Source organism: Sphingobacterium sp. GW821-FHT03E03 (assembly GCF_059420745.1).
The window spans coordinates 1-57,671 of record NZ_JBWKUH010000013.1 but is presented as its reverse complement, the minus strand read 5'-3'; the positions used below and the strand labels follow the sequence as shown (position 1 = coordinate 57,671).

General features: G+C 38.9%; 49 protein-coding genes. 17 read left to right on the top strand and 32 right to left on the bottom strand.

The genetic code is table 11. The annotated features are described in order from the left end of the window. Nucleotides 1-91: 91 nt before the first annotated feature. Both dnaE and trxA read left to right on the top strand, forming a co-directional pair. Complete coding sequence (gene dnaE / locus AC07UV_RS15290) at nucleotides 92-4,510, top strand: DNA polymerase III subunit alpha (RefSeq protein WP_495184372.1); 4,419 nt, start codon at nucleotides 92-94, stop codon at nucleotides 4,508-4,510. A gap of 131 nt (nucleotides 4,511-4,641) precedes the next feature. Next, nucleotides 4,642-4,962, top strand: coding sequence for a thioredoxin (trxA, locus tag AC07UV_RS15285; protein ID WP_495184371.1), 321 nt, complete (start codon nucleotides 4,642-4,644; stop codon nucleotides 4,960-4,962). Between the two features lie 479 nt (nucleotides 4,963-5,441). On the opposite strand, the gene rplI is transcribed toward trxA, so the two are convergent. The 7 genes from rplI to AC07UV_RS15250 form a co-directional block, all read right to left on the bottom strand. Next, nucleotides 5,442-5,885, bottom strand: a complete 444-nt coding sequence (gene rplI, locus AC07UV_RS15280; protein WP_282250057.1) for a 50S ribosomal protein L9 — start codon at nucleotides 5,883-5,885, stop codon at nucleotides 5,442-5,444. A gap of 15 nt (nucleotides 5,886-5,900) precedes the next feature. Then, nucleotides 5,901-6,164 carry a 30S ribosomal protein S18 gene (gene rpsR, locus AC07UV_RS15275; protein ID WP_028071347.1) on the bottom strand — a complete coding sequence of 88 codons (264 nt, stop codon included), beginning with the start codon at nucleotides 6,162-6,164 and terminating at the stop codon, nucleotides 5,901-5,903. Next, the gene (gene rpsF / locus AC07UV_RS15270) at nucleotides 6,164-6,532 is read right to left on the bottom strand and encodes a 30S ribosomal protein S6 (protein WP_495184370.1); all 369 of its coding nucleotides are present in this window, start codon (nucleotides 6,530-6,532) and stop codon (nucleotides 6,164-6,166) included. Before rpsF ends, rpsR begins: the two co-directional genes overlap by 1 nt. A 147-nt stretch (nucleotides 6,533-6,679) precedes the next feature. Beyond that, nucleotides 6,680-7,558 (bottom strand): 4-hydroxy-tetrahydrodipicolinate synthase, encoded by an 879-nt coding sequence (gene dapA / locus AC07UV_RS15265; RefSeq protein ID WP_282250053.1) that lies wholly within the window; start codon nucleotides 7,556-7,558, stop codon nucleotides 6,680-6,682. Nucleotides 7,559-7,595: 37 nt separating this feature from the next. Beyond that, nucleotides 7,596-9,620, bottom strand: coding sequence for an NAD-dependent DNA ligase LigA (gene ligA / locus AC07UV_RS15260; RefSeq protein ID WP_495184369.1), 2,025 nt, complete (start codon nucleotides 9,618-9,620; stop codon nucleotides 7,596-7,598). 120 nt (nucleotides 9,621-9,740) lie between these two features. Continuing rightward, nucleotides 9,741-10,772, bottom strand: a complete 1,032-nt coding sequence (locus AC07UV_RS15255; protein ID WP_282250051.1) for a glycosyltransferase family 2 protein — start codon at nucleotides 10,770-10,772, stop codon at nucleotides 9,741-9,743. Then, nucleotides 10,769-11,635, bottom strand: a complete 867-nt coding sequence (locus AC07UV_RS15250; RefSeq protein ID WP_495184368.1) for a lysophospholipid acyltransferase family protein — start codon at nucleotides 11,633-11,635, stop codon at nucleotides 10,769-10,771. The genes AC07UV_RS15255 and AC07UV_RS15250 overlap by 4 nt, the downstream gene beginning before the upstream one ends. 88 nt (nucleotides 11,636-11,723) lie before the next feature. Here AC07UV_RS15250 and AC07UV_RS15245 point away from each other — a divergent pair, with 88 nt between their 5' ends. Both AC07UV_RS15245 and AC07UV_RS15240 read left to right on the top strand, forming a co-directional pair. Continuing rightward, a complete protein-coding gene (locus AC07UV_RS15245; RefSeq protein WP_495184367.1) occupies nucleotides 11,724-12,335 on the top strand; it encodes a WbqC family protein in 612 nt (203 codons plus the stop codon). Between the two features lie 66 nt (nucleotides 12,336-12,401). Further along, nucleotides 12,402-12,908 carry a hypothetical protein gene (locus AC07UV_RS15240; RefSeq protein WP_495184366.1) on the top strand — a complete coding sequence of 169 codons (507 nt, stop codon included), beginning with the start codon at nucleotides 12,402-12,404 and terminating at the stop codon, nucleotides 12,906-12,908. A gap of 147 nt (nucleotides 12,909-13,055) precedes the next feature. Here AC07UV_RS15240 and AC07UV_RS15235 read toward each other — a convergent pair whose 3' ends face one another. Both AC07UV_RS15235 and AC07UV_RS15230 read right to left on the bottom strand, forming a co-directional pair. Next, on the bottom strand, nucleotides 13,056-14,057 hold the full coding sequence (locus tag AC07UV_RS15235) for a YihY/virulence factor BrkB family protein (RefSeq protein WP_282250047.1): 1,002 nt from the start codon (nucleotides 14,055-14,057) through the stop codon (nucleotides 13,056-13,058). A 35-nt stretch (nucleotides 14,058-14,092) separates the two neighbouring features. Then, entirely contained in the window at nucleotides 14,093-15,859 is a 1,767-nt protein-coding gene (locus AC07UV_RS15230; protein WP_282250046.1) for an AMP-dependent synthetase/ligase, read from the bottom strand. Between the two features lie 169 nt (nucleotides 15,860-16,028). On the opposite strand from AC07UV_RS15230, the gene AC07UV_RS15225 reads away from it, so the two are divergent. Further along, nucleotides 16,029-16,529 (top strand): hypothetical protein, encoded by a 501-nt coding sequence (locus tag AC07UV_RS15225; RefSeq protein WP_282250045.1) that lies wholly within the window; start codon nucleotides 16,029-16,031, stop codon nucleotides 16,527-16,529. Nucleotides 16,530-16,599: 70 nt separating this feature from the next. On the opposite strand, the gene AC07UV_RS15220 is transcribed toward AC07UV_RS15225, so the two are convergent. Next, nucleotides 16,600-18,345: a M61 family metallopeptidase gene (locus tag AC07UV_RS15220; protein ID WP_495184365.1), complete on the bottom strand. Its 1,746-nt coding sequence runs from the start codon at nucleotides 18,343-18,345 to the stop codon at nucleotides 16,600-16,602. A 259-nt stretch (nucleotides 18,346-18,604) separates the two neighbouring features. Here AC07UV_RS15220 and AC07UV_RS15215 point away from each other — a divergent pair, with 259 nt between their 5' ends. Continuing rightward, nucleotides 18,605-19,471, top strand: coding sequence for an N-acetylglucosamine kinase (locus AC07UV_RS15215; protein ID WP_282250040.1), 867 nt, complete (start codon nucleotides 18,605-18,607; stop codon nucleotides 19,469-19,471). 11 nt (nucleotides 19,472-19,482) lie between these two features. Continuing rightward, nucleotides 19,483-20,007, top strand: coding sequence for a glutathione peroxidase (locus AC07UV_RS15210; protein ID WP_282250039.1), 525 nt, complete (start codon nucleotides 19,483-19,485; stop codon nucleotides 20,005-20,007). A 186-nt stretch (nucleotides 20,008-20,193) separates the two neighbouring features. Here the strand turns inward: AC07UV_RS15210 and AC07UV_RS15205 are convergent, their stop codons facing one another. Continuing rightward, nucleotides 20,194-21,330, bottom strand: a complete 1,137-nt coding sequence (locus tag AC07UV_RS15205; protein WP_495184364.1) for a serine hydrolase domain-containing protein — start codon at nucleotides 21,328-21,330, stop codon at nucleotides 20,194-20,196. 35 nt (nucleotides 21,331-21,365) lie between these two features. Further along, nucleotides 21,366-22,247, bottom strand: a complete 882-nt coding sequence (locus AC07UV_RS15200) for a LysR family transcriptional regulator (RefSeq protein ID WP_282250037.1) — start codon at nucleotides 22,245-22,247, stop codon at nucleotides 21,366-21,368. Between the two features lie 156 nt (nucleotides 22,248-22,403). On the opposite strand from AC07UV_RS15200, the gene AC07UV_RS15195 reads away from it, so the two are divergent. Beyond that, nucleotides 22,404-23,159, top strand: coding sequence for a class I SAM-dependent methyltransferase (locus AC07UV_RS15195; RefSeq protein ID WP_495184363.1), 756 nt, complete (start codon nucleotides 22,404-22,406; stop codon nucleotides 23,157-23,159). Between the two features lie 357 nt (nucleotides 23,160-23,516). Here AC07UV_RS15195 and AC07UV_RS15190 read toward each other — a convergent pair whose 3' ends face one another. From AC07UV_RS15190 to AC07UV_RS15180, 3 genes are read right to left on the bottom strand one after another with little or no spacing between them, the layout of a single operon-like run. Further along, nucleotides 23,517-23,972 (bottom strand): NUDIX domain-containing protein, encoded by a 456-nt coding sequence (locus tag AC07UV_RS15190; RefSeq protein ID WP_282250035.1) that lies wholly within the window; start codon nucleotides 23,970-23,972, stop codon nucleotides 23,517-23,519. Nucleotides 23,973-24,008: 36 nt separating this feature from the next. Then, the gene (locus AC07UV_RS15185) at nucleotides 24,009-24,755 is read right to left on the bottom strand and encodes a hypothetical protein (protein WP_495184362.1); all 747 of its coding nucleotides are present in this window, start codon (nucleotides 24,753-24,755) and stop codon (nucleotides 24,009-24,011) included. 52 nt (nucleotides 24,756-24,807) lie between these two features. Continuing rightward, nucleotides 24,808-25,998, bottom strand: coding sequence for a DEAD/DEAH box helicase (locus tag AC07UV_RS15180; protein ID WP_495184361.1), 1,191 nt, complete (start codon nucleotides 25,996-25,998; stop codon nucleotides 24,808-24,810). A gap of 279 nt (nucleotides 25,999-26,277) precedes the next feature. Here AC07UV_RS15180 and AC07UV_RS15175 point away from each other — a divergent pair, with 279 nt between their 5' ends. Further along, on the top strand, nucleotides 26,278-28,695 hold the full coding sequence (locus AC07UV_RS15175) for an alpha-ketoacid dehydrogenase subunit alpha/beta (protein WP_282250032.1): 2,418 nt from the start codon (nucleotides 26,278-26,280) through the stop codon (nucleotides 28,693-28,695). A gap of 118 nt (nucleotides 28,696-28,813) precedes the next feature. Here the strand turns inward: AC07UV_RS15175 and AC07UV_RS15170 are convergent, their stop codons facing one another. The 5 genes from AC07UV_RS15170 to AC07UV_RS15150 form a co-directional block, all read right to left on the bottom strand. Next, the gene (locus AC07UV_RS15170; RefSeq protein WP_495184360.1) at nucleotides 28,814-29,668 is read right to left on the bottom strand and encodes an ROK family protein; all 855 of its coding nucleotides are present in this window, start codon (nucleotides 29,666-29,668) and stop codon (nucleotides 28,814-28,816) included. Continuing rightward, nucleotides 29,655-30,761, bottom strand: a complete 1,107-nt coding sequence (gene aroC, locus AC07UV_RS15165) for a chorismate synthase (protein ID WP_495184359.1) — start codon at nucleotides 30,759-30,761, stop codon at nucleotides 29,655-29,657. Before aroC ends, AC07UV_RS15170 begins: the two co-directional genes overlap by 14 nt. Before the next feature lie 208 nt (nucleotides 30,762-30,969). After that, nucleotides 30,970-32,220, bottom strand: a complete 1,251-nt coding sequence (aroA, locus tag AC07UV_RS15160) for a 3-phosphoshikimate 1-carboxyvinyltransferase (protein WP_495184358.1) — start codon at nucleotides 32,218-32,220, stop codon at nucleotides 30,970-30,972. Further along, entirely contained in the window at nucleotides 32,220-33,332 is a 1,113-nt protein-coding gene (locus AC07UV_RS15155; RefSeq protein WP_282250021.1) for a chorismate mutase, read from the bottom strand. Before AC07UV_RS15155 ends, aroA begins: the two co-directional genes overlap by 1 nt. Before the next feature lie 117 nt (nucleotides 33,333-33,449). Then, nucleotides 33,450-34,274, bottom strand: coding sequence for a prephenate dehydratase (locus AC07UV_RS15150; RefSeq protein ID WP_077437425.1), 825 nt, complete (start codon nucleotides 34,272-34,274; stop codon nucleotides 33,450-33,452). A gap of 542 nt (nucleotides 34,275-34,816) precedes the next feature. Here AC07UV_RS15150 and AC07UV_RS15145 point away from each other — a divergent pair. From AC07UV_RS15145 to AC07UV_RS15130, 4 genes are read left to right on the top strand one after another with little or no spacing between them, the layout of a single operon-like run. Continuing rightward, entirely contained in the window at nucleotides 34,817-35,293 is a 477-nt protein-coding gene (locus AC07UV_RS15145; protein ID WP_282250018.1) for a thermonuclease family protein, read from the top strand. Between the two features lie 15 nt (nucleotides 35,294-35,308). Next, nucleotides 35,309-36,178: an EamA/RhaT family transporter gene (locus AC07UV_RS15140; protein ID WP_495184357.1), complete on the top strand. Its 870-nt coding sequence runs from the start codon at nucleotides 35,309-35,311 to the stop codon at nucleotides 36,176-36,178. Further along, nucleotides 36,178-36,795 carry an IMPACT family protein gene (locus AC07UV_RS15135; protein ID WP_495184356.1) on the top strand — a complete coding sequence of 206 codons (618 nt, stop codon included), beginning with the start codon at nucleotides 36,178-36,180 and terminating at the stop codon, nucleotides 36,793-36,795. The genes AC07UV_RS15140 and AC07UV_RS15135 overlap by 1 nt, the downstream gene beginning before the upstream one ends. Beyond that, nucleotides 36,792-37,646, top strand: coding sequence for a nucleoside phosphorylase (locus AC07UV_RS15130; protein ID WP_495184355.1), 855 nt, complete (start codon nucleotides 36,792-36,794; stop codon nucleotides 37,644-37,646). Before AC07UV_RS15135 ends, AC07UV_RS15130 begins: the two co-directional genes overlap by 4 nt. A gap of 28 nt (nucleotides 37,647-37,674) precedes the next feature. Here the strand turns inward: AC07UV_RS15130 and rodA are convergent, their stop codons facing one another. The 12 genes from rodA to AC07UV_RS15070 form a co-directional block, all read right to left on the bottom strand. After that, nucleotides 37,675-38,940 (bottom strand): rod shape-determining protein RodA, encoded by a 1,266-nt coding sequence (rodA, locus tag AC07UV_RS15125; protein WP_223585201.1) that lies wholly within the window; start codon nucleotides 38,938-38,940, stop codon nucleotides 37,675-37,677. Further along, nucleotides 38,933-40,915 carry a penicillin-binding protein 2 gene (gene mrdA / locus AC07UV_RS15120; protein WP_495184354.1) on the bottom strand — a complete coding sequence of 661 codons (1,983 nt, stop codon included), beginning with the start codon at nucleotides 40,913-40,915 and terminating at the stop codon, nucleotides 38,933-38,935. The genes rodA and mrdA overlap by 8 nt, the downstream gene beginning before the upstream one ends. Nucleotides 40,916-40,942: 27 nt before the next feature. Then, nucleotides 40,943-41,410: a rod shape-determining protein MreD gene (locus tag AC07UV_RS15115; RefSeq protein ID WP_495184353.1), complete on the bottom strand. Its 468-nt coding sequence runs from the start codon at nucleotides 41,408-41,410 to the stop codon at nucleotides 40,943-40,945. A 43-nt stretch (nucleotides 41,411-41,453) separates the two neighbouring features. Then, complete coding sequence (mreC, locus tag AC07UV_RS15110) at nucleotides 41,454-42,296, bottom strand: rod shape-determining protein MreC (RefSeq protein ID WP_223585204.1); 843 nt, start codon at nucleotides 42,294-42,296, stop codon at nucleotides 41,454-41,456. Nucleotides 42,297-42,388: 92 nt separating this feature from the next. Beyond that, the gene (locus AC07UV_RS15105; RefSeq protein ID WP_028071379.1) at nucleotides 42,389-43,411 is read right to left on the bottom strand and encodes a rod shape-determining protein; all 1,023 of its coding nucleotides are present in this window, start codon (nucleotides 43,409-43,411) and stop codon (nucleotides 42,389-42,391) included. Between the two features lie 452 nt (nucleotides 43,412-43,863). Beyond that, nucleotides 43,864-45,171: an NAD(P)/FAD-dependent oxidoreductase gene (locus tag AC07UV_RS15100; protein ID WP_495184352.1), complete on the bottom strand. Its 1,308-nt coding sequence runs from the start codon at nucleotides 45,169-45,171 to the stop codon at nucleotides 43,864-43,866. 251 nt (nucleotides 45,172-45,422) lie between these two features. Beyond that, nucleotides 45,423-45,755: a 2Fe-2S iron-sulfur cluster-binding protein gene (locus AC07UV_RS15095; RefSeq protein ID WP_282249997.1), complete on the bottom strand. Its 333-nt coding sequence runs from the start codon at nucleotides 45,753-45,755 to the stop codon at nucleotides 45,423-45,425. A gap of 2 nt (nucleotides 45,756-45,757) precedes the next feature. After that, complete coding sequence (locus tag AC07UV_RS15090) at nucleotides 45,758-46,021, bottom strand: hypothetical protein (RefSeq protein ID WP_495184351.1); 264 nt, start codon at nucleotides 46,019-46,021, stop codon at nucleotides 45,758-45,760. Beyond that, nucleotides 45,993-46,760 carry an NAD(P)/FAD-dependent oxidoreductase gene (locus AC07UV_RS15085; RefSeq protein WP_495184350.1) on the bottom strand — a complete coding sequence of 256 codons (768 nt, stop codon included), beginning with the start codon at nucleotides 46,758-46,760 and terminating at the stop codon, nucleotides 45,993-45,995. Before AC07UV_RS15085 ends, AC07UV_RS15090 begins: the two co-directional genes overlap by 29 nt. A gap of 5 nt (nucleotides 46,761-46,765) precedes the next feature. Beyond that, entirely contained in the window at nucleotides 46,766-47,200 is a 435-nt protein-coding gene (locus tag AC07UV_RS15080; RefSeq protein WP_495184349.1) for a MarR family winged helix-turn-helix transcriptional regulator, read from the bottom strand. A gap of 116 nt (nucleotides 47,201-47,316) precedes the next feature. After that, nucleotides 47,317-50,304 carry a protein translocase subunit SecDF gene (gene secDF, locus AC07UV_RS15075; RefSeq protein WP_495184348.1) on the bottom strand — a complete coding sequence of 996 codons (2,988 nt, stop codon included), beginning with the start codon at nucleotides 50,302-50,304 and terminating at the stop codon, nucleotides 47,317-47,319. A gap of 256 nt (nucleotides 50,305-50,560) precedes the next feature. After that, nucleotides 50,561-51,037: a hypothetical protein gene (locus tag AC07UV_RS15070; RefSeq protein WP_282249993.1), complete on the bottom strand. Its 477-nt coding sequence runs from the start codon at nucleotides 51,035-51,037 to the stop codon at nucleotides 50,561-50,563. 223 nt (nucleotides 51,038-51,260) lie between these two features. Between AC07UV_RS15070 and guaB the strand changes: the two genes are divergently transcribed. The 4 genes from guaB (at nucleotide 51,261) to murA (ending at nucleotide 57,622) form a co-directional block, all read left to right on the top strand. Further along, a complete protein-coding gene (guaB, locus tag AC07UV_RS15065; protein WP_120261947.1) occupies nucleotides 51,261-52,736 on the top strand; it encodes an IMP dehydrogenase in 1,476 nt (491 codons plus the stop codon). A gap of 143 nt (nucleotides 52,737-52,879) precedes the next feature. Continuing rightward, nucleotides 52,880-55,159: an ATP-dependent helicase gene (locus AC07UV_RS15060; RefSeq protein WP_495184347.1), complete on the top strand. Its 2,280-nt coding sequence runs from the start codon at nucleotides 52,880-52,882 to the stop codon at nucleotides 55,157-55,159. Between the two features lie 53 nt (nucleotides 55,160-55,212). Beyond that, the gene (locus tag AC07UV_RS15055; protein ID WP_495184346.1) at nucleotides 55,213-56,019 is read left to right on the top strand and encodes a DUF4290 domain-containing protein; all 807 of its coding nucleotides are present in this window, start codon (nucleotides 55,213-55,215) and stop codon (nucleotides 56,017-56,019) included. Nucleotides 56,020-56,296: 277 nt separating this feature from the next. Continuing rightward, nucleotides 56,297-57,622 carry a UDP-N-acetylglucosamine 1-carboxyvinyltransferase gene (murA, locus tag AC07UV_RS15050; RefSeq protein ID WP_282249989.1) on the top strand — a complete coding sequence of 442 codons (1,326 nt, stop codon included), beginning with the start codon at nucleotides 56,297-56,299 and terminating at the stop codon, nucleotides 57,620-57,622. The last annotated feature ends 49 nt before the right edge of the window (nucleotides 57,623-57,671 follow it).

Here is a 57,671-nt window from a genome sequence, read left to right as displayed (position 1 = left end):
AATCTTCCCTAAGAATTTCGTAAATTTCAAGTTCAAATAAATGTAAATATGATTACATTTAATGTGTTGTATTAAAGAGGTTTAGAGATTTATGTATATTATTTTCGATACAGAGACGACGGGTTTGCCTAAGCGTTGGGACGCGCCAATTACGGATACGGATAATTGGCCACGTTGTATACAGCTGGCATGGCAGATTCATGATGAGATGGGGAACTTGGTCGAACATCAGGATTTTTTGATTAAACCGGATGGATTTGATATACCTTATGACTCCGAAAAAATACATGGTATATCCACAGCATTGGCAGAAGAGCAGGGGGTGCCTTTACAGGTTGCTTTGGAGAAATTTAACATCGCATTAAATAGTGCAAAATTTGTAGTCGGACAGAACATTGGTTTTGACCTCAATATCATGGGCTGTGAGTTTTATCGTTATGGTGTAGAATCTAAAATGGCGAGCATGCCTGTTTTGGATACCTGTACTGAGGTAACAGCAGATCTATTGAAAATTCCTGGTGGTCGTGGCGGTCGATACAAGCTGCCTAATCTGACTGAATTGCACTCTTATTTATTTGGTGTGCCATTTGCTGAGGCCCATAATGCTACTGCCGACGTTGAAGCGACAACACGTTGTTTTCTGGAATTGGTCAGAAGAGAGGTGTTTACGGTGGAAGAACTCCAGGTAGATACTGGTTACTTTGTTGATTTCAAAACGAATAATCCTGGTCCCGTTCCTACTGCCGGGCTTAAACACATTAATTTAAAAGCCGCTTCTGATGAGATCAGAAAACGGGCTGAACCGGATGATGTTCGTGTTGTCGTAGATGCAGATACATTATCAGCACTTAAAGAAGCGAAATTCGCACATTTACATAACCATTCTCAATTTTCTATTCTACAGTCAACAATGTCGTATGACAAGTTGGTTTCGGCTGCGGTAAAGGACAATATGCCTGCTGTTGCGCTTACCGATCACGGTAATATGATGGGGGCATTTGAATTCGTTTCCAGAGTCATTGGACATAATAAAGAGGTGGAAGCACAGAATGCGGAAGCGCTGGAAAAGGGGGAGGAACCTACTGGTCAGCTCCTAAAACCAATAGTGGGTTGTGAATTCTTTGTTTGTGAAGATCATAAAGATAAATCCAGAAAGGATAATGGTTATCAGGTCGTTTTGTTGGCGAAAAATAAACGCGGTTATCATAATTTAGCCAAATTAGCTTCTTTCGCCTATACAGCTGGATTCTATTATGTGCCCCGTATAGATAAAAATCTTATTCTACAGTATAAGGAAGATATCATTGTGCTTTCGGGAAACCTTCAAGGAGAAGTGCCTAGTAAAGTGCTTAATATAGGTGAAAACCAGGCGGAAGAAGCTTTGCAATGGTGGAAGGAGCATTTTGGGGAAGATTTTTATCTGGAATTCATGCGACATGGACAGGAAGATGAGGATCGGGTAAACCAGACCTTACTTAAGTTTGCCCGTAAATACGATGTTAAAGTTGTTGCCACCAACAATACCTATTACGAAAAGAAAGGAGATGCGCACGCCCATGATATCCTCTTATGTGTAAAGGATGGCGAGAAGCTTTCCACACCTAAAGGTAGGGGGCGTGGGTTCCGGTTCGGATTGCCAAATCAGGAGTATTATTTTAAATCTTCTGATGAAATGAAAACCTTATTCAAAGATTTGCCCGAAGCGATTCTTAATATACAGGAGATCGTAGATAAGGTGGAGATCTTCAAATTGAATAGGGATGTCCTACTTCCAAAATTTGATATACCAGAAGAATTTCAGGTTGCCGAGGACAATGAAGATGGTGGAAAAAGAGGGGAAAATAAATATCTTGCCCACTTATGTTATGTTGGTGCAGCGAAACGTTACGAAGAGATAACAGATGATATTCGGGAACGTCTGGATTTTGAATTGGCAACGATTGAAAAAACAGGATATCCCGGATATTTTTTGATTGTACAGGATTTTATTGCTGCAGCACGTGATATGGGTGTTTCGGTTGGGCCGGGCAGGGGATCTGCGGCTGGGTCAGCTGTTGCGTATTGCCTCGGTATCACGAATATTGATCCCATAAAATACGATTTGCTATTCGAGCGTTTTCTAAATCCCGATCGTGTTTCCATGCCCGATATTGATATTGACTTTGATGATGAGGGACGTGGACGGGTCATGCAGTATGTAATCAATAAATATGGCGCCAGTCAGGTGGCTCAGATCATTACTTATGGTACAATGGCCGCCAAGTCTTCGATTAAAGATACTGCCCGTGTGCTGGATTTGCCTCTGGGAGATGCAAATGAAATTGCCAAATTGATTCCAAATTTGAAGTTATCCAAAATATTTACATTGGATGATGCTGGTCTAAAGGAGAAGTTAAGAACAGAAGAGATCGAGGCCGTCAATCGCTTAAAGTCAATTGCAGATGGCGCCGGACTCGAAGCCGAAACAATTCGTCAGGCACGGGTATTGGAAGGGTCTGTCCGGAATACAGGTATTCATGCCTGTGGTGTGATTATCACACCGGATGATATTACCAATTTCGTTCCTGTATCCCTGGCAAAGGATTCCGATCTGTATGTAACCCAATTTGATAACCACGTCGTTGAAAGTGCTGGTCTATTGAAAATGGACTTTTTGGGATTGAAGACCCTGACACTCATCAAGGATACTGTTGAGAATGTTAAATTAAGTCATGGTATAGTTTTAGATCCCGACAAATTTCCGATAGACGACGTATTGACCTACGAGCTTTTTCAGCGTGGTGAAACAATCGGTGTATTCCAATATGAATCTCCTGGGATGCAAAAATACATGCGCGATCTGAAGCCTACGGTATTCGCCGATTTAATTGCGATGAATGCCCTATACCGTCCGGGGCCAATCGAGTATATCCCGAGTTTTATTAAACGTAAACATGGGATTGACCCTATTGTCTACGATTTGGATGCTTGTGAGGAGTATTTAAAGGAAACATACGGGATTACGGTTTATCAGGAACAGGTAATGCTTTTATCCCAAAAGCTGGCGGGTTTTTCCAAAGGTGATGCTGACGTTTTGCGTAAAGCAATGGGTAAGAAACAAAAGGCCGTACTTGATAAGATGAAGCCTAAGTTTGTTGCGCAGGCGGAGGAAAAAGGACATAATGCGAAAGTACTGGAGAAAATCTGGACTGACTGGGAAGCTTTTGCCAGTTATGCGTTCAATAAATCACACTCCACCTGTTACGCATGGGTAGCCTATCAGACAGCTTATCTAAAAGCACATTTCCCTGCAGAGTATATGGCGGCGGTGCTTTCCAATAATATGAATGATATCAAGCAGGTTACATTCTTTATGGAGGAATGTAAGCGTATGGGCTTGGAGGTACTCGGTCCTGATGTGAACGAGTCATACTATAAATTTACGGTAAATGAACGTGGAGCGATTCGATTTGGTATCGGTGCTGTTAAAGGTGTGGGTGCGGGTGCTGTAGATGCTATTGTGCAAACGAGACAATCTGGATTGTATAAGTCTGTTTTTGATATGGCCAAGCGTATCGACTTACGTGCGGTCAATAAAAAAGCTTTTGAGAGTTTGGCTTACGCCGGTGGTTTTGATAGTTTTGAAAGTACCCATCGTGCGCAGTATTTCCATGCTGAGGATAATTCAACAGGTATGGAGAAAGCAATCCGATTTGCACAACGGTATAAAGAAAATGAAAACTCTGCACAGGCTAGCTTATTTGGCGCTGGTGAAGCTGCCGAACTGCCAGAACCTGTATTGTCACCTTGTGCACAATGGGGATTGATCGAGAAGCTTAAATACGAAAAAGATGTCATCGGTATATACCTGACAAGTCATCCGTTAGATACTTATCGGTTTGAGATCGAACATTTCTGTCATAATCCAGTGTCTGATCTCTCTCTGATTAACAAAGCGAAAGCTGCCGAGGTAGATGAAGAGACATTACTCGAATTTAATCGTATCAAGAACAAAGAATTGGTTATTGGTGGGATTATAGCTTCGGCAAATCACCGCCTGACTAAAAATGGTAAGCCATTTGCATCCTTTATTATTGAGGATTATAGCGATTCTTACGATATGGCGGTGTTTGGTGAAGAGTATGTGAAATTAAAGGGGTATTTACAAGAGGGTTATTTCGTTCAATTGCGCGGATTGGTTCAGGAGCGTTTCAGGCAGGTCGGAAACTGGGGCTTCGAATTAAGAAGTGTACAGTTGCTTTCTGAGCTCCGCGAAAAGATGGCGAAGAGTTTTACAATTAATATTCCTCTGCTAAAGCTGAATGAAGAATTCTTAGATGGCATTAAAGATATCTTGGCGCAGAACGAGATTGAAGGCGTTGTGCCAAATTGTCAATTGAAATTTAAAATCTGGGATCCTCAGGACGAAATCTCTGTCGAAATGCCAGCTAAAAGTCTGAAAATAAACCTCACAAATGAGTTTTTGGAGTGTATAGATAAGTTTGAAGGGATTAATTACCGTTTGAACTAATTTGGATTAGATTTTGTGTAATTAAGATTACAATTACATTGACAGTTGTTACTATCTTTGTTTATTGATTTTAGCAATTAAGTAGTATCATAAATATAACTTCGGTTTATAAAATTAAAAAGATTAAGATTATGGCATTAGAAATTACAGATAGCAACTTTGAAGAAGTTGTTTTGAAAGCGGACAAACCCGTATTAATTGATTTTTGGGCAGAATGGTGTGGTCCTTGTCGTATGGTTGGTCCTGTTGTTGAAGAATTAGCTAAAGATTACGAAGGTCAGGCTGTGATAGGAAAAGTAAACGTAGATGAAAATCCAGAGATTTCAGTTCGTTATGGTATCCGCAATATCCCTGCTTTATTGTTCTTCAAAAATGGAGAAATTGTAGATAAGCAAATTGGAGCAGTTCCAAAGTCTGTTTTAAATGAGAAATTAGAGAAGCAATTAGCATAATAATTGTTATTTCAACAAAAAAGACCTGAAATATTTTTATTTCAGGTCTTTTTTTTAGATTTTTTTGTTTTTATATTATTTAATACTGATTTTTTTACTAATATTTATTAGTTTTTTTTGATTTTTATTGTTTTATATGTGTTTATTTTACTTTTTTACCGTGTATTTTTGATTATTATATGTTTTTATCAAAATAAAATAGATTTTATTTTGATAAATGGATAATTTTTGCTTCTTTTGAATGTGAAAACGAGATAAAAATGAATATTTTATTGGTTTATTTGTTTTATTTTTGGTTTTTTATTGATTTTTTGATATAAATAAAGATTTTCCCTTTCAAATACCCTAGATTATGCCTCGCGTTGTTCTCAGCAGCGCGAGTTTTTTGTTTTAAGCAGGTAAGGTAATGTAAGATGCCAATAAAAAAGCGGCTATCTAATGAATAGCCGCTTCAGTATGTTGTACTAAATAATATAAAATTATTCAGCGATTACTTCGAAAGGAACTTGAACTTTAACTTCTTTGTGTAAGTTTAAGTTAGCAATATATTCACCTATTTCTTTAGGTTCAACTTCGAATGTAATACGACGACGATCTACGTCAAAACCTTTTGCTTTCAATGCATCAGCAATTTGGATGCTATTTACTTTACCGAAGATTTTGCCAGATTCACCTGCTTTAGCACCGATTGAAAGTTTTACAGCTTCCAATTTACCAGCTAATTCAGTAGCGTCTTTTTTGATTTTATCTTGTTTGAACTGAGCTTGTTTGATGTTCTCAGCTAAAACTTTCTTTGCAGATTCAGTCGCTTGAATAGCAAATCCTTGAGGGATTAAGTAGTTACGACCGAAACCTGGTTTTACATTAACGATATCGTTTTGCTCACCTAAGCCTTTGATATCTTGTTTTAAAATTACTTCCATTTTCTATCGTCCTCCTTATTTAATTGCATCAGCTAAGTAAGGTAACAAACCGATGTGACGAGCACGTTTAACAGCTTGAGCTACTTTACGTTGAAATTTCAAAGATGTACCAGTTAAACGACGAGGTAAGATTTTACCTTGATCATTTACAAATTTCATCAAGAAGTTAGCATCTTTATAATCGATATATTTGATACCATTCTTTTTGAAACGACAGTATTTTTTACGGTTGTCCTCTACTTTAGGAGCAGTTACGTATTGGATATTTTCGTTAGCCATTAGTTTGCGCCCTCCTCAGTTTTAGTTTCAGCTTTTTTGTTGAATGCACCGCTACGTTTTTTCTCGTTGTAAGCTCTAGCATGTTTGTCTAAACTTACAGTCAAGAAACGCATAATGCGCTCATCACGTTTGTATTCAACCTCTAATTTGTTGATTAATTCACCTGGAGCCTTGAATTCAGTTAAGTGATAAAATCCAGTAGATTTTTTCTGGATTGGATACGCTAATTTTTTCAAACCCCAATTGTCTTCAGCGACAATCTTGGCTCCGCCTTCTGTTAAGATGGTTTTGAATTTTGCGATTACTTCTTTCGCAGCATCTTCAGAAAGCAACGGGGTAAGAACGATTACAGATTCGTACTGTTGCATTTTGTTAATTAATTTTGTTATTTAAAATTCCACATTTGTGGAAGTGCAAAGGTAGGTATTATATTGTTATATTGCAACGCCTTGAAGCAAAAAAGTTTAGACCTCAAGCGAGATCTAAACTTTTTCAATAACAAACAAATTGATCGTTTAGTTTAATTTGCACATTTCTTCTGCTATTGCTAATTGTGTTTTTTCACTGATACCTACCAATGGAAGGCGTAAAGTGTCGTTACCGATACCTAATTTTTTAAGAATATATTTGACGCCGGCAGGATTTCCTTCCACAAAACAAAGATCTGTTATCTGGAGTAAATCGTTATGTATTGCTCTTGCTTCATGATAATTGCCCTCTGCACATAATTTTGCAAGCGTGGCAACGCGTTTTGGAAATGCATTTCCAACAACAGAGATAATGCCAGCAGCACCGAGTGCCATCATAGGTAATGTCACCGGATCATCTCCGGAGATCAATAGAAAATCTACCGGTTTGTCCCGTAGGATTTCGCTGAATTGAGCAAAATTGCCAGAAGCTTCTTTTATTGCAACAATATTTGAAAAATCATTCGCCAAACGTAATGTCGTTTGTGAAGTCATATTGCTACCTGTACGGCCCGGTACATTATATAATATAATAGGTAAAGGGGAAACTTGCGCAATAGCCTTATAGTGCTGATAAATTCCTTCCTGTGTCGGTTTGTTATAATAAGGTGACACAGATAAAATGGCACAAAAACCAGTCGGATCGAAAGCTTTGATCTGTTCTACAATCTCTGCGGTATTGTTACCACCGATGCCAGCAACCAAAGGAAGTCTACCGTTCACGCGCTTGACAGTGAAATCCCAGATACGCTTTCGTTCTTCTTTAGTTAATGTGGCAACTTCTCCAGTTGTACCTAAAGAAACCAAATAATCCATACCCTCGTTGATTTGCAAGTCAATGAGTTGACCTAATGCCTCGAAATCAACAGATTCATCTGAGTTAAAAGGAGTGACCAATGCTACTCCTGCGCCGTGAAGCTCGTTCATCTTGTTTTTGTATTTATATAAATTTAATTAAAAAATCCTATTTGGAATGAATAAGGTCTAAGAGATCCTTCTCATTAATCATCGGGACACCCAATTTTTCCGCCTTCGCTAATTTAGATGGTCCCATTTTATCCCCCGCAACGAGATAATTCAACTTTGCGGAAATGGAAGAAAGCATCTTGCCACCGTTGCTCTCAATCAGCTCTGCGAGCTGCTCTCTGGAATAGTCAGCAAATACACCTGAAATCAAAAAGGTCTTTCCGCTGAGACTTTCGCTGGCCAGAATGATTTCCCTTTCTTCAATCTCCAAATTTAAGCCATAATGTCTTAGGCTGATGAGCTGTTGCTGATGAATAGGGTTGTCTAAATATTCTTTGACACTCTCCGCGATACGGCGTCCGATATCTTGAACCCCTTCAATTTCCTCTGTTGAAGCCTGAGCAAGGGCATCGATGTTCTTGAAATGTTGTGCTAGTTTTTTTGCGATTGTTTCGCCAACATGCCGTATGCCCAAAGAGAATAATACTTTCTCAAAAGGTTTCTCTTTTGATTTCTCAATGCCCGCAAGCATATTGTCTATGGATTTCTGACCAAAGCGCTCGAGTTGTTGTAAGTCTTCTTGATGGTTCTTTAGACCGTAGATGTCTACGATATTATGCAATAGACCTTTTTTGAAAAAGGTCTCTACCGTTTCATCGCCCATTCCCTCGATATCCATCATTTTACGCCCGATAAAATGCTGCATTTTGCCGACAATCTGTGGAGGGCATCCTGTTTCATTCGGGCAGTAGTGAACAGCTTCACCTTCCTGTCTAATTAATGTGGTACCACATTCTGGACAGCTGTCCGGATAAATAAAGGCTGTCGTATCTGCTAATCTCTTTTCAAGGTTCACAGCAATGATTTTTGGAATGATTTCTCCACCTTTTTCTACATAGACGGTATCACCTTGATGTAAATCTAATCGTGCAATTTCATTGGCATTGTGCAGTGAAGCACGTTTGACTGTGGTCCCCGCTAACAATACAGGTTGAAGGTTAGCAACAGGAGTGACCGCTCCGGTACGTCCTACCTGATAGCTAATAGTATTGAGTGTTGTCTCAACACGTTCAGCTTTGAATTTATAAGATATTGCCCATCTTGGGTTCTTGGCCGTAAAACCGAGATCTTCCTGTTGGGCATAATCATTTACTTTGATAACGATGCCGTCGATTTCGTATCCAAGGTTATGTCGTTCAATATCCCAATAGTCAATGAATTCAAAGACATCAGCCAGTGTACTACATTTTTTTGTATGTTCACAAACGGGAAAACCCCAGTTTTTCACCTGTTCCAGGCTGTTCCAGTGATCGTGAAATAAATTGGTTCTATTGTCACAATACAGGAAATATAGAAAACAATCCAACGGTCTTTTGGCAACCTCTGCTGAATCCTGAAGTTTTATTGTGCCCGAAGCGAAATTGCGCGGATTGGCATAAGTCTGTTCTTCATTATCTTCCCGTTCCTTGTTCAGACGTAAAAAAGCGGATTTATGCATAAATATCTCCCCACGAATTTCAAACTGTTGCGGGTAGTCGCTCTCTTTGAGTCTGATTGGAATGGAGCGAATGGTTTTGACATTACTTGTCACGACATCGCCCTGTGTTCCATCGCCACGGGTAACTGCTTTGCTCAGTACTCCGTTTTCATAGGTGAGGCTGATAGAAAGGCCGTCAAATTTTAATTCACAGACATACTCAAACTGATCGCCTATGATCTTGCGGATTCGCTGATCAAAGTCAAACAGTTCTTCCTGGCTGTAAGTATTGCCCAAAGAAAGCATGGGCCAACGATGTTTTTCCGTTTTAAATTTAGATGTGATATCTCCACCTACGCGTTGTGTAGGTGAGTTCGGATCAGCAAATTCTGGATATTGACGTTCCAGTGCTTCGAGTTCCTTTAACTTGAGATCGAAGTCATAATCTGATATAAGACTATTCGCCAATACGTAGTATTGATAGTTATAATGATTAAGTTCTGCTGTTAAGTCTTTTATCTTTTTTTCAATATCCATCGCCAACATGTTGCAAAATTACAAATAAAATGTACGTTTAAATAAAATAAATAAAGAATCTTGTTGTAAAGAGTGCCTTATTTTTAAAATGCGTTTTTGTGCATTTTACGAATCGGGATTCCAAATGCCTTATTTGAAATCCTTTGGATTCAATTGCGAAAATTTATGTTTATTATTCGTGTAAAAATCAATAATAATTGAATTATTATATTGTCCTGTCTGATTTTCTATTGCTGTATATTTCTTTCGTTTTCTAGCATTTTTAAAAATATTTAGGAAGAAATACTGATGTGCGCGACTGATCGCCCACGCATCTTTCGGTTTGCGGTCAATTAGAAACTTCATCAATGCTGCTAAATCGAACCAAAGGCGTAGGAAAATTATCCAAATTGCTTTACTCAAAGGTAGGTTCTTTTGCAACATAACGAGATTATTCCTGAAATTTAGGTAGGTCTTCTTAGGGTTGCTGGCATTTAATGTCCCGCCGCCTACATGATAGACAACGGACGTTGGACAGTAACCTATACCATAGCCCATCTTTTTCAACCGCCAGCATAGATCAATTTCCTCCATATGAGCAAAGAAATCTTCGTCTAGGCCATTCGCTTCTTTCCAGGCTTTTTCTCGGATAAAAAGCGCGGCTCCCGATGCCCAGAAAATCTCAGATTCCTGATTGTACTGGTCATGGTCTTCCTCAACTTCGTGTAAAATCCTTCCTTTACAAAACGGAAAACCGAAATAGTCCAAGTATCCTCCAGCGGCACCAGCATGCTCAAATTTATCTTTATTATGAAAGGATAGGATCTTGGGTTGTGCGGCAGCAATACCGGGATTGCGCTCCATATAAGCAATAACAGGCTCTATCCAGTTTTGGCTGACTTCAACATCTGAATTTAACAAGACATAATAATCCGCATCTACACGTTCCAGGACTTTGTTGTAACCACCAGCAAATCCATAATTCTTGTCGTTTTCAAGAATGGTAATGGTGGGATAGTACTGCTTGACGAATAGAATAGAATCATCATCCGATGCATTGTCACCGATGACGAATTCAATATTTGGATAAGAACTGTTGTAGACGGAAGGTAAGAATTTCTCCAGGAAGAAACGACCATTCCAGTTCAATATGACAACAGCTACTTTTGGTAATTTACTCATTTTCTACGTTTCCTTTTCCAGCGATTATGTGACCAAAGCCAATATTCGGGATTTTCACGAATCATTTGCTCCGCAAAGCGATTGTGTAAATCAGTTATTTCATGTTCGGCAAATTCGGAGGGGTCTTCTACCAGGGTAGTAAACTTGCAGAAGTATTGTCCTCTTTTTGCTTTTCGGCCAATATAACAAAATACAACGGGGGCTTTGCTCATTCTTGATAGCCGTTCAGCTCCCGTATAGACTAATGTTTCCTGATTCAACCAATTGATAAAATAATCAGAGTCGGAATATAGTGGGGTCTGATCAGCGACCAACATACTGACATTGGGCTGCCCTTTCAATTTTACAATATGTCGGAGAATTTGTTTCATTGGAACCATTTCTGCTCCAAAACGACCACGCATCGAATTATAGACTGTATCAATGTCCTTGTTGTTTAACGGTTTGTAAACAATCAATGTTGGAAAATCAGTGATCAAACTCAGACGGTGTATCCCGAGTTCCCAGTTGGCATAATGCGAGGTTACCCCAATCACATTTTTCCCGTCAGCAAGATGGCGCGTTAGTTCCTCTTCATTTTCTAAAGTCATTTTCCGCTTGACTTCTTTGGCTGAAATCGTTTTTAGCTTAATGGATTCTACAAGTAGATCCGGAAAAAAGCGGTAGAATTTTTTTGCGATTACTAGTCTTTCAGCCTCGGTTTTTTCGGGAAAAGCGTTTTCTAAATTTTGGAATACGATACCCTTTCTATACCCAATAATATAATAGAGGATATAATAAAGCCCATCGGAAATCAAATATAGAAACCAATAGGGGAGAAGAGAGATGACATAGATTAATGCGTTTAACGCGTTTTGTTTCATGCTATAGCTAAAATTCCCAGTTGTATTTTACAAATATCCTCAAATTAAGTTATTTTTGCGTCACTTATAACAAAAATCATCAGTTTTTATGGAATCGCAGTTATTACTTCCAGCATGTTATCTTCCGCCGATATCTTATTTTCATACCATTCAGGAGAATAATCTCCCGGTTGTAATCGAAAAATATGAACATTTTCAAAAACAGAGCTATCGTACACGGGCACGCATTGCTTCTGCCAATGGGGTACAGGATTTAATAGTTCCAATCCAACATGGTAATAAGGAACGCGTCCCGATGAAAGATATCCGGATCAGTTATGAATTTGACTGGCAGCGTTTACATTGGTTGAGTATTCAGACCGCTTATCGGAGTTCTGCATATTTCGAATATTATGAAGATGATTTTAGTCGTTTTTATCAAGAAAAATTCGATTATCTCTTGGACTTTAACGTTGCACAGTTGGAGCTGATACTAAAATCAATTAAGCTAAAAAGAACAGTTTCCTTTACAGAGGAATATACGGTCAATGATTCGGAGGCAATCGATTATCGGGAAATCATACATCCGAAAAAGGAAAGCATACTGGTTGCTCCCAAAGAGTACTATCAGGTTTTTTTGGACAAAAATGGTTTCTATCCAGATTTGAGTATTATCGATCTGTTGTTTAATCAAGGTCCACAATCCAAAAGTTATCTTTAAAATATTCTAGATACTTTGAACATTCTGCGTTTAATATTGTTCTTATTCAATATTAAACGCTTTTAAATGAATAGACTTCTTCTTGTTTTCGTTCTTCTTCCTTTGTTTAGCATCGCTACCTATGCCCAGGGTGGTGTTGATACAATACATTATCGGAAAGTTTACTATTGGGGAACAACCGGAATGGGATTCCCTATAGGTAAAACGAAAGATATACTCTCCCCAAAATTTTCTGGTAGTATTGGTCTGGATATTTCCCTTAAAAATTCGATGTTTTTTGTCTCCCCAACCTTGTATACTTTGTCATTCAAATACAAGCAACGTCTGCCAGATCCCGATTTTGCCTATCGTATTGAGGATGCAAATACGAACTTTTATACTTTCGCATTTTCAGGTGGTGTGCGAAAGCAGATGCGCCGATTGAATGTTTACGGTTTTCTTGGGCCGGGAATAGGCTTGACAAGTGAGCCCCGTGCGAATGTGATAGCTGATCAGAAGCTGGTTAAGATGGAAAATATAAATCGTTTTAACCTATCCAGTAAATTGGGTGCTGGAGCTAGGCTACTTACATAATTTCAGAAAGATACAGGATACACCGGTCAATATTTTTACTGTAATGATCGGTCTGAAATCAGATATCACACAAATTGGTGACAGGGTGATCGATGTGATCGGAATAGACGGCTCTATCAGCGGAAAAAAAGAGAAAAAATAGTGTGACTACTTTGAGACTTGAATCGTATCTCCGATGTGGGCTTCAGCATCAGAACCCATTTTCTTGACTTTTTCTGTTTGTTCAATGGCAACAGCAAATGCGGACGGAACAATCCCCGCCCCAAATTTGATCGCATAAAACTTGGTGAACTCAGCTCCGAAGTAAAGTATTGCAGCGGAATAATAGATCCACAATAACATGATGATGATAGAACCTGCTGCACCGTAAAAGCTCGCCGTGGAAGAGAGGTTGAGATAAATCGAAATTCCGTAGCGACCCAGCATAAAAAGAAGCCCAGTGAAAATAGCCCCGCCGAGCATATCGCGGAATTTCACCTTGGCATCTGGTAAGAATGAGAAGATAAATCCAAACAGTATCACGATGACAGAAAACGTAATACCAGTATTGACCCAAGATATCAGGGCAATTGGAATAATGGGGAAATAGGTCATGACCAGGTTGGTGACCGCGACAATAACTCCATTTATCATCAATGAAGCAATTAATAAGAAGCCTAAAGCAATAACGATGGAAAAGGAGATTAGTCTATTGATGATTAATTTTAGCCAGCCTTTCTTAGGCTTAGGCTTAACTTTCCAGATGTTGTTTATTGAATCCTGGATATCGACAAATAAAGTCGTAGAGGAAAGGATCAATGTGACAATACCGATTGTGATCCCCATATTGGATTTGTTTTCAAAAGTAATTTTCTGGAGATAAGATTTAATCTGTTCGGTCACACCTTGCCCAAAAAGTATCGTAACTTCGTCCAGTACTTCATCTTGCGCAGAAGAACCACTTTGGAGATGTTCACCATAAAAGAAACCGATACACCAGATGACGATCATTAGCAACGGACCGATCGAAAAAATCGTATAATAGGCTAGCGAAGCACTTTTTTTCATGCACTTGTCATCATTGAACCCGTTGAAGGCATCAATCATGACCTGCCAAATATTTTTCCAGTATCCGAATGTAAATAGATCTTTTAGTGTAACGTGCTTCATAATGAGATCATCCGCTCCAATAATCGTGCAAATTGTTATTCTTGATTCTGCTCTACATACAATTTGTCGATGGCAGCTTCATTCTCTTTTAAAATAACTTTTCGTTTCAAACTCAATTTTGGCGTCAATTGACCTTCATTTATTGACCATTCTTTTGGTAAAAGAATAAATTTCTTGACAATCTCCCAATGGCCAAAGTTACCTGATAATCGGTTTATTTCCTCTTGGTATTTCTGAATAACTTCGGAATTTTTGATAAGTTCTTCATTTGAACTACTGGATATTCCTTTTTGAGCAGCCCATTTTGAAAGGATATCAAAAGCAGGTATGATTAATGCACTTGGAAATTTGCGATTTTCGCCGATTACCATCACCTGGCCGATCAAGGTTGATTCCATTAACTTGTTTTCAATGGACTGCGGTGCAATGTATTTTCCGCCAGCCGTTTTAAACATCTCTTTCTTTCGATCAGTGATCTTTAAGAAGCCATCCGTCGTAATTTCGCCAATATCTCCGGTTTTGAAGAAGCCATTTTCATCGAAAGCTTCTTTAGTGGCCTCCTCATTTTGATAATAGCCTGTTGTGATACTAGGGCCTTTCACTAGGATCTCACCATCTGATGCAATTTTTACTTCAAGGTTTTTAAGCGGTTTTCCGACTGTTCCAAATTTCAATCCATTTGGTAAATAAGAGTTTACCGCAATAACAGGAGAAGTTTCCGTCAATCCATATCCTTCAAGTACCTTAAGGTCCGCAGCCCAAAATATACGCGCTAAGCGCTCTTGAAGAGCCGCACCACCTGATACGATAATTTTAATATTACCTCCTAATGCTTCCTGCCATTTGGAAAAGATCAATTTACGGGCAATACCTAGTTTAATCGAATAGAGCATGCCGTTTTTGCCTGGCTCCTGGAATTTTAGCCCTAAGTCTACTGCCCAGAAGAATAGCTTCTTTTTAATACCGGTCAGTGCCTTACCTTTTTCAATGATTTTGTCGTAGACTTTTTCCAGTACACGTGGCACTGTCGTAAAGACATCTGGTTTTACATCGTTAATATCGGCAACGACATTATCCAGGGTTTCTGAAAAGTAAATTTGGATCCCCTTTGAATAATACATATACACAACCATGCGTTCGAAAATATGACATAACGGAAGAAAACTAAGTGCAGTTTTGAAATCCTCCCGTATCAAATAATTACAGGCGGTGACATTGCTATAGACATTTTTATGTGAGAGGTAAACACCTTTGGGACGGCCTGTCGTGCCCGAGGTATAAATCAAGGTTAATAGATCATCCTCGGTAACGCCATCGCGATGGGAGGACAGTTCGGTCGTATCTTCTTTTGCACTCCCAATTAACTCGGTCAAAGGGGTATGGTTTTCAATCTGATCAAAGGTATATACCTGCGGTTGGATGCCATGTTCTTTGATCGCCTGCTCAATACGGACAGTCAGGTCTTTGTTGCTTACAAATAACACTTTAACATCGGAATCGTTCACAATGAATGAAAGATCTTGTGTAGATAATGTAGGATAAAGGGGAACTGTTGCAAGTCCTATTTGATTGCAGGCAAAATCAACCAAGTTCCATTCCGGTCTATTACCGGACATTATTCCGACACGATCCCCTTTCTTAAGCTCCAATTTCAATAGAGCCCTACTCAAGGAATCAATTGCATCCGTATATTCTTTGGTGGAGTAAGTTTTCCAGTTGCCGCTGGAGTCTCTGCCCGCCACCATAATGTCCTTTGCGTATTTTTCTTTATATAAGGTTATAAAGTCAAAAATTCTGCCCATATCACTTGAGTTTATTTGGTTATCACTATTGACTTAAATATAAAAAAAATATCAGAAATAAAGTTGGAGATATTGGGATTAATGTCATAACAAATTAAACATTGTGTCGTTATAGCTGTAATTGTTACTTTTGAAAGATATAAAGTAGAATATAAAGCGTTCAATTTTTATGAGAAAAATATTTTTGGCTGTCGGTGGAATGCTGATGTTTGGTGCGTTATCCAATAAAGCTGTGGCTCAGTTGGATAATAGAGGCGCTATTGGTGGGCGGTTTGGTTCTGCTCAGGGAATTACTTATCGTCATACACTAAATTCAAGCCATGCGTTGGAAGGTATTATGAGTATTCAAAGCAATTCTGATTTCCGTCGGTTTCGTGTAGTTGGATTGTATGAAATTTACAAACCTTTAACAGCTGGTCTAAATTGGTACTATGGTTTTGGTGGAAGTATCGGATCTTACAAAGAAAAAGATAAAATTATAAATGGTCAACGTCAATCGTTCGACTCCCATCTTAATTTAAGTATAGATGGTATTGTCGGAATAGAGTATAATATTCCCCAAGCCCCATTTCAGATTTCATTGGATGTAAAACCTTATTTTGATTTTCTGAATGAATCCAGCCTCAAGATATTTGATCCTATTGGATTCTCGGTAAGATATAAGTTTTAATATTAACAGAAAGAGCAGAAATATATTTCTGCTCTTTCTGTTAAATGGTACATATTGGCTAACGTTCACATCAAGCCATCCAGATTTTTCCCAAGAGTTCCTGCAGGAACGTTTGATCTTTAAGTGGACGGATTTCATGAATCTTCTTGTTATTTCTTCTGATCTGTACCGGTATCTCTCGAACCAGGCCATCTCTTGCAATAAGGAAATTCAATATTTCACCATCAGTAGCATTTTGGATGATAAAATCAATCTCCTTGTCTTTTACATCAAGTCTGATATTATTGATTGCAATTAATTCATCCCTGACGTTTAAACCCGCATCGTAGGCACCCGTCCCTTTTTCAACAGTTGCAACACTGATTACACCATCTGTTTTGTTGGTTGTGATACCCAAGGTTAATGTATCGTTATCTTTGTTGGTATCCACAATTTCATATCCTACCAAATTCAAATAAGCGTTGTAATCGAGTTCGCCATCCTGATGCGCAGCCTGAAATATATCATCCAGCGAGGTGCCAGCAATACGCTCCGCTAGATTCTGAAACTCTTTTTCTTCAAAGCCACGGTCAAGTTTTAAGAAAAATTCTTCATAAGCAGCACGGAGGATGTCGTCTAATTTTATTTTTCCATCTGTAGCAGCTATTACTTTGATATCAAGCAGAGCAGTAAGCATAGCCCCTTTGTTATAATAAGAAATGGCCGAATTAATGGCATTTTCATCTGGTCTATAATATTTGATCCACGTATCGAAGCTTGATGCAGCAGCAGACTGTATCTCATGTCCTGGACGGTTCAATATAATATTAAAATCATTGGCCAATAATGAAAGGTATTCCTTTTCATCATAGAACCCACAGCGTTTGATGATTAAATTGTCATAATAAGAGGTAACCCCTTCCATAATCCATAATCCTGTAGTATAGTTCTCCCCATCGTAATCAAATGGACCCAATGCTTTTGGGCGAAGTCGTTTTACATTCCATAGGTGGAAATATTCATGGGCTACGAGGCTCAGATATGTTTTGTAGCTGTGTTCATTGCGATAGGCATTTCTCGAAGCTCCCAGTACAGTGGAGTTGAGGTGTTCAAGACCGCCACCACCAGATTGGTAGTTGTGTGTGATAATGACATATCGTTTGTTGGGATTTGATCCCCAAATACGGGTTTCTTCTTCTACAATACGTGTAATATCCGTGGTAAGACGCTCTTTGTCATAAGAGCCACCACCCACCATCGCACACTCATGTTCTACTCCTGCAGCATGAAACTTCCAAATATCCTGGTTACCTACTTCAATCGGACTGTCATATAAAACGTCGAAGTTGGGCGCATGAAAGGTATGTTGTGTCAACCGTTCAAGTCCTGTTGATATACTTTTCCAGGTTTCTTTTGGCACAATAACGATAGTCGAAGGGACATCAAGATAACCTTCAATATGTAGAAATGTTGCTGTTGGGACGATAAATGCGTGGTCGCTGTCGAAAAAATTTGTACGGACAGAGACCTCAAAGCCATATACCGAATAGTGAATATCGATCTGATCTAGTGCATCTGTCGTAACGCGCCAGGTATTCTTTGATATTTTGCTGAAAGGAATGGGATTTCCATTGGCATCGACAGGTTTAAATCGTTCTACATTTTTTGCATATTCACGAATTAAATAGGAACCTGGTGACCAGACTGGCATCTTTAGATCAACATAGGGTTGATTGAGTTTTTTGAGGCTCATTTTTACGTCAATGTAATGAGCTTGTACTTCTGGAAATGATACCTCAAAGTTTATTGTGGGTACATTTAAATGGTCACTATCCATGAAAAATAATTTTAGTATGCGCTTACAAAATTAAAAGTATCTTATGCTTAAATCAAACAAAAAAATATTTTGTTGGTTCTTCAATAGTTTGTTAAACCTGTCGAATTTTGATTGATTCAAAAAGTTTCATCAGATTGTAAAGATGTCACATAAGAAATCCAAGATACATATTTTCTTTAAGAATCGTCGTTTCAGTTTGGAGGTAATTTTTGTATATTTGATACACTAGTTTATAAGGGGAAAATAATCAAGAATTTGTATGATCTTAGTTGTTGATAGTGGCTCGTCAAAGTCAGATTGGAAATTGGAATTGCCTGATAGTGCTCCTATTTCGTTCAGTACAAATGGACTCAATCCTTTTTTCGTTAATGAAAAAGAAATCACACGGGTTATTAAAGAAATACCTGAAATAATACCCTACGCTGACGAGGTTACTGAGCTTTATTTTTTTGGAGCGGGTTGTATTACCCCTGACCGTCGTGAAATGGTTTCAAATGCATTGACTCCTTTATTTGAAAATGCTTATATCGCAGTTGAGAACGACCTTTTTGGTAGCGCTTTAGCGACCTGTGGTAATAAAAAAGGATATGTAGCCACACTTGGTACTGGATCGGATCTTAGCTTTTTTGATGGTGAGGAGCTTATGGCCTCCCACAATGGTAATGGTTATGTGCTGGGAGACGAAGGTTCGGGCGCTTACTTCGGTAAAAAGCTCCTACGCTTATTTCTATATGGGCGCATGCCGAAAGATCTGAATGAGAAATTCGCCGTTAAATACCGTATAAATAAAGAGGTTGTTATTAAAAATGTGTACCAGAAAGAACGGCCAAATGCTTTTTTAGCCTCTTTTGCGCCATTTATGTCTGATAATATTACCCATCCATTTATTATTGATCTGGTAAAAGGTGGTTTTGAAGAGTTTGTTCAGGCCTCTATTTTGACTTATGCAGATTATACACAGTATGAATGCCACTTTGTTGGCTCAATTGCTTATAGCTTTGATTTGTTATTGCGTGAAGTGTGTGAAACACATCAGATCAAGGTCGGAACAATACTAAAGTCACCTATTAACGAATTGTTCAGTGCAGTGCTGGAAAGAGAGAGTAACTCATTGTTGAGTCTTTAAATTAAATAAATATGATTGTAGCAACTATTATGGTGTATATGTCAATGTTATTTGGCAATCCCGAAATTTATAATTTCACTTTTAAGACGCTGGAAGGGCAAGAGGTGAAAATGTCCGATTTCAAAGGAAAGAAGATATTGATTGTCAATACAGCTTCTAAATGTGGTTTTACGAAACAGTATAAGGACCTGGAAGAACTACACAAGACATTTGGAGACAAATTGGTTATCATTGGTTTTCCGGCGAACAACTTTGGACAACAGGAACCAGGCTCCAATACAGAGATTCAAGAATTCTGTGAACAGAACTATGGAGTAGACTTTTTAATGGCTGAAAAAGTAGAAGTAAAAGGGGAGCAGATTTCGCCTTTATTCAAATATCTGATCACGCAGGATAATCCCGATTTTACAGGAGAGATTAAATGGAACTTTGAAAAATTCCTGATTGACGAAAATGGTAAATTAGTACATCGCTTTCGATCAGCTACCAATCCACTGGATCCGGCGATTGTAAACTGGGTGGGAAATAAGAAATAAGTAAAAAGCAAGAAATACGCTATACCCCCAAATAGTGTTCAACTATTTGGGGGTATTTTTATGGCTGAAAGACAGAAAGTTTGATTCTGAATGTGTTCCAGCTTTTTGGTTTATTAAGCCCTTTTTTCGCAGTTGAAAATAAACGGTTGAAAATAAAAATTGTAAAACTTTTTGCTGAATTTCAGCCTATTTTATATACGTGTCATATAAGGCGCGGATGCAGTCTTTGAGCAGAGGATTAAAATTTTCGCTATCAGGTATGTTGCAGCCATTGGTGATTACTACAAATCCATATTTTTTTACAGGATTGAAAAACATTGCACTGTATAGGCCATAAGCAGATCCCGTATGTCCCGTTAATGTAACACCTGGAATTACCGTATTTTCGTTCATAATAGCGAGGCCATACCCTGCATCTTTATTAACAGCAGTTTGCATTATCTTTGCATATTTTTTATCCATTATTTTCTTTCCGTTACCCGTACCATAGTTCATCTGCATAAGCATATATTTTGCAAGATCGAGTGTCGATATCTTCATTCCACCAGTCGGGGAGAGTGCAGGAGTCGTATAGCCCAATTGATAATTTGCAAGTTCATCACGTCTGGGTGCATATGCATTCAGTTCTTCGATAATATTAGCTTTTTTATCGAATGAATATAAAGGGACTAATCTCAAATGATCTAGCGAGTCAACACAATATCCACCATAAAGATTCAATGGCTTAAGAATGTTTTTGGATATGTAGTTATCAAAACGCATCTGAGTCAGCTTCTCCAATACGGCGCCGGCCATATTAAAATTTAGATTACAATACTGATATTGGCTGCCTGGTCTATAATTATTATAAGAACTTTTCCAATTCGGATTTTTGGTTGGATTAATAACATCCAGATTAAAATAACCGTTTTGATCATTAATGCTCGAGGTGTGAGAAAGTATCATCCGAAGGGTAATTTTTTCCTGGGGATAATTTGGATTTCTAATCGGAAAACCGATAAGATCTCCGAAATCATCATCTAAAGAACATCGCCCCTGTTTCAAAAGCTGCATAAAAGAGGTCGCGGTAAACGACTTTGATATGGAAGCGATCCGAAAGATATCATCGTCATTTAGCAAAGTCTTGTCCTCAATATTTTTGTTGCCATAATTCTTATGAAAATAAATCTGGTTGTTTTTTACAAGTACTACACTAAGTCCTATTGCTTGATATCGTTGCATAATGGTCTGCAATCTTTGGTCAATTTCTGGAGTCTCCTGTCCGAACAATAATACGGGGAGCAACAGTGCTAAGTGAAAGAGGGAAATGATGGTCTTTTTCATGCTGTGTACGTGAACAAAATAATCAGGATTGGTTATTAACCTTTATTGAATTTAAGATATTCTTTTTGAATACATTGAATAAATTCAGCAAGAGCACTATTCTTACTTTTTATATTCGAAACCAAAATTACCTCTGTTTTACTATCTGTGTCATCAAGTTTGAGGATTTTCAATTTTAGATGTGGATACTGTTTTATTGTGGATGCCGGGACAACAGCCAAACCTAATCCCTGAGAAACAAGTTCGAGGATAGAAGACATGGAATTGCTTTGATGCACAATTTTGGGTTCAAACCCCATGCGATTACAGGTATTGATTGTTAGGCGATGATATTCAGAAGCATATTTTTGATTGAAAGAGATAAAATTCTCATTGAAAAAATTGATGTTCTTGAAGTCTACTTCCGTGGATCCCACAATAACCATCGGGTCTTCGAATAAGGGGGTGATAAGGAGTTCGCTCGCGTAAATAGGGGCACGCATAATACCGAGATCCAGTTTTCCATTTTCCAACGCAGCTTTTTGTTTTTGTGTTGATGTCTCAAACAAACTGACCCTTAGATAGGGAAATTTTTGTTGAATCTGTTTCAATACCGTTGCCAACATCTGCTTTGGTGTGGAACTGATATAACCCAACTTAAACTCACCTGAAATATTGTTATGGATCTGTTTTGTGATAGTTTTGCTATGCTCTAAATTTTGAAGTATCTCAACAACCTCTTCCAAAAAGTATTTACCCGCTTCGGTCAGTTCCACCCTTTTGTTCGTTCTGAAAAAGAGTATAACGCCCAGCTCATCTTCAAGATCTTTGATTTGTCGACTTAACGGTGGTTGGGACATAAATAACCGCTCAGCAGCCCTTCCGAAGTGGAGTTCCTCGGCTACTGTTTTGAAATAAATAAGATGTCGGATTTCCATTGATACTTTTTTGGTATGAATCGATGACAAAATAAATATTTTTAATGAATTTGAGTTAACCCTACCTTTAAATAATTAAAATTTATAGGTGATATCAATGCATAGAATGCAAAAAGCGCTTATGAAAATAATTTGGATATTCGATATTTCCATGGAATGATAAACCGAGCATTTGTGCTCACAAATATTTATTTAGCTATGAATAAGGCGACATTACAAGAAATAGAAACGCGATTTGACAAGGATGTCGAGCGGTTTTCTAATTTAGAAACAGGTCAGGCGACTACATTGGATGCGGTCTGGAATATGGAACTTATAACAGACGCAATTTCATCGCTCTACCCGAATCTTGAGCAGGTGTTGGATATCGGCTGCGGTGCAGGTAATTATGACGTGAAACTGCTTCAGAAAGTCAGATCCAATCCCGATGTTACCTTGGTCGATCTGAGCTTGCCCATGTTGGAGCGAGCCAAAGAACGTGTTGGCGTACTTACAACTGGGGCAGTTCATTTGATTAAAGGCGATTTTCGACAGGCCGATCTGTTCGAGGAGAAATTTGATGTGATTATTGCGACAGCAGTTTTGCATCATTTGAGAGACGATCAAGATTGGGAGACCGCATTTCGCAAACTTTTTAAACTTCTCAAAAGCGGGGGAAGTGTATGGATTTTCGATTTAATCGAACAAAATAGTGCCCCTCTTCAACAGCTGATCTATCGTGAAAAATATGGTGCGTATTTGACTAACTTGCAAAACGAAGCGTATCGTGACCATGTTTTTGCCTATGTGGAACATGAGGATACATCGCGATCGTTGGTCTATCAGCTTGAGCTATTGGCTAAGGTCGGATTTAAAGATATAGATGTACTACACAAGAATTTGTGTTTTGCTTCTTTCGTCGCATTCAAATAGTACTCTTGTTTGATAATAACACTACAAAGCAGACAAGATGCATAGATAAACGCTAGGGGTGAAACATAGTGAATGGAATGATAAAAAAATAAGGCGATACGGGGAGTATCGCCATAAAATCACACTAACTATTAAAAAACCTATAGGACTAGGAATTTACAAATTCAATAAACCAATGTCTGTTTGATATCACTTCCCTCTTCACCCATCTCGTCTTAGCGAGATATCAAAAAAATAATAAAATGTAGTTATTAAGGTCAATACTTTAAAAAAACAAAGTATTTCCATTGGTTTACGTAAAGATATATGTTTATTTTTTAAATACAAATAAAATCGACGAAAATTAGAAATTTATTATCATTTGATTGTTTTCAAAAATTCCAACCAGGCGATCTGATCGGTTTTAAATGTCAGATCTTCTATGGAAAGTGTATGTAACGGAACCCATCGGAAGGATTGACGCTTATTATCTTCGACTTTCTGATCCAGATCAAAATCAAATGCTTTAGTAGTCGTTCTGATCTGAATGGCTGATGTATTTTTGACCTGATAGTAAATTGATATAATCTGACTGTCGTTGAAGCTTGATTTTTCGTAAAAATCAGTTGTATAGATATGCTTAACGACGTCAATGTCAAATGCACACTCTTCTTGATATTCTCTAATTAAAGCCTCCAATAGACCTTCTCCGTACTCTAGCCCTCCACCGGGGAATTTGGTAAATGAAACATTTTCCGTTCTTTCATCACTGATCAGCACTTCCTGTTTCTCGTTGATCAATATCCCGTATACTCTTACGTTAAATGGAAACATTATTTATTCTCTATTTATATAATCAAATTTTTTCTTTTATAATGGCATGAAACCATTTTCAACCGCAAATTCATCCAACCCGATATAGGAATAATGTCTTGGCAAAAACCAACCTATTGCTTCCATGATATTCGTAAATTCTTTCTCTGTTCTAAACTGATTGGCAACGATATTAAATACCAGATCTTGAGAGGCTTTTTCTTCGTCTTTATAATTACGTGCGATAAGCATAATTTTGGCATTCTTGACGCCATAATAATCTAAAAACTCACGAAGCTGTGTGCGTACATGATGCGGTAGGATCGTTTCGGACGGTTGGCCAACTAAGATTTCTTCATCTTTACCGATCGTGGTTTGCTCATTTTTTTGCGAAAAAATACTCTCGTCTGTATAAAATTCCTCATTCAGGAAATAATTGACCAAATCACCATAGGTAAAAATCCAATCTGGATTCTCATTTTGTGTGTTAATGGCAATACCAAAGCCTTTTGGTAGTACAAAATCCTTTAAACGGTTTTTGATCACAAAGGCTTGAAAATTCTGATCTTTGGGGACACTTTCCAACTGGAAATAGGGAAATCCATCCGGACCGATGACTACTTCGGTTTCGGCGAGTTTCAATGTACACTCTGCGATGTTATTTAAGAAGGTATCACGCCATAATTCATCCCGCTCTGCAAAAGGAACCTCCATCAGATTATTAATGATGATGGTTTTTTCCAGATCCCCTAAGCGATTGTCGTTCGCATTGTTACTATCGTCAAATAAATGTATTGTACTCATCTTGGACTGTGATTTTGTTAATTGCAGGTAAAAGTAAAAGAATAATTATAATTTAACGACGTTTTCTTGATTTTGATTGTCCTTTTCGGCTATTGTTTTGGCTACTGGACAGCATTTTCTCCCAACTCAGTAAAAATGGATGTTGATCGTCAATCTGTATCTGTTTATTTAATGATAACTGTAGCTTGATCCACTTCTGGTTGTCTTCGGCGTCGCAGAGTGTGATGGCCGTACCGTCGGTCTGAGAGCGGCCTGTTCTTCCGATACGATGTGTATATATTTCTGGGGAGTCCGGTACTTCATAGTTTATGATAGCTTCCAAATCGGGGAAATCTATGCCTCTTGCCAGCAAGTCCGTCGCAATCAAAACCCTGTTTTCTTTATTTCTAAATTTGGCGACAATCTCCTCACGCTGCTGTTGCGACTTATCACCGTATAGTGCTAGTGCCGAAATGCCATTTCGATGGAGGTCTGCTTCAATCCGTTCCACAGCATGTACCGTCCGCGTGAAAATAAGGGCCTGTGATTTAATTCTGTTTTCAAGAAGGTAACGGACTAGATTTTTCTTGTCGTTTTTATCGACATACAACACATACTCGCTTATTTTTCCTTTTTTAAGATGATCTTCTACTGTGACTTCTATCGGATTTTTGAGTCTTTTTAGAATGATCTTATCCATCTCTGCTGTGCGTGTGGCCGAGACGAAAATAGACTGTCTTTCGGTGGGAAGTGCCTGCATAATTTTATTGATTTCTAGTGCAAAGCCAAGATCGAGCAATTGATCAAATTCATCAATGACTAGAGTGTTTATTCCTTTTAGATCAACAACCTGTTGTTCTAGAAAGTCGAGCAGTCTGCCTGGAGTAGCCAGGATCAGCTGAGCTTTAGGGTAGGCCGCAAGCTGGCTGTCGTAAGTTCCGCCACCATAAAAGCTGGCGGTATCGAGACCTGTACCCTCAATCAGTTTAGCAATTCGATCTTTCGTTTGGATACAGAGTTCGCGTGTTGGAAGCAGAATAAGTACGGAGGCATGTTCTCTTTCTTCCTTTTCCAATAAATGTTGTACGATCGGGATAGTGAAAGCTTCGGTTTTTCCTGTTCCCGTAGGAGCAATCGCCAGACAATCTTGACCAGCTAATATAGCAGGGATCACCCGTTCCTGGACGGTTGTCAGTACCGAAAGCTTTTGTTTTTCAATGTTGGAAAAAAGGAGTTTATTGAGTTGTAGTGTCGAAAAATTCACAGTAAAAAAGTTAAAATTAAAAAGAAGATCTATCTCAATCCCGAGCCTTTGTCTTAGGAGATCATGAAGCTATGAATTTCTGATCTCGTATCGCTAGCGTTTAATTCCTATCTATAATAATTAAAAATCTGCAAAAATTAGGAATTTTTCTCAAAAAGTACTAATTTGAGAAATTAGAATATTCTATTTCAAATACGAACTATTGATTGTCAAATTATTTGACAAACACCAATTATATAGAATAATATTTTTGTTAAATTTGTTGAAACAAAAAAGAATATGTTTGATACTGCATTTGACCAAAACAATGAATCTATTTCCACTTTGAGCTTTGACGAGTTCAAAAAGATTATTGTGAATGATTATCGGACCGCTTTGGAAAGTCGTTACGTAAGTTTATTGGGACGTAAGGAAGTGCTTACAGGCAAGGCGAAGTTTGGTATTTTTGGCGATGGAAAAGAGTTGGCACAAATTGCGATGGCTAAAGTCTTCAGAAATGGCGATTGGCGATCAGGATATTACCGTGACCAGACATTTATATTTGCTTCAGGCATCAGTGATGTCTATCGTTTTTTCTCCCAATTATATGCGCATCCGGATGTTGAGGCGGATCCTTCTTCTGCCGGTCGGCAAATGAACTGTCATTTTTCTACACGGGTGCTGGATGATCAGGGGAATTGGCTTGATCAAACGGTACAGAAAAATTCCTTTTCGGACATTTCTACCACAGGAGGGCAAATGCCCAGAATTTTGGGTTTAGGACTAGCATCTAAATTATATAAACAAAATAGAAATTTGGATTATTTGTCCTATTTCTCGAATAAAGGAAATGAAGTTACCTTCTGTACAATAGGGAACGCTGCGACCTCAGAAGGTGTATTTTTTGAAGTCATCAATGCTGCTGGAGTACATCAGATTCCTGCAGTTATTTCTATTTGGGATGATGGTTACGGAATTTCGGTGTCGAATGAAACCCAGACTACAAAAGGTGATATTTCTGAAATACTCAAGGGTTTCCAAAAGGAGGAGTTGACAAACGGAATTGAAATTTTTAAAGTAAGAGGTTGGGATTATGCAGGCTTGTGTGAAACATACGAACAGGCCGCAAATATAGCAAGAGAAAAGCATATCCCATGTCTGATCCATGTGACCGAATTGACACAACCACAAGGGCATTCCTCTTCGGGATCCCACGAACGTTATAAATCTCAGGAACGCTTGCAGTGGGAAACGGATTTCGACTGTATCGCGAAAATGAAGGAGTGGATACAAAGCTCGGGTATCGCTACGGATGAAGAGCTGGACCAGTTGGATCGTGATGCCAAGGATTTTGTCCGTCAGGAACAAAAAAGGGCTTGGACTGATTATATCAGAACTTTGACGCTTGAAGCAAAAGAAGCCATTGATTTATTGTCACGAATTCCAAATGAAAAAGCGGACTTCGCAGCAAAAAAACTGCAATCGATGGTAGAGCCTTCTCTGAAAGAGGTGTATGGACAGGTCCGGAAGATATTGCATGAGCTAAAGGAAAAACATACGGAAGGCCGTCAGGAATTGTTGAATTGGTATAAGGTTAAACAAGAAATTAACGAGAAGCGGTATAATTCGAAATTATTTACTGATGGTGTTGATTCTCCCTTCAATGTGCCTGCAGTAGAAGCGATTTATAATGAAGATTCTAAAATTGTGGATGGTCGGGAAGTGTTGAATCTTTGTTTTGAAGAAAATTTTCAACGTGATGAACGTTTATTAGCATTCGGGGAAGACGTGGGGAAAATAGGAGATGTCAACCAAGGATTTGCAGGTCTACAGGATAAGCTCGGTACGCATCGCGTATTTGATACTGGGATCCGCGAAAATTCAATTATCGGTAAAGGGATCGGATTGGCAATCCGTGGGTTAAAACCAATTGCTGAAATTCAATACTTAGATTATTTGATCTACGGTATCACGGTTGCCAGCGACGATTTGGCCAGCTTAAGTTACCGTACTTTCGGGGGGCAAAAAGCCCCGGTCATTATCCGTACCCGCGGACACCGTCTGGAAGGGGTATGGCATTCGGGATCACCAATGTCTGTGATATTGGGCTCTTTAAGAGGATTGCATGTCTGTGTGCCTCGTAATATGACACAAGCTGCTGGAATGTATAATACACTTTTCCGCTCAGATGAACCAGCTATTGTTGTTGAATGTCTGAATGGATATCGCCTCAAAGAGCGTTTGCCGGAGAATGTTGGTGAATTTACAGTGCCAATAGGTTATGCTGAGCGCATTAAAGAAGGACAGGATATTACAGTTGTTTCCTATGGCTCAACTTTGCGTGTTGTCGAAGAAGCTGCTGTAGAATTGGAACGTTTGGGGATATTTATTGAGATTATCGATGCCCAGACCTTGTTGCCGTTTGACAAAGGACAATTATGTGCTGAATCTCTGAAAAAAACAAATAAGTTATTGGTTGTGGATGAGGATGTACCAGGAGGTGCTGCCGCATTTATACTGCAGGAAATACTCGAAAATCAAAATGGTTATTATTTACTTGATAGCCAGCCTCGAACATTGACTGCAAAAGCACATCGCCCTCCCTATGGTTCGGATGGTGACTATTTCTCGAAACCATCTTCGGATGATGTTGTGGAAACTGTGTATGCGATCATGCATGAGGGTAATCCAGAAAAATATCCATCTATGTTTGAATAAATGGATATTTCTTTAGATTTGTTATTTTAATTATGCTATTCAAAGAGCTTCTTGCGGGACGCTCCTTGAATAGCATTCTTTTTAGGGGAAACGCTATTTTGTGTTTTAAGTCCTTGGACTAACTGAAAATACTTGCGGCGCCGATCATGGCTGCCTTCTCACCCAATATCGCTGTATGGATGGTGAATCTATTGAATTCTTCCCGATCTGCAATAAAGATAGGAAGTGCTTTCGCAATATTACCACCAATAATAAAGATGTTAGTCTGATATTTTTCTTCAAAAAACTGCATAAAATCAAATAAATGTGTTGCGTATTCATCTTTGATTGTAGCGAATGCAGCCGTTTCTCTATGATTGTCCAAGATTTCCTTTAAACCAGTGACATCTTTCCCAGTGATTTCTTTGAATCGTTTGACAAACCATCTTGTCACAAGATATTCTTCAAAGATACTTTCTTGATAAGGTGTATTCCAAAGGTCTGCATCGAAGGCCTTCTCGCCTTTATTCCATACCGCAGATCCTAAGCCTGTGCCCAATGTAATCCCGAGTATTCTCGGATTGGTCTGAAGGTTCTGTACAAATATTTCCCCCTGTAGGAAAGCCGCTGCATCATTGATAAAGTGAATGGCGGTAGGAGGTAAACCCAACTCAGCGGATAAAAGGCTTTTAATGTCTTGATCGTACAAGTTGTCGTACTTGCTTTGTCCTAACATTTTAGAGATACCATTTTCATAGTCAAAAGGCCCCGGCATTGCTATGCCAATGAATTGAATAGCAGTGGGTGAGGTGGTAATACTATCCTGTATTGTGGAAGCCCAGGTGTGTAAAATCGTTTTAGCATCTCCTTGAGAAAAAACGTGGTTTCTGACCACGTTCTCTAAATGTATATTCCATTGTTTGGTATCAATGATACAGGCAGAAATATGAGTGCCTCCAATATCAACACCTACGACATAATTATCTTGCAGCATGTTTGTAACTTTGATGTTTAAGTAGATGATCCGCAATCACAAGTGCCGCCATGGCTTCTACAATAATTACCGCTCTCGAAACAACACAAGGATCATGTCTTCCCTTACCACTTGCGATGGCCGGGTTGCCATGGATATCTACTGTTTCTTGATCTCTCATGATGGTGGCAACAGGTTTAAATGCTACTTTAAAAGTAATATCCATACCGTTTGATATGCCGCCCTGTATTCCCCCTGAGAAATTGGTATGTGTATGCACTTGACTTAAATCATGGTCATCTGCTACAAATATATCATTATGTTCGGAACCTCGCAACTCTGAACCTGCAAAACCTGATCCATATTCAAATCCGTGTACGGCATTAATGCTCATCATCGCTTTTGCGAGGTCAGCATGAAGTTTGTCAAATACGGGTTCTCCAAGTCCAACGGGAACATGTCTTACCACCGCCGAAATGCGTCCACCTACTGTATCACCCGCTTTTCTTACTGAATCTATAAATTCGACCATTTCATTGGCTGTGGCCGGATCAGCACAGCGTGCGATATTGGATTCCCGTAGCTCAAGCAGGGCTTTAAGATCTTTGGTGTCCAAATTGGGCGCTTCGATCTTACCCACACCCGAGACATGCGCGAAGATTTCGATGCCAAATTGTTGTAAAAAGCTCTTTGCAACAGCACCTGCAGCAACGCGGGCGGCTGTTTCGCGGGCTGAGGAACGGCCACCGCCACGGTAGTCTCGGATACCATATTTCATCTGATAGGTGAAGTCCGCGTGGGAAGGCCTGAAGATATCTTTAATGTGGGTATAGTCCTTAGAACGTTGATCTTCATTTGGTATAACAATGGCAATCGGAGTTCCGGTCGACTTCCCTTCGAATACGCCTGATAGTATCTGAGCGGTATCACTTTCTTTTCGTTGTGTGGTAATTCTGGACTGTCCCGGTTTCCGTTTATCTAGTTCAGACTGTATAAACTCTTCGTCTATCGTTATATTTGAGGGGCAACCATCAATAATTACACCGATCGCTTTTCCGTGTGATTCGCCAAAAGTGCTGATTCTGAATAAATCGCCAAATGAGTTTCCTGCCATAAGAATTAAATTTCAATAAACTTAGATAAATTTGCCTTTAAATGCAATGAAAACGCTACTGTAAAACCCAACTTTATCAATTTTGATTATTTTTAATCATGTCTGGGTCTGTGTGCGGGTAGTACTTCTTTCGTTGCCATTAAAGCTATTAATAGCGTGTATATAGGTTGTAAAAACCGGGAGCATACATCTCCCGGTTTTTTAAATATTAGTCAATGATAAAAGATTGGGCCTGCAGATGTTTCCAGAAATCAGGATACGATTTTTCTACAACCATTGGCTCCGCAATCTTGATCTGGTCAAAAACCAATGCAAGGGGCGCAAACGCCATTGCCATACGGTGGTCCTCATAGGTATCAAAAGTCACGTCTTTTGGCTGGAATACATGTGCTGTTTTAAGATGATAGGTTTCGTTATCTGCTATCAATTCAGCGCCAAATTTTGCTATCTCAGTCTGTAAAGCGGCAATTCGGTCAGTTTCTTTGATCTTTAATGTTTCAAGACCTGTAAATGAAACGTCACGACCTAAAGCTGCAGCGACAACGACGACAGTCTGCGCGAGATCGGGGCATTCTTTGAAATCAAATAACGTTTTTTTCGAATCTATTGCTGTTTTATGAAGATGCAAGCCATCGGATTCAAAACTGGATAGCACGCCAAAATGGGTCATGATATCGACAATTGCAATATCTCCTTGAAGACTGTCTTTTTTAAGCCCAGGTAAGACGATAGATGCTCCGTCTTCTGCCAGCGCTACAATAGCGTACCAGTAAGAAGCTGCGCTCCAATCTGGCTCCACATAAATCGTGCTTTTTGAAAAAGTCTGTGGGGCAATATGTATTTCATTCGCTGTCCACTCATGCTGTATGCCGACGCTTTTTAGCATATCGAGGGTCATGGATACATAGGGTCTGGAAGTCAGTTCACCCTCGATTTCCAATGTAAGCCCTTTTTTCAATGCGGGAGCAATTAATAGCAGCGCCGAGATGTATTGACTACTGATGTTGCCTTTTATCCGGACACGGCCCTTTCCTTGAAATATGCCGCCCTCTATTTTTAGGGGCGGATAGCCGGCCTTTTTTTCATAATGAATGTCAGCGCCGATCTCCTTCATGGCATCAACCAATATACCAATTGGCCGTTGTTGCATGCGTTCGGTCCCAGTAAGGATAAAGTTTCCTTGAACAAGGTTTAGGTAGGCCGTTAAAAAGCGCATTGCCGTACCTGCCGGACCGATGTCAATCGTGTTGTAGCCGGGTTGAGGATCTGATGCGATCTGTAATACACGGTTTAACGTCACCGTATCGGCAGCCTCGGAAAGATTCGCTATATCAACCTGTCCCTTGCTCAACGAGTGAATAATAAGAGCACGGTTGCTCTCGGATTTTGATCCTGTCAGTTGAACCGTGCCTTTTATTTTTTTTGATGGGTGCGTCAGCTTGATGACTTGTTGATTCATTATGCTTCTGCTGTAGGTTGTTCCTGTGAATTCATTACCGCGTTTTGTTTACGGATAGATTCGTTGTGAATTAATTCTAGGAATTTTGTTGCAAATTCATTGCCTAAAGAAAGTGCTTCAGCAAGTTTTGTGCGTTTTTGAACAATCTCATCCCAACGGTTTACCTGTAAGATCGTCACATTGTTATCGCGTTTGTATTCACCGATTTTCTCTGCAATTTTCATACGCTCGCCAATTTTTTGGATAATTAAATCGTCCAATTTATCAATGTTGCTACGCAATTCCGCTAATTTGTCCTCGAATGAAGGGTTGTCAGAATCAGCCTTACGTAATGTTAAATGATTGATCAACTCTGCTAGGGCTGCTGGCGTAACTTGTTGTTTGGCATCAGTCCATGCAACAGAAGGATCAATATGTGATTCGATGATCAAACCTTGCATATCCATATCCATTGCTTTTTGTGCGATGTACGGTAGCAATTCGCGGTTACCACAAATGTGGCTAGGGTCATTGATGATCGGCAAATTAGGGCAAGCAGTTTTTAACTGGATGGCTAGATCCCACATCGGCTCATTGCGGAATGCTGTTTTCTCGTAAGAAGAGAATCCGCGGTGGATAGCACCTAATTTTTTGATACCTGCACGGTTGATACGCTCCAAAGCACCGATCCACAACGATAAATCTGGGTTAACAGGGTTTTTTACGAAAACTGGTACATCTACTCCCTGTAGCGCATCAGCAATTTCTTGCACCGTGAATGGATTTGCAGTTGAACGTGCACCTACCCAAAGTACATCAACACCAGCTGCTAAAGCTTCTTCGACGTGTTTTGCTGTCGCAACCTCTGTAGCTGTCAATAAACCTGTCTCTTCTTTTGCTCTCTTCAACCACTCCAAACCAATGGAACCGATACCTTCAAATTCGCCTGGACGAGTACGTGGTTTCCAGATTCCTGCACGTAAGATATTTACTTTTCCAGTATTCGCTAATAGATGTGCTGTAGATACCAATTGCTCTTCTGTCTCTGCACTACAAGGGCCTGCGATAATTAAAGGTTTGTCTCCAGTATCCAACCATGATTTCAAAGGAGTGATTTCTAATGTATTTTTCATCGGAATAAATTTTTAAAGGTATTTGAGTCTGTTAAGCTGTTATGCTTGTTTTGTAAGTTTTTATCGCTTCAACAGATTCAGGGTAAGTTGATTATAATATAATTATTAATTTGTTGATTATAGTTTCTCGTTTTTGATGTATTCGCCCATAATATTGAAATTGATACTATGTTTGAGTACTTTTCGGATCGCAGCTTCATAGTCTGATTGTTTTTTCCATTCAACATCAACGAAAAAGTCATATTCGTTGCGTTTTCCGATAACAGGCATAGACTGAATCTTGCTCAGGTTGATATTTTGCTCAGCAAAACACTGTAAGATTGTCGCTAAGGAACCAACTGTATTTCCCGTTTGGAAAGATAGGGATGCTTTATTGGCATTTTTGTGTTCAACCACCTCATTCGAAAGAACCAGAAAACGTGTAGCATTCTTTTTATTGGTTTCGATTCTTTTCTCTAGAATCTCAAGCCCATAAATTTCAGCGGCTAAAGTACCAGCAATAGCAGCTGTATCAGTCAATTTCCGTTCAGCAATCATCTTTGCTGTGGCCGCTGTGTCTGACCCTTCGGTAATACGTACACCCTCCAGCTCCGAAAGAAATTCTTCGCATTGACGGATCGCGATCGGATGTGATTCGATATGTTTGATGTCTTTCAATTTGACGCCCGGCAATACCATCAGATTCTGCTGAATGTTGAGATAGACTTCTCCTGTGATATGAAATTTATAATCCCGAAGCAAATTATAGTTTGGTAGCAGGCTACCTGCAATCGAATTTTCAATCGCCATAACAATGTAATCTACTTTTCTTTGCTTCAGCAATTCACAGGTTTTTTTGAATGAATCACATTCAACAATTTCGACTTCGCGTCCAAAATATTTAAATGCTGCTTCCTCGTGGAATGAAGCTTTTGCTCCTTGTATCGCAATTTTTAAACTCATTTTTTTGTTGCTATTTTGCCCTTAAACAAGAAAGAGTCCCGATGATCTAAACCGGGACTCTTTCTTGTTATATTTTAATGTATACACAATCTAATCCCGGCTCTTATTTTTAAAATAAAAGAAGTTAAAATAGAAATATGTATATGATCTGTTCATCCTTGTGTTGTTTGACATTTCAAATGTACGAATGTTTTTGAAATATCAAAGAAAAAATAATTTTTTTCATAAAAAATGCATCATTTATATATGTGTTTTTGGTTGATTTTTATTGCTTTTTTTATATTGAAAATAAGTGTTTTTTATAGCCTTTTTGAGATTATTTAAATTTGTAATTTTCTTTTATATAGTGTTTTATGGTTTTGTTTTCTTTTTTATATCCGTTTTTTTTAATGGTTTTTTAACATAAAAAATATATTAAAAATGTCTCTATTTTTTAAGTGTTTTTTTATTAAAAATAGTTGTTTTTTTTGTTGAAATATGCTGTGTTTTATTCGTTTTTTGCTGAAAAAGTATTTTATTACCTTTGCCCAAATGTAATTTTTATGCTAAAGCGATTTAATTTTTTAGTGAGTGCCACTATCATCTGTCTCTTGTTTTTAGGTTTTTCTTATAAAGGGGAGGAGCGGTATGTGAAGGTGCGAAGGGTAATTGATGGCGATACCTTTGTGATTGAAAATGGTAGTAAAAAAGGCGAACGGGTACGATTGATTGGGATTGATGCTCCCGAAACAAGGAGAACAGCACGAAAGGAAATTGGTTACTATGGCGTGGAGGCAAAAGAATATCTAAAAACTATGTTGACCGGAAAGAATGTGAAGCTGGTATTTGATGTTGGTAAAAAGGATCGTTATGGAAGACTTCTAGCTTATGTGTATCTTAGGGAGAAATTTGTTAACGCGGAGTTGGTAGCGCAGGGCTATGCTGTGACTTACACCTTGACGCCGAATGTTCAGTATGCTGATTTTTTTGTAAAATTAGAACGACAGGCACGTCAGGCTAAGCGTGGGCTTTGGAAATAATTTAGTAACAGAATAATGATTTTTGTCCTCATAAGTGTTATCTGCAGCGTCACTGTAGCCGTATTACTAAAATTGGCAAAACAGTATGGCGTAGAAACAAAACAAGTAATCGTCTGGAATTATCCTATGGCAGTTGCTTTGACCTACTTTATATTACGACCCGAAATAAAAGAAATTAGCTGGGATGTCTTACCATTCCCGTTGTATGCAACACTGGCTGTACTATTACCGGGGATGTTTGTATTTATTGCGCTATCTATCCGTTATAGTGGTTTGGTAAAAACGGAGGTGGCGCAGCGACTATCTTTATTTATTCCCTTACTGGCAGCGTTTTTTTTATTCCACGAAAAGCTACAGGGAAATAAACTGTTTGGGATAGGGATAGGTCTATTGGCGATAATATGTTCCATCGGTTGGCGAAAATCTCTCCCTACAGTAACCCTGTCAAATACTGGATATAAAAATAGTCTCTACCCATTGCTTGTTTTTATTGGTATGGGGATTATTGATATCCTTTTTAAACAGGTGGCATTGCATGTGACGATACCTTATGTCAGTTCGATGTTTATTATCTTTGTCATGGCCATGCTGATCGCATTTGGTTTATTAGGCTATTTTATCTTTGTTGAAAAACAGAGCTTTTCAGGTAAAGCTGTCGTCTATGGCCTGATTTTAGGCGCTTTAAATTTTTGTAATATATTATTTTATATGAAAGCACATCGGGCATTACCCGAGAATCCTTCCATTGTATTTACTGGAATGAATATTGGTGTTATCTCGTTGGGTGCTTTGGTGGGTGTGTTATTTTTTAAAGAAAGACTCTCATGGTTGAATTACCTGGGGATAGTTCTTTCCATTATTTCAGTTTTAATTATCGCATATTAGTGAGTTTATTTGAAGATACTTATCGAACGATCGATGCAAACTATGAAGGAATTTTTAGAGATAAAGGAAGCAAATTTATTGCCTATGCATTTCCTTTTAAATCTGAGGAGAAATTAAAAGATCTGCTACAGGAGGTGAAATCCCTACATCCAAAAGCAAGACACCACTGCTGGGCTTATCGGCTGACTCCGGATCGTAATGTATTTCGCGTAAACGATGACGGTGAGCCCTCTGGTACCGCCGGGCGTCCTATTTTAAATGCTTTGCTCTCGGCGGATATTACCAATATAATCGTTGTTGTCGTCCGTTATTTCGGAGGAACACTGTTGGGCGTACCAGGCTTGATTAATGCTTATAAATCGGCAACACAGGATGCCTTGGATCAAGCTCAGATAATCGAACGAACAGTGAATGATAGCTATGGGCTGACCTTTGATTATCTAAATATGAATGATGTTATGCGTATTATTAAGGAAGAAGGACTGGAAATCGAAAAGCAGGAATTTGACAATAATTGCTATCTGGAATTTGAGGTACGGAAAATGCAGGTAAACCGTGTCGTGGAACGTTTTTCGAAAATTGAAGGTTGTCAATTGAATTATTTAAGAACGATATGATAAACAATTCAGAACTCATTTTAAATTCAGATGGAAGTATTTACCATTTGAATTTAATGCCAGAAGATTTAGCCCATACGATCATTACAGTAGGAGATCCAGACCGTGTGACCAAGGTATCGAAATATTTTGATCGTATCGAACTCAAAAAGGGAAAGCGTGAGTTTATCACCCATACAGGATATATTGGGACTAAACGGCTGAGCGTGATCTCTACAGGGATAGGTACAGACAATATTGATATAGTATTGAATGAATTGGATGCGTTGGTGAATATCGATTTTCAACATAAGGAAGTAAAAAGCGAGTTGACCTCTTTGGATATCGTGCGTATCGGTACTTCTGGTGCTGTACAGACGGATATTGAAATGGGAAGTATATTGGCTTCGGAATATGGGGTTGGCTTTGATGCATTGATGCAATTCTACCAAAAACCTTACGATGAGATTGAATTGAATATCCAGCAGGCTTTAATTCGGTATTTTCCACAGTTAAGTTTAAAACCTTATGTAGCAGGGGCTGGAGAGCGTCTATTAGACCGAATTGCTTTTGATCTACCCAAGGGGATGACATTGACAGCACCGGGATTCTATGCGCCACAAGGACGTTGTCTGCGGTCAGATAATACGATTCCAGATCTGATTCCTTTGGTAAATTCATTTAAGCATAACAATTTCCGTTTGACCAATCTGGAAATGGAAACCGCGGGTATCTATGCTTTGGCGAAAATGTTTGGTCATCAGGCCCTATCCATAAATGCCATTTTAGCAAGTCGGGTAGCGGGAGAATTTTCGCCGAATCCTGAAGCAGTCGTGGGAAAAGCCATTCAACTGGTATTGGAAAGAATTTAGAGAAATCTCTCCAAGTACCACGTATGCGTTAAACAACTCCTTTCCTGTTGGAGTCAAATTTGAGCATGATAAAGAGTAGTATTGTGAAGCTCCAGAGTGAAGACCCTCCATAGCTGACAAATGGCAATGGAATCCCAATGACAGGGATAATTCCTATGGTCATTCCGATATTGATAAACAAGTGAAAAAATAGGATAGAGGCCACGCCGTAGGCATAGATTCGGGCGAAAGCCGAACGCTGTCGTTCTGCAATATGGATGATACGCAAGAGCAGCGTGAGATAGATGGCAATTAATGTTACTGAACCTACAAAGCCCCATTCTTCTCCCACAGTACAGAAGATAAAGTCAGTACTTTGTTCGGGAACAAAGTTATATTTGGTTTGTGTTCCCTGCAAATAGCCTTTCCCCCAGAATTGGCCCGATCCAATAGCAATTTTGGACTGGTTCAAATTATAACCCTTTCCTTTGAGGTCTTCTGTTTTGCCCAAAATGATGTCGATTCGGTCACGCTGATGCGGTTGTAATACGTGGTCGTAAACCAGATCCACACATAATATAAATGCGGTGCAGGCTGCAAAAAGGATACTTAGATTAATAATATATTTTCTCTTCTTTCGGAAGCTCCACATAAAAAATCCGATAATAGCCGCCAAGACTAAAATAAGAATCCATGGATTGAATAACAGAGCTAAAACAAAAAGTAAGATACATAGGCCTCCAAAAATCAGTAATTCATTGTTTACATAGCCTTCGCGGTAAAAGACAAAAATTAGCGAAAAGAAAGCAAGTGCAGAACCGGTGTCGGGCTGCAGCATAACCAGGAATACAGGAAATAGTACAATACCTGCACCCATAGCCAGTGTTTGCATAGTTGGGGCTTTATTACTCTGCGCACTTAGAAAGTTGGCCAGTAACAGACAGGTGGATAGCTTGGCAAACTCGGAGGGTTGTAACCTGAAAAATCCCAAATCAATCCAGGCCTGATTCCCGCCGACATTTCGCCCGACAACCAAAACAATGACAAGGAGTATGGCTGTTATACCATAAAATATGGGTGAGGCCGAACTGAAAAATTTGGCATCGATAATCAAGATGGATATGCCGAGGATAATCGCTGAGATCAGGTAGAGTGACTGCTTTCCATAGTTGGTGCCTAAAGTGAAAAAACCAGGCATTTCCGGATTAAATACAGCCGCACGGATATTGAACAGACCGATCAGACAAAGTGAGAGCCAGAGTATGATTGTTAACCAATCTATTTTTCCAAAGAAACTATTTTTTTGATTATTCATATCTTCTTTTTACCTCACTATGGTGAACAATTGTTTCTTTTGGTTTTACCAATGCCGCTAATTGTCGTTTTGATTTAACAGTATCTGTTTTTGATTTGATCGAATCCGCTTTCTTGACATCTTTACTTTTGGGATCTATTACTTTCTTTGGTGCAGGAAGAAAGTTTGCTTTATAGATCCGATCCTGAATATATTTTGCTGTCGTAATGGTATCCTTCAGGTATTTTTCCACCATCATACTAGCGATCGGACCAGCCCAAGTTCCACCATAACCAGCATTTTCAACAAATACTGCAATGGCAATTTTCGGATTTTCCCGTGGAGCAAATGCAAAAAATACCGCGTGATTTTCTCCATGTGGATTTTGTGCCGTCCCTGTTTTTCCACACATTTCAATACCTGGGATACGATTAGACCAAGCTGTTCCTTCAGGTGTGTTGACAGCGTCGCTCATCCCCTGGATGACTACAGGATAATATTTTTCATCTACCCCAGCGCTGATCTTTTCTGTAAATTCCTTTTTAGCGATTTTTTGCGCACCTATACCCTTGATGAGATGTGGTCTATAGTAAAAACCTTTGTTGGCTACAATAGCCATGATATTGGCCATTTGTAACGGTGTTATACCCATCTCTCCCTGACCAATGGATAAGGATATATTGAAACTTGAACGCCATTTGTCATTGCCATATCGTTTTGTATAAAACTCCGATGTGGGCAATAATCCCGGTTTTTCCCCTGGTAGATCTATTCCCAATTTGTGGCCGATTCCAAACTGTGTGGTTGCATTGCGCCATAGGTCGTAGGCTTTTGGACCTGAGAGGCCCCGTCCATCGATCATTTTGGCGTAGGTAAAACCATAATAGGTATTACAGGATACTGCTACAGAACGCTGTAAAGTGGTCGAACCGTGGTAGTGGGTACATCCCATCCAGCCGCGTCCGCCACCATAGCTATAACCATGGGGACAGAAAAATACGGTGTTTCGGTCAATAACGCCAGCTTGCTGTGCTGTCAGGGCTGAAACAACCTTAAAAACGGATCCTGGAGGATACGAGGCTTGAATAGGACGGTTAAAAAGGGGCTTGGTTTCGTCATTCAATAATTTCATATAATTATTGCCAACTTGTCGACCTACCATCAGATTGGGGTTATAACTCGGGCTACTTATATAGGCCAAAATTTCCCCCGTTGCAGGTTCAATGGCAACAATAGAGCCGAGCTTATTTTTCATTAAACTTTCACCTAATATTTGGAGATCCTTATCTAAGGAAGAAACTAATCCTTCACCGGCAACGGCCAAGGTATCATATTTCCCCTCCATAAATATTCCCTTGGGACGATTCAGCGCATCCACCATCAAATTGTTAACTCCTCTTTTACCGCGGATCAGATCTTCGTAGGAACGTTCAACACCACTTCTTCCAATATAGTCACCACTTCGGTAAAACCCATTGGATCGTTCAATATCTTTATCGTTTACCTCGCTAACATAACCCAAAAATTGAGCTGCAATACTATCAGGATAGCTTCTAATGGTTCTCTTCTGTACATAGAATCCACGAAACTGATATTGATATTCTTGATATTGTGCCCAAGTCCGGACGGATAGTTGTTTTTCAAAAATTGATGCCCTGTATGGGGAATGGGCACGAGCCTTATCCATCCGTTTAATAAAGCCTTCTTTGTCAATATCAATTAATTTACAAAACAAAGCAGTGTCAATCTCCTTGACCTCGCGAGGCGTAACCATCAGGTCGTATACAGGTTCATTTTGTACCAATACTTTTCCTTTGCGGTCTAAAATAACACCCCTTGCAGGGTAAACGATGACCTTCCGCATGACATTGCTGTTGGCTGAATGTATATAGGAATCGTCGATGATCTGTAAATAAAATAGGCGGGCAACCAAAGTCAGCGCGATGGCAACAAAGATTCCGGAAACGACGTACTTGCGAGCAAAAAAACTATTCATAGAAATAAATTTCTATTCACCGATCTACTACAATCGATCTTTCTTTTTGTAGAATAATATGCTAAATAACAGCATAATAATTACCGTAAATATACAACTTAAAACAATACTGAGCAGTGTGTATTGAATATGTTGGAAAGAGAAAGATTCCAGTAGATACAGGAATGTATGATGAATCAATGTACCAAAAAAGATATAAGAGAAAAACCATCTTACATTCATCAACCCCAACATTGGTGTAAGAAATGAGTCCCGTTCCTCTACTTCAAGAGTGATCTTCATAAAGAAAATTCGGAATGCAGCCAAAGCCACGCATGCGGCGGTGTTGACCCCCAATGTATCGTAAAAGGAATCAACTGTCAAGCCTGTTAGAAAAGCAATCAGGTAAACCAGAAAATTGGGTGCTCCGGTCGGCAGCAAAAAGATAAATAAAATATAAGGAAACGCTGCAACCAGGTTATAATAGCCAATATTTTGGAACAAAAATACCTGCATTCCAATCAAGACTATAAATCGAATAAAATTAAATATTAAAATCCTAGCCATTGTCTTTAGTCGATTCCTCCAATGTTTTTAATTCATTATTTAATAAATCCTTTACTACATATACATGTTGTAGATTAGAGAAATTGGTGCTTAAAAGAATGCGTAGATCCAGGAATGCGTCTCCAGACGAAATACCCGTTTGAATAACTGTTCCCACAAAAATACCTTTTGGAAAATGCCCCGAATACCCTGAAGTATAGACTTTGTCGCCTTTGTTTACTTTGATATGATTTGGAATCTCCTTAACCGTAGCTGCGCGATAATCGATGTTGTTACCCCATACTAAGGAACCAAAGATCTCACTGCGGCCCAAGGTGACCGATATACGGGTATCAGGGTGTAATAATGATTGCACAGTGGAAAAATTAGGCGAAACATTTAATACAATACCAACGACTCCGTTTGGAGCAATGACACCCATGCCTTTTTCAATACCATCTTTACTACCTCTATCCAACGTGATTGTATTCGCTTTTTGATGGATACTGTTGTTGATTACATTTGCAATAATAAATTGGTAACGCCCAAATTCACTGCTATCCATGACAGGTACTGGTCCGATCTTAATACTATCCGTTGATTTATAGGCCTGAAGGTCTTTCCGTAACTGCGCATTTTCTTTAGCTAAAGCATCATTTGTCTCACCTAGATGTAAGTAGCTTTTCCACGAGTTTACCTTTGCATAAAGGTTACCAATTACACTATTGGACGAATTTAACACAGAGTTGCGTTGAAACGAATTGTTGGTGATAATCAAAAATAATGAGAATCCAAAAAATAGGATAAACCAAAAGAATGCATTATATCGTCTCAGGAATAACCAAAGGTTTCTCATTTTTTATCGTGGGTATTTAATAAGCAAGCGATATAATAATTTTGCATATTATATCGCTCTTTAATAAAATCTTGTTAATTATCGAACGCTAATTATTGCATCAAGAATTTGAATCGACCAATATTTTTAAGCGCAATACCAGTACCTCTTACAACAGCACGAAGAGGATCTTCGGCAATGTGTACAGGAAGTTTTGTTTTCGCTTGAATACGACGGTCTAAACCACGTAATAATGCACCACCACCAGTTAGATAGATACCAGTTTGATAGATATCGGCAGACAACTCGGGTGGAGTAATTTCAAGCGCTTTTAAGATGGCCTCTTCAATTTTTGAAATTGATTTATCTAAACAATGGGCAATTTCTGTGTAAGAAACGGTAATCTGTTTAGGGACACCAGTCATGAGGTCACGACCTTGAACTGCAAAATCTGCAGGCGGTTCCTGTAATTCAGGAAGTGCCGCACCAACTTCAATTTTAATCTTTTCCGCAGTACGCTCACCGATCATGATATTATGTTGTCTACGGATGTATTGAACAATATCAGAATCAAAGTTGTCACCTGCTACACGGATAGACTGATCACATACGATACCAGATAATGCGATGACCGCAATTTCTGTCGTACCCCCACCAATATCTATAATCATGTTACCCATTGGTTCTTCCACATCGATACCGATACCTACGGCAGCTGCCATTGGTTCGTGGATCAGATAAACTTCTTTGGCACCTGCAATTTCTGCAGAATCGCGTACAGCTCTCTTCTCTACCTCGGTGATACCTGATGGAATACAGACTACCATTCGCAAGGATGGAAAAAACCAACTCTTACCATTGTTGACCAATTTTACCATCCCTCTAATCAGATGTTCAGCGGCTGTAAAATCAGCAATTACTCCATCACGTAAAGGTCGTACCGTTTTTATATTGTCGTGTGTTTTACCTTCCATTTGCATGGCCTGTCGACCGATGGCAATCACTTTGTTTGTGGTGCGGTCAAATGCAACAATAGAAGGCTCATCCACTACTACTTTGTCATTATGAATTATCAGGGTGTTCGCAGTACCCAAGTCGATCGCAACTTCTTGCGTAAACCAATTAAATAAGCCCATTTGCTAATCCTTAAGCTATTTTAAAATAATATGCAAACCTACACAAAAAAAATTAATCTTTTTGAGGTTCTACATCAAAAAAAACTATATTCTGCAAGTAAATTCTATCTGGAAAAAACTGTCTTTAAATTTAACGAATATAATCTACAATTGTTACGTTTAACAGGAACTTATTTTTTATTGGAAGCAATAGTAAGCAGAAATTAAAAATGTGTTTTTGAATTCTTTGCAATCCGTATGAGTACTGAAATCCTCAGGATAGTAGCTTTGACAACTATATGGGGTGTGGCTGCCAAATTTTAATATCAGATATTTTTTTTGGTCAACTTTCGATCGTTTTTAGTGGCGGTGGGAAAAAAAAGAATGCTATTATTTTCATTGAATAATAGCATTCTTTTTTTGAGGAAAAAGCAGTGTTACCCTGTCTTTTACAATTCTTTACTTATCGGCTTTTATTGTATCGTTTTCGCTTGTTCTTCTGGCGTAGGTTCATCATACTTATGGAAGATTAAGCGGACGCCGCTGTTTTTCGTGAAGAACTTCACGGTCCAGTTTACAAATGTGATCAACTTATTTCTAAAACCATAAATGGACATCAAGTGGACAAACATCCATGTCATCCATCCGAAGAAACCACTAAAGTGAATTTTGCCCATGTCAACGACAGCTTTGTTGCGCCCTACTGTAGCCATTGAACCCTTGTCAAAATAGCTGAATTTTTCGGTAGGTTGATTAGACATCGTCTGAAGGATGTGTTTAGCTACATATCCACCCTGTTGTTGTGCTACTGGAGCTACACCCGGTAAACCACGAGGTAGATCATCTGTAATAAATGCAGATACGTCACCAATGGCATAGACACCCTGCATGTCAATGACACGACATTGATCGTCTGTCTGTATACGGTTACCACGTTGGATAACTTCTTTTTTGAATCCATCCGGATATTGACCAGCAACGCCCGCACCCCAGATTACTGTTTTTGTTTCGATGCTTCTGCCATCTGCGAAGGTAATGGAGTTACCATCGTATCCGGTTACCTGTACATTCAATAGTACTTCAACACCTAAGTCCTTTAAATATTTCTCGGAATTTTTTGAGGCTTTCTCCGATAGATTAGCCAACACTTTTGGTAGGCCTTCCACCAGGTAAACAGACATCTCTGATTTCTTTAATTCAGGATAGTCTTTTTCCAGTACATTATTCTTGATTTCTGCAATAGCTCCAGAAAGCTCTACCCCAGTAGGACCACCACCAACAATCACAAAGTTCAAATTGGGCTTACGATCTTCAGGGTTAGGGATCATTACTGCTTCTTCAAGATTTTGAAGAACGTAACTGCGTATATTAAGTGCCTCCTGGATGTTTTTCATTGGCAAGGCATATTTTGTAATCTGCTGATTGCCGAAAAAATTTGTCGTTGCACCTGTGGCAACAACCAAATAATCATAGTCAAAATCTCCAATATCGGTTTTAACAATTTTAGCCTCGTTATCGATGCTTTTTACGTCGGCAAGTCTAAAATGGAAGTTCTCCTGATTTTTGAACATTTTACGGACAGGGAAGGAAATTGAGTCCGCCGAAAGCGTACCAGTAGCAACTTGGTACATTAATGGTTGAAAGGTATGAAAGTTGTTTCTATCTAATAACAGAACTTCAACTTCCTTATTTTTAAGCTTTTTAGCAACTTCAATTCCTCCAAATCCAGCACCAATAATGATTACTCTTGGGAATTTTCTATTTGAACTATTGCTTGGCATATTTTTAATAGTTTGTTGTAAAAATTCGTACAATCGAATTAAGCTGCAAATATCTTAAATTTTGAACCAAAAAACTAAAAAATATTTATTTATTATGGCAATACGTTGTGAAATTTATCGTTACAAGGTCAATTCTTTTAATAAAATATTTTGTAGTGTTTTGGTTTTAAGTATTTTATGTTTCAGAAAGACGCTAAAAAAAACTTGCATAGATAACAAAGTCATTGTGTATTTTATACACAATGACTTTGTTATTGCAACGAACCTTTCAGCTTGATTTTCATGCCATTGTTATTATTATGAAGATGAAGTTGGCAGGCGAGTCGACTTTGTCCATCTGCATCCGGTAAGGTATCTAACATATCCAATTCCTGGTCGCTAGCGTCTGGAAGATTATCCAGGCCTTCAAGGATTTCAACATGGCATGTCGCACATAGGGCCATACCTCCGCAGGTAGCCAATATATCGTATGCTGAGGCTTTTAAAATTTCCATCAACGAAAGATTGATATCCGTAGGTATCTCGATTGTGTTTTCCGAACCATCGCGATCGACGACAGTTACTTGTATCAAATTGTCTTCCATGGTTAAAAAGTATTGATACCGTTCACGGTTGTATATTTAAATGTTAACTTTTGATCCGGGTAAACAAATTTGAAAGCACTTTGACACATCAGAGCAGCTTCATGGTAACCGCAGAGGATCAACTTTAGTTTGCCTGGATAGGTATTAATATCGCCAATGGCATAGATACGTTCAAAATTGGTCGAATAATCGAAGGTATTGACTTCAATTGCATTTTTATCAATATTTAATCCCCAGTCAGCAATTGGACCCAGCTTGGGTGTCAATCCATAGGGGAATGAAATAATCCGCTTCGACCGCAATCGTTTCCTTGTCTTTATTTACAGTTTCAATTGCTGTAAGCATACCATTTCCGTGTATATTACTTAGATTATGGGACAAAAGTAAATTGATTTTACCCTGTTGGGCCAATTTAAAGACTTTTTCCGCTGAATCGGGGGCGCCTCGAAAAGAATCACTGCGATGAATGAGCGTAACCTGTTGTGCAATATCAGCTAAATGGTAAGTCCAATCGAGCGCTGAATCACCTCCACCAGCAATAACGATCCTTTTGTCCTTATATTTTGCGGGATCTTTTACCATATAATCCACCCCTTTACCTTCAAAGAGATGTAGATTTTGAATCTCAGGTTTTCGGGGTTCGAAACAGCCTAGTCCACCGGCAATGACGATAACTTGTGCGTGCACTTTTGTGTTGTCACTTGTGGCGATGATAAAAGAACCATCATCCTGTTTTTCGATCTTTTCTACACGTTCACCCAGTGTAAAAGTAGGTGCAAAAGGCTTTATCTGTTCGAGTTGATTATCAATAAGCTCCTGAGCTGTGATGCTCGGGTAGCCCGGTATATCATAAATGGGTTTGTGTGGATATATTTCGGATAACTGTCCGCCAACTTGAGGTAAAACATCAATCAAATGACATCTCATTTTTAGAAGTCCAGCTTCAAAAACTGCAAACAATCCTACTGGTCCAGCACCGATGATACAAATATCAGTATTTATCATAGCTATTATACATTTAAATTGTTGTAAATGGTGTTTAATATTCTTGTAAAATCCTCGAAATCTTTTTCCGTTAATTTCTCCCAGGCTTTCATGCGGATCTCTGCAACGATAGGGGATAAGGAAGCCACCTTAAGTTTTCCTTCTTCCGTCAAATGGAGATAGAGGCTCCGGCGGTCTGTCTCGTCAATAACACGCTCAGCCAAATCTTTCTTTAGTAAGATATCCACGATACGGGTCAACGTAGGTTGGTCTTTGCCGCATAGTTTAGCTAATTCTTTCTGCGATAGCTGGTCAGTTTCATATAGTGCCTTTAAGACAGCCCATTGATCCACTGTAATGTCAAATCCCTTTTCTGTAAAGGAAGATTGTGCAAATTGTTTTACCTTCTTGGCCGTTTGATCCAAGATGAAAGAATAACGGTCGAATTTTTCGTTTAGCATACAAATATTTAGTACAACAAATATATCTAAAATTATTTAGTACAACAAGTAATTTGAATGCAATAAAAAAGGGCGTTCAAATTTTTGAACGCCCTCTTATGATATTTTAAAGCTTATTATGGTCTTACAACTTCAGCTTTTTTTGCTGTATTACCTTCAGCTAAGTGCTTTCCTTTACGTAAGTCGTATACAGAAGGCGCTGCCAGGATAATGGAAGAATAAGTACCTACAATAACACCGATTAAGATCGCGAAAGAGAATCCACGGATAACCTCACCACCAAAGATGAACAAGACCGCAAGAACGAAAATGATCGTCAATGAAGTAATGATTGTTCTACTTAATGTAGAGTTGATTGCGTGATTTACAACCTCGCCAAGATCTTCGTTATGTGCATTAGGTTTTGATACGAACTCTCTCAAACGGTCAAATACAACCACGGTGTCATTTACCGAGTATGCGATTACCGTTAAGATGGCCGCCACAAAGTGTTGGTCGATATCCAAAGAGAATGGTACAATACCATCTAATATGGAGAATAAACCTAATAGAATAATTGCATCGTGGATGGTTGCAATAGCTGCACCAACAGAGTATTCCCATTTGCGGAAACGGATTAAGATATAAGCCGCTACGATGATAATGGAGAAGATTGCTGAACTAGTCGCTCTTGACTTGATGTCTGATGCGATACTTGGTCCTACTTTTTGTGAAGACAGGATCTCATGTTTGTTAGAAGCATCTACCTTAGCTAGTCCTTGGTTTAATTTATCCAATACTTCTTTATCGGCAGCATCAGAAGTTTCTTCAATATGATACGTTGTTGTCACACGAAGTTGATTGGATGCACCAAATACTTTTACTTCAGTTGTTTTTTGGAAAATATCATCCAAACTGGTACGAACAGCTTCTGGATCAACTGATTTATCGTAACGAACCGTATAGGTACGTCCACCTTGGAAATCTACACCTAAACTGAAGCCTTTTGTAAAAATTGAAGCTGCGGAAATTAATACTGCTACAACAGAGATTGCATAGAATACTTTACGTTTTTGAACGAATTTGAAGTTTGCATTGTGCAAGGTGTTTGCAGACCAAGGGAAAGATACTTTAATTTTGATATCTTTTTCCAGCATCCATTCAAAAATAACACGTGTTACAAGTATTGCTGTAAACAATGATGTGATAATACCAACCATCAATGTTGTTGCGAAACCTAAAATTGGACCACTACCAAATAAGAATAAGATGATACCGATTAAGAATGTCGTAATCTGTGAATCTAAGATAGATGGTAAAGCGTGTTTATAACCATCAGCAACTGCTTGGCGAATTGATTTTCCTAAGCCCAATTCCTCACGGATACGTTCATAGATCAGTACGTTAGCGTCGACAGCAGTACCCATTGTCAATACGATACCGGCAATACCAGGTAATGTCAGTACGGCATTGAGTGAGGCTAATACCCCCATGATAATGAATACGTTCAACAATACAGCAATGTTAGCCACGATACCTGCAGTGTTGTAGTAAGCAATCATGAAGATCATCACAACGATAATACCGATTACCGCTGAATTGACACCTGCATCAATCGCCGCTTGTCCCAACGTAGGACCGACAACTGCTTCTTCAACGATTTTAGCTGTAGTCGGAAGACGACCAGCTTTCAATACGTTTGCTAAATCTTTTGTATCCTCTACGGTAAACGAACCTGAGATCGATGAGCTTCCGTTTGGAATTTCACCATTAACAGAAGGAGCGGAATAAACTACATTATCTAAGACGATAGCGATAGCATCTCTATTTTGAGCCGCTTTTGCTGTGATTTTCTTCCATTCACGTGCACCTTCATTATTCATTTGCATACCAACAACAGGTTGGTTTTTCTCATCAAAGTTGGCATTTGCGTCAGTGATGACGTCACCAGTCAATACAGCACCATTATCTGCTCCTACTGCTTTGATAGCATATAGAGAAAGTTGCTCTGGTGTTTTTTGCTCTGGTTTTACGGCCCATAAAAGCTTTAAGTTACCCGGAAGGATTGATTTTACTTCTGTGCGTTGCAAATAAGCGTTTACTTTAGCGGTATCTTTCAATGACGCAAAACCGACCATAGCGCCAGGCATAAGTGACATTTGTTGGTTTTCGCCCATGTAAACTGCTGGGCGTAATACTTCAAATAATGGATTTTTCTGACCTAGATTAAGTGCCGCACTATCCTTTTTAGCTTTGCTGTCTTTTTGACCACCGGTTAAGTTGGACAATAAATCGTCTGACTTTTTCGTTGTGTCAGTAACGGCATTATTTGTCGCAGCAGTTGCAGCTTTTAAAGTAGTTGCTAATGTTCTGTCAATATTTTCTAATACAGGATAAACTTCTTGGTTGGTGTAAGTCTCATAGAACTCCAATTTCGCCGAACCTTGAAGTAGGTTACGGACACGGCTTTCGTCTTTTACACCAGGTAACTCAACTAAGATACGATTTGTACCTTGTTGAATCTGGATGTTTGGTGAAGCAACACCGAATTTGTCAATACGTGTACGTAGTACTTTGTAAGAATTTTGAATGGCATTGTCAGCTTCTTTTTGAAGGAATGATTCAACTTTTGAATCAGAATCACCCGGTTTAATTAAAGCAGCGTTGTCTTTTGTAGAAAAGAATGTCGAAAGTGGGGTAGAAGCTCCAATGGATTTGTATTCTTCCATGAATAAAGCTACGACCGTTTTTTGACTGGTTTTGCTTTTTGCTACCGCTTGTTCCAACGCTTTGTTGAATTTCTCATCTTTTGGATTGTTGGCCAGATTACGGATCAACTCATCCAATGAGATCTCCATGGTAACGTTCATACCACCTTTCAAATCCAATCCTAAAGCCAGTTCATTCGCTTTTGCTTCCCTATAGGTGTATTTCGCAAAACCTAAATTGTACACTACTTCACCTGCCATAGAGTCTAGATAGCTCTTTTCTTTTGCCAAATCTCCTTTGGCAAAATTCTCAGCATCTTTCTCCACCTTGCGGGTCACCCAAGTAAATGATAGGGAGTATAGACACGCTAATGACACCACTATCACTAAAAGTTTAATCAGCCCTTTACCTTGCATCGTCTGTTATTAATTGTATTAATTTTAATGTTAAATACTGTTTATGTAATTGATAATTAGTTCTTGTTTAATCACACTTTACCAAGAATGGCAAAGGTATAAAATTTTTGTAGAATGAAAAGCTTTATTTATGCCATTTAGGTCAAAGGCATAAAATTAGAAGAAATGCTGAAAAAAAGAAATATTTAATGGATTTATTTTATAAAAAAAGGCCCTGTTCAAGTTTGAACAGGGCCTTTTTTGTAGTTTTTTAATACTATCTCAATGTATATTTAATACCAAAAGAGAAAGTTGAAGCATCAAAATCACTATTGTGGTTTAATCTCCAGTCTGGTTTCCAGTCTGCGTGAAATCCGATAGGGGCAGCAGGGATTTTAAATTCCAAACCTAATTGTGGTCTCAAACCAACAAGAGTCATGTTGTCGTTTCCAGCATCAACAAAGGTTAATTGAGCACCAACACCTGCATACCATCCTAGTCCATTTACACCGCGGAATGGTCTAGCATATTGATAATCCGCACCTACAGCAACAACGTTGTCATCAAACATCACTTGCGCTTGACCATTATTTGTTCCGCCAAAAGATTGCTTGTATTGCACACCCCAAAGATCACCACCAGTTCCGTCGAAAACAACACCAATAGCGGCACGTTGTGGAGATTGAGCTTTCGCTTCTTGTGCACCAAATGCTAATGCTGCAACAGCAGCTAATGAGAGTAAGGTCTTTTTCATAATTATCTTTACTTTATATTTTCATTAATTAAAATTACTTTTCGTGTAACCAAAAGCAAATAGCTTGCCAAAAAAAAAGATGCAATCCGCTGGGATGATCTTTTGTATTAATTCATATCTATTCTAATTTGTCTAGCGATTGTAATTTGTTTATTTTATTTTTTTATATTGCTTATTTTTCTTAGATTTGCCTGGCAAATAGAAAACCCAATACATATTTGCCATGCAATTAGATCCACAAAAATTCGTAGCAGAAGGTCTCACTTACGATGACGTCTTATTAATTCCAGCTTATTCTGAAATTTTACCACGTGACGTCGATACGAGTACCTCGCTGACAAAAAAAATCAAATTAAATATTCCATTGGTTTCTGCGGCAATGGATACGGTAACTGGTGCTGATTTAGCAATTGCTATAGCACAAGCGGGCGGTATTGGTATGTTACATAAGAACATGACTATTGCAGAGCAAGCTGCTGAAGTACGCAAAGTAAAGCGTTCTGAAAGTGGTATGATCCAAGATCCAGTAACACTATTAGCTAATGCTACTGTTGGTGATGCCTTTAATATTATGAAGGAACATAAGATTGGGGGAATTCCAGTGGTTAATGAAAAAGGCCAATTAGTGGGGATCGTAACCAATCGTGACCTTCGTTTCCAAAAAGATATGACTCGTCCGATCAATGAGCTGATGACGAAAGATAATCTTGTCGTTGCTCCCGAAGGAACGGATTTGGTGAAAGCAGAGGAAATTCTTCAGAACGAAAAAATTGAGAAACTTCCAGTTGTCAACAACGAAGGTATCTTGAAGGGTTTGATTACCTTTAAGGATATCCAAAAATATAAGCATTATCCGAATGCAGCTAAAGATAGCCACGGCCGTTTATTAGTAGGTGCTGCAGTGGGTGTTACTCCAGATACATTAGATAGGGTTGAGGCTTTGGTAAAAGCTGGTGTGGATGTGGTAACCATAGATACTGCACATGGGCATTCTAAAGGTGTTATTGACAAGTTGAAATTGGTGAAATCCAAGTTTCCAGAACTACAGGTGATCGTAGGGAATATTGCAACAGGAGCAGCCGCAACAGCATTGGCTGAAGCTGGGGCAGATGCCGTAAAAGTAGGTATCGGACCTGGCTCGATCTGTACAACCCGTATTATTGCAGGTGTTGGTGTTCCTCAATTGTATGCGGTGTATGAAGTCGCTAAAGCACTTAAAGGAACAGGCGTACCTCTGATTGCTGATGGTGGTATCAAACAAACAGGTGATATCGCAAAAGCTATCGCTGCTGGAGCAAGCACAATTATGGCTGGATCTTTATTTGCCGGAGTGGAAGAAGCTCCAGGAGAGACTATCATGTACGAAGGACGTAAATTTAAATCATACCGTGGTATGGGTTCTATCGAAGCAATGGAAAAAGGTTCTAAAGATCGTTATTTCCAAGATGTGGAAGATGATATCAAAAAGCTAGTTCCTGAAGGTATTGTCGGACGTGTGCCTTATAAAGGTACATTGGCTGAAGTTGTATATCAGTATATCGGTGGATTACGTGCTTCAATGGGTTATTGTGGTGCTGCAACGATCGAAAAACTGCAAGATGCACAATTTGTTCGTATTACAGGTGCTGGATTGAGAGAGTCTCATCCACATAACATCTCTATTACCAAAGAGTCACCAAACTATAATAGCAGAGGTTAAACACAAGTGATACTATAAAAATCCGACGATTTTAAATTGTCGGATTTTTTTGTGCAAAAATATTGGTGTGATTGCCTTAGTGATCAATTGGAAATTTGTACTTTTATACCCTATTCTCAGGTTTTAAAATTTAAGGAGTTAATTTGGATTATTTAGCGGGTTTAAACCCTTCACAACGAGGAGCCGTAGAGCAAACAGAAGGCCCTGTCATGATTGTTGCAGGAGCTGGTTCAGGAAAAACACGGGTGATTACTTATCGTGTCGCGCATTTGATTCAAAAAGGCGTTGATCCATTCAATATCTTGGTGTTGACATTTACGAATAAAGCGGCAAAGGAGATGCGCGCACGTATTGTTTCAGTCGTAGGGAGCGAAGCGAAAAATATTTGGATGGGAACATTCCACTCGGTGTTCGCAAAGATACTTCGCGTAGAAGCTGAACTAATAGGATACCCTAGAAATTTTACCATCTACGATACGGACGATACCAAAAGTCTGCTGCGTGCCATCCTAAAGGAGATGAATCTGGATGACAAATTGTACAACGTCAATCATGTTTATGGCCGGATATCACAAGCCAAGAATAACTTGATATCGCCACAGGAATACAATAAAAATGAAGCTATATTAGCCGAAGATATTTCGAATGGACGTGGTCAATTGGGACAGATTTACATGACCTATGCACAACGCTGTTATCGCGCCGGTGCTATGGATTTTGATGATCTCTTGTTCAAGACAAATGTCCTATTGAATAAGCATCCAGAGGTATTGCACAAATACCAACATCAATTCCGTTACCTGATGGTCGATGAGTATCAGGATACTAACTTTTCTCAATATCTAATTGTAAAACGACTGGCCGCAGTCAATGAAAATATCTGTGTTGTTGGTGATGATGCGCAGTCAATATATGCCTTTCGGGGAGCGAATATCCAGAATATTCTGAATTTTCAGAAAGATTATCCGGACGTGAAGATTTTCAAATTGGAGCAGAATTATAGATCCACCAAAATGATTGTCAATGCGGCAAACTCGGTGATCGCCAATAATCAGAACCAGCTGGAAAAGAATGTTTTTTCGGATAATGAAGAAGGAGAAAAAATAAAAGTTTCACGTGCTTTTTCCGATAATGAAGAAGGGAAGATCGTTGCGGACCAGATCATTGAGGAAAAATCGTTAAAGGGGCTCTATTACAAAGATTTTGCGATTCTTTATCGTACCAATGCCCAATCACGTGCGATGGAGGAAGCACTGCGTAAGATCAATATACCTTATAAGATCTATGGTGGCACATCCTTTTACCAACGTAAGGAAATTAAAGATCTGATCGCTTATTTCCGTCTTACCTTCAATCCTAATGATGAGGAAGCATTGAAACGTGTCATCAATTACCCACGGCGGGGAATCGGAGATACAACCATAGAAAAGATTATGATTGCTGCAGATCAAAATCAATATCGTATTTGGGATGTTGTTGTCAATGCGGCTCATTTCCTGGATGGTCGTAGTGCGACCTCGGTAGGTGGTTTTGCGCAGATGGTACAGAGTTTTCAGGCTTTGGCTAAAAATAGCAACGCATTTGATACCGCCATGCATATTGCACAGCATTGTGGTATCTTGAAAGAACTTTACGAGGATAAGTCGGTAGAAGGGTTGGCACGTTATGAAAATATTCAGGAGCTACTCAATGGTATCAAAGAGTTTTCTGAAAGGGAAGATATTGAAGACCGTGGTCTCGACATCTATATGCAGGATATCGCGTTATTGACCAATGACGACAACGATAAAGACCCAAATGCGGATACAGTTTCTTTGATGACAATACACTCTTCTAAAGGACTAGAATTTCCCGTTGTTTTTATCGTAGGTCTAGAAGAAAACTTGTTCCCGTCTCAGTTATCATTGAATTCCAGGACAGAATTAGAGGAAGAACGAAGACTTTTTTACGTTGCTGTTACGAGAGCTGAAAAAAAATTACTACTTTCGTATGCTACTTCGCGATATCGTTGGGGAACGTTGAATAATTGCGAACCCAGTCGTTTTTTGGATGAATTGAATCCTGCTTGTCTTGCACTGGATTTTAAACCACGACAAACTTCCGCCTCAGCCGGCAGTTTTCAAGGCGAACGAATTGCATGGCAACAAAAGGACAGTGATGATACGTTTTCTAAACCTAAGCCTAAAGCAATGGTTAAAACAACGTCTATACTGCCAAAAGCCCACAAACCTACTGCGGGTTTTGCTCCTTCTGACACATCAAATCTTCAGGTCGGCATGGAAGTTGAACATGAACGCTTTGGATTTGGTAAAGTTGTCAATCTCGAAGGAAACAAAGGAGATATAAAAGCAACTATTTTCTTTAAAGAGTTGGGACAGAAACAATTGTTGCTTAAATTTGCAAAACTTAGAATAATTCAATAATAAAATACCAAAACGAGATCTTAACCGTTTAATTAGGTACTTATATTAGCTATATGAACTTTGACTACAACAGCACTAGGCCAAAATTGATCCTTGCAGAATATGGCCGCAATGTGCAAAATATGGTAGATTACATCTGTAGTTTACCCACAAAGGAAGAAAGAAATAAACATGCCCAGATCGTGATCGACATGATGGGAGTGTTGAATCCACATTTAAGAGACGTTTCAGATTTTAAGCATAAACTTTGGGATCACTTACAGATTATCTCTGATTTTAAGCTTGATATCGACTCGCCATATCCTATTGCCACAGCAAAAAGTGTTAAACACGAAGTTGAACACTTAGGCTATCCACAACATTCGATTAAATTCAAACACTATGGATTTACAGTGGAGAAAATGATCGATAAGGCGTTGAAGGTAACTGATGAACCTAAGCGCGAGCAGATGGTTATCGGCATCGCTAATTTTATGAAAATGGCATACGTCACTTGGAACAAGGATTCAGTATCTGATGAATTGATTATTCAGGATCTGAAAGAATTGTCAGGATATCAATTAACTTTACCTGAAGGTACGGTATTGACTAAACTTGATTTTAAAACCCCGCCTCCAGGAAATCGTATCAAAGGTCCTACAACGAGCAACTCTGGTGGAAACAATAATAGCAATAGCAACAATAATAGCTCTTCAGGTTATCAGTCGAAAGGCGGCGGTGGTAGTGGTAAGCCTCGTATGTCAAATAACAATAACAATATGAAGCGTAACAACTTTGGTAGCAATAGCAGTAACAATAATAACAACAACAACAATAGAAATAGAAAACCTCAAAATAATTACAATAATAAAAGAGGCTAGTTCTTTAAGTTTTTGATTTAAGAAGCAGGCAATTGCGAAGTGATTCATAGATTTCTTTACAATTGCCTTCTTTATTTATAGTATGGATTTGTCTGTCAGTCCTGGTTTAGTTGATCGATCAATAGGATCCTAGACGACTCAGGGTTGTTGATTAGACAGTTCCACAAAATTTTTTCAATACAATTTGTCGATTTTAAGAATCCCGGAATGTCATTTAGTGACATAAGCTAAATTATGAGTCGGGTTTTGTTGTAATAAGAAGATATCAGTTATATAAATGAATGCATTTGAAATAATCGGTGGAAAACCGTTAAAGGGAGAGATTATTCCTCAGGGAGCAAAAAATGAAGCTTTACAAATTCTGTCAGCGGTTTTACTGACTGAGGAACCCATGACCATCAGTAATATTCCCGATATTAAGGATGTCAATAAGTTAATTGATTTGTTGGCCGCATTGGGTGTTAAAATTGATCGAATAGATAAAGATACGTACGTTTTTGAAGCGAAAGATATTAATATAGATTATTTCCAATCACCTGAATTTAAAGAAAAAGGTGGCGGCTTACGTGGATCCATTATGATTGTAGGGCCGTTACTGGCTCGATTCGGAAAGGCTGCCATCCCTAAACCAGGAGGTGATAAAATTGGCCGTAGACGTTTGGATACTCACTTTCTAGGTTTCGAAAAACTAGGCGCTAAATTCGTTTACGATGCTGCCACACATTTCTTTAATGTGGATGCAACAGAGTTAAAAGGTAATTATATCTTATTGGATGAAGCTTCTGTGACTGGTACGGCAAATATCGTTATGGCTGCTGTATTGGCCAAAGGAGTAACAACGATCTACAACGCTGCATGTGAACCTTATTTGCAACAACTTTGTAAAATGTTGAATCGCATGGGTGCTAAGATATCAGGTATTGGATCCAATTTGTTGACCATTGAGGGGGTACAACGTCTTGGTGGAACATCACATCGCATGTTGCCTGATATGATCGAAATCGGCTCTTTTATAGGCTTAGCAGCAATGACCGGCTCAGAAATTACCATTAAAGATGTTTGTTTCCAAGAATTGGGTGTAATTCCATCGGTATTCTCCCGTTTGGGTATTCAGTTTGAATTGCGTGGGGATGATATTTTTATTCCAGCGCAGGATTCTTACGAAATTGATACTTTTATAGATGGTTCTATCTTGACAATCTCGGATGCACCATGGCCAGGGTTTACACCGGATCTATTGAGTATCATTCTCGTGGTAGCAACACAAGCGAAAGGCAATGTATTGATTCACCAAAAGATGTTTGAAAGCAGATTGTTCTTTGTCGATAAATTGATCGATATGGGGGCACAGATCATTTTGTGTGATCCACATCGTGCTACAGTAATTGGTATGAATAAATCGCATTCTTTGAAAGGTATCGAAATGACATCTCCAGATATTCGTGCGGGAGTATCCTTATTGATCGCAGCATTATCGGCGAAAGGAAAATCTGTGATCCATAATATCGAACAGATCGAACGTGGATATCAAGATATCGAGGAGCGTCTACGTAAACTAGGGGCAGATATCAAACGTGTAGATGTGGAGCCGAAAGGTCACTAGTCTTAATTTGGGAATAAGTAGCCCGTAAAAGATAATTTTTGATAATTAG

Excerpts from the sequence above, each read along its gene's own strand:
- dnaE (WP_495184372.1), top strand. The coding sequence starts at position 92 with ATGTATATTATTTTCGATACAGAGACGACGGGTTTGCCTAAGCGTTGG.
- trxA (WP_495184371.1), top strand. The coding sequence starts at position 4,642 with ATGGCATTAGAAATTACAGATAGCAACTTTGAAGAAGTTGTTTTGAAA.
- rplI (WP_282250057.1), bottom strand. The coding sequence starts at position 5,885 with ATGGAAGTAATTTTAAAACAAGATATCAAAGGCTTAGGTGAGCAAAAC.
- rpsR (WP_028071347.1), bottom strand. The coding sequence starts at position 6,164 with ATGGCTAACGAAAATATCCAATACGTAACTGCTCCTAAAGTAGAGGAC.
- rpsF (WP_495184370.1), bottom strand. The coding sequence starts at position 6,532 with ATGCAACAGTACGAATCTGTAATCGTTCTTACCCCGTTGCTTTCTGAA.
- dapA (WP_282250053.1), bottom strand. The coding sequence starts at position 7,558 with ATGAACGAGCTTCACGGCGCAGGAGTAGCATTGGTCACTCCTTTTAAC.
- ligA (WP_495184369.1), bottom strand. The coding sequence starts at position 9,620 with ATGTTGGCGATGGATATTGAAAAAAAGATAAAAGACTTAACAGCAGAA.
- AC07UV_RS15255 (WP_282250051.1), bottom strand. The coding sequence starts at position 10,772 with ATGAGTAAATTACCAAAAGTAGCTGTTGTCATATTGAACTGGAATGGT.
- AC07UV_RS15250 (WP_495184368.1), bottom strand. The coding sequence starts at position 11,635 with ATGAAACAAAACGCGTTAAACGCATTAATCTATGTCATCTCTCTTCTC.
- AC07UV_RS15245 (WP_495184367.1), top strand. The coding sequence starts at position 11,724 with ATGGAATCGCAGTTATTACTTCCAGCATGTTATCTTCCGCCGATATCT.
- AC07UV_RS15240 (WP_495184366.1), top strand. The coding sequence starts at position 12,402 with ATGAATAGACTTCTTCTTGTTTTCGTTCTTCTTCCTTTGTTTAGCATC.
- AC07UV_RS15235 (WP_282250047.1), bottom strand. The coding sequence starts at position 14,057 with ATGAAGCACGTTACACTAAAAGATCTATTTACATTCGGATACTGGAAA.
- AC07UV_RS15230 (WP_282250046.1), bottom strand. The coding sequence starts at position 15,859 with ATGGGCAGAATTTTTGACTTTATAACCTTATATAAAGAAAAATACGCA.
- AC07UV_RS15225 (WP_282250045.1), top strand. The coding sequence starts at position 16,029 with ATGAGAAAAATATTTTTGGCTGTCGGTGGAATGCTGATGTTTGGTGCG.
- AC07UV_RS15220 (WP_495184365.1), bottom strand. The coding sequence starts at position 18,345 with ATGGATAGTGACCATTTAAATGTACCCACAATAAACTTTGAGGTATCA.
- AC07UV_RS15215 (WP_282250040.1), top strand. The coding sequence starts at position 18,605 with ATGATCTTAGTTGTTGATAGTGGCTCGTCAAAGTCAGATTGGAAATTG.
- AC07UV_RS15210 (WP_282250039.1), top strand. The coding sequence starts at position 19,483 with ATGATTGTAGCAACTATTATGGTGTATATGTCAATGTTATTTGGCAAT.
- AC07UV_RS15205 (WP_495184364.1), bottom strand. The coding sequence starts at position 21,330 with ATGAAAAAGACCATCATTTCCCTCTTTCACTTAGCACTGTTGCTCCCC.
- AC07UV_RS15200 (WP_282250037.1), bottom strand. The coding sequence starts at position 22,247 with ATGGAAATCCGACATCTTATTTATTTCAAAACAGTAGCCGAGGAACTC.
- AC07UV_RS15195 (WP_495184363.1), top strand. The coding sequence starts at position 22,404 with ATGATAAACCGAGCATTTGTGCTCACAAATATTTATTTAGCTATGAAT.
- AC07UV_RS15190 (WP_282250035.1), bottom strand. The coding sequence starts at position 23,972 with ATGTTTCCATTTAACGTAAGAGTATACGGGATATTGATCAACGAGAAA.
- AC07UV_RS15185 (WP_495184362.1), bottom strand. The coding sequence starts at position 24,755 with ATGAGTACAATACATTTATTTGACGATAGTAACAATGCGAACGACAAT.
- AC07UV_RS15175 (WP_282250032.1), top strand. The coding sequence starts at position 26,278 with ATGTTTGATACTGCATTTGACCAAAACAATGAATCTATTTCCACTTTG.
- AC07UV_RS15170 (WP_495184360.1), bottom strand. The coding sequence starts at position 29,668 with ATGCTGCAAGATAATTATGTCGTAGGTGTTGATATTGGAGGCACTCAT.
- aroC (WP_495184359.1), bottom strand. The coding sequence starts at position 30,761 with ATGGCAGGAAACTCATTTGGCGATTTATTCAGAATCAGCACTTTTGGC.
- aroA (WP_495184358.1), bottom strand. The coding sequence starts at position 32,220 with ATGAATCAACAAGTCATCAAGCTGACGCACCCATCAAAAAAAATAAAA.
- AC07UV_RS15155 (WP_282250021.1), bottom strand. The coding sequence starts at position 33,332 with ATGAAAAATACATTAGAAATCACTCCTTTGAAATCATGGTTGGATACT.
- AC07UV_RS15150 (WP_077437425.1), bottom strand. The coding sequence starts at position 34,274 with ATGAGTTTAAAAATTGCGATACAAGGAGCAAAAGCTTCATTCCACGAG.
- AC07UV_RS15145 (WP_282250018.1), top strand. The coding sequence starts at position 34,817 with ATGCTAAAGCGATTTAATTTTTTAGTGAGTGCCACTATCATCTGTCTC.
- AC07UV_RS15140 (WP_495184357.1), top strand. The coding sequence starts at position 35,309 with ATGATTTTTGTCCTCATAAGTGTTATCTGCAGCGTCACTGTAGCCGTA.
- AC07UV_RS15130 (WP_495184355.1), top strand. The coding sequence starts at position 36,792 with ATGATAAACAATTCAGAACTCATTTTAAATTCAGATGGAAGTATTTAC.
- rodA (WP_223585201.1), bottom strand. The coding sequence starts at position 38,940 with ATGAATAATCAAAAAAATAGTTTCTTTGGAAAAATAGATTGGTTAACA.
- mrdA (WP_495184354.1), bottom strand. The coding sequence starts at position 40,915 with ATGAATAGTTTTTTTGCTCGCAAGTACGTCGTTTCCGGAATCTTTGTT.
- AC07UV_RS15115 (WP_495184353.1), bottom strand. The coding sequence starts at position 41,410 with ATGCAGGTATTTTTGTTCCAAAATATTGGCTATTATAACCTGGTTGCA.
- mreC (WP_223585204.1), bottom strand. The coding sequence starts at position 42,296 with ATGAGAAACCTTTGGTTATTCCTGAGACGATATAATGCATTCTTTTGG.
- AC07UV_RS15105 (WP_028071379.1), bottom strand. The coding sequence starts at position 43,411 with ATGGGCTTATTTAATTGGTTTACGCAAGAAGTTGCGATCGACTTGGGT.
- AC07UV_RS15100 (WP_495184352.1), bottom strand. The coding sequence starts at position 45,171 with ATGCCAAGCAATAGTTCAAATAGAAAATTCCCAAGAGTAATCATTATT.
- AC07UV_RS15095 (WP_282249997.1), bottom strand. The coding sequence starts at position 45,755 with ATGGAAGACAATTTGATACAAGTAACTGTCGTCGATCGCGATGGTTCG.
- AC07UV_RS15085 (WP_495184350.1), bottom strand. The coding sequence starts at position 46,760 with ATGATAAATACTGATATTTGTATCATCGGTGCTGGACCAGTAGGATTG.
- AC07UV_RS15080 (WP_495184349.1), bottom strand. The coding sequence starts at position 47,200 with ATGCTAAACGAAAAATTCGACCGTTATTCTTTCATCTTGGATCAAACG.
- secDF (WP_495184348.1), bottom strand. The coding sequence starts at position 50,304 with ATGCAAGGTAAAGGGCTGATTAAACTTTTAGTGATAGTGGTGTCATTA.
- AC07UV_RS15070 (WP_282249993.1), bottom strand. The coding sequence starts at position 51,037 with ATGAAAAAGACCTTACTCTCATTAGCTGCTGTTGCAGCATTAGCATTT.
- guaB (WP_120261947.1), top strand. The coding sequence starts at position 51,261 with ATGCAATTAGATCCACAAAAATTCGTAGCAGAAGGTCTCACTTACGAT.
- AC07UV_RS15055 (WP_495184346.1), top strand. The coding sequence starts at position 55,213 with ATGAACTTTGACTACAACAGCACTAGGCCAAAATTGATCCTTGCAGAA.
- murA (WP_282249989.1), top strand. The coding sequence starts at position 56,297 with ATGAATGCATTTGAAATAATCGGTGGAAAACCGTTAAAGGGAGAGATT.